This window comes from Paenibacillus sp. J5C2022 (assembly GCF_025567625.1).
Taxonomy (GTDB): Bacteria; Bacillota; Bacilli; order Paenibacillales; family Paenibacillaceae; genus Pristimantibacillus.
On sequence record NZ_JAOQJC010000029.1, the window covers coordinates 1 to 57,671 of the forward strand.

General features: G+C 54.3%; 44 protein-coding genes, 1 pseudogene and 1 riboswitch (1 of these 46 running past the window's edge). Of the genes and pseudogenes, 39 read left to right on the forward strand and 6 right to left on the reverse strand.

From position 1 onward, the window contains the following. Positions 1 to 313: 313 nt before the first annotated feature. The 13 genes and pseudogenes from M6D81_RS21095 (at position 314) to M6D81_RS21155 (ending at position 15,820) form a co-directional block, all read left to right on the forward strand. Complete coding sequence (locus tag M6D81_RS21095) at positions 314 to 1,324, forward strand: LacI family DNA-binding transcriptional regulator (RefSeq protein WP_262679009.1); 1,011 nt, start codon at positions 314 to 316, stop codon at positions 1,322 to 1,324. Positions 1,325 to 1,705: 381 nt separating this feature from the next. After that, positions 1,706 to 3,382, forward strand: coding sequence for a type 2 periplasmic-binding domain-containing protein (locus tag M6D81_RS21100; protein WP_262679010.1), 1,677 nt, complete (start codon positions 1,706 to 1,708; stop codon positions 3,380 to 3,382). A gap of 64 nt (positions 3,383 to 3,446) precedes the next feature. Continuing rightward, the gene (locus M6D81_RS21105) at positions 3,447 to 4,403 is read left to right on the forward strand and encodes an ABC transporter permease (RefSeq protein WP_262679011.1); all 957 of its coding nucleotides are present in this window, start codon (positions 3,447 to 3,449) and stop codon (positions 4,401 to 4,403) included. A gap of 12 nt (positions 4,404 to 4,415) precedes the next feature. Beyond that, positions 4,416 to 5,312, forward strand: a complete 897-nt coding sequence (locus tag M6D81_RS21110; protein ID WP_262679012.1) for a carbohydrate ABC transporter permease — start codon at positions 4,416 to 4,418, stop codon at positions 5,310 to 5,312. 52 nt (positions 5,313 to 5,364) lie between these two features. Further along, complete coding sequence (locus tag M6D81_RS21115) at positions 5,365 to 7,140, forward strand: glycoside hydrolase family 36 protein (RefSeq protein ID WP_262679013.1); 1,776 nt, start codon at positions 5,365 to 5,367, stop codon at positions 7,138 to 7,140. A gap of 14 nt (positions 7,141 to 7,154) precedes the next feature. Further along, positions 7,155 to 8,540 carry an MGH1-like glycoside hydrolase domain-containing protein gene (locus M6D81_RS21120; protein WP_262679014.1) on the forward strand — a complete coding sequence of 462 codons (1,386 nt, stop codon included), beginning with the start codon at positions 7,155 to 7,157 and terminating at the stop codon, positions 8,538 to 8,540. Further along, complete coding sequence (locus tag M6D81_RS21125) at positions 8,537 to 9,493, forward strand: DMT family transporter (protein WP_262679016.1); 957 nt, start codon at positions 8,537 to 8,539, stop codon at positions 9,491 to 9,493. The genes M6D81_RS21120 and M6D81_RS21125 overlap by 4 nt, the downstream gene beginning before the upstream one ends. Continuing rightward, complete coding sequence (locus M6D81_RS21130; protein WP_262679017.1) at positions 9,432 to 10,514, forward strand: M24 family metallopeptidase; 1,083 nt, start codon at positions 9,432 to 9,434, stop codon at positions 10,512 to 10,514. The genes M6D81_RS21125 and M6D81_RS21130 overlap by 62 nt, the downstream gene beginning before the upstream one ends. Positions 10,515 to 10,613: 99 nt before the next feature. After that, positions 10,614 to 11,711 (forward strand): annotated as a pseudogene (locus tag M6D81_RS21135) (RNA-guided endonuclease InsQ/TnpB family protein); the annotation flags it as partial. A gap of 129 nt (positions 11,712 to 11,840) precedes the next feature. Continuing rightward, positions 11,841 to 12,620, forward strand: a complete 780-nt coding sequence (locus M6D81_RS21140) for a LamB/YcsF family protein (protein WP_262679018.1) — start codon at positions 11,841 to 11,843, stop codon at positions 12,618 to 12,620. Positions 12,621 to 12,765: 145 nt separating this feature from the next. Beyond that, complete coding sequence (locus M6D81_RS21145; protein ID WP_262679019.1) at positions 12,766 to 12,969, forward strand: YwbE family protein; 204 nt, start codon at positions 12,766 to 12,768, stop codon at positions 12,967 to 12,969. A gap of 311 nt (positions 12,970 to 13,280) precedes the next feature. Beyond that, entirely contained in the window at positions 13,281 to 14,066 is a 786-nt protein-coding gene (pxpB, locus tag M6D81_RS21150; RefSeq protein WP_262679020.1) for a 5-oxoprolinase subunit PxpB, read from the forward strand. 734 nt (positions 14,067 to 14,800) lie between these two features. Then, positions 14,801 to 15,820 carry a 5-oxoprolinase subunit C family protein gene (locus tag M6D81_RS21155; RefSeq protein WP_262679021.1) on the forward strand — a complete coding sequence of 340 codons (1,020 nt, stop codon included), beginning with the start codon at positions 14,801 to 14,803 and terminating at the stop codon, positions 15,818 to 15,820. Here M6D81_RS21155 and M6D81_RS21160 read toward each other — a convergent pair. Both M6D81_RS21160 and M6D81_RS21165 read right to left on the reverse strand, forming a co-directional pair. Next, positions 15,813 to 16,883: a phosphodiester glycosidase family protein gene (locus M6D81_RS21160; RefSeq protein ID WP_262679023.1), complete on the reverse strand. Its 1,071-nt coding sequence runs from the start codon at positions 16,881 to 16,883 to the stop codon at positions 15,813 to 15,815. The two genes, M6D81_RS21155 and M6D81_RS21160, sit on opposite strands and share 8 nt — an antisense overlap. Continuing rightward, entirely contained in the window at positions 16,880 to 17,311 is a 432-nt protein-coding gene (locus M6D81_RS21165) for a hypothetical protein (protein WP_262679024.1), read from the reverse strand. Before M6D81_RS21165 ends, M6D81_RS21160 begins: the two co-directional genes overlap by 4 nt. Positions 17,312 to 17,538: 227 nt before the next feature. Here M6D81_RS21165 and msrB point away from each other — a divergent pair, with 227 nt between their 5' ends. Together msrB and M6D81_RS21175 are read left to right on the forward strand one after the other, a co-directional pair. Further along, the gene (gene msrB / locus M6D81_RS21170; protein WP_262679025.1) at positions 17,539 to 18,510 is read left to right on the forward strand and encodes a peptide-methionine (R)-S-oxide reductase MsrB; all 972 of its coding nucleotides are present in this window, start codon (positions 17,539 to 17,541) and stop codon (positions 18,508 to 18,510) included. 234 nt (positions 18,511 to 18,744) lie between these two features. Further along, positions 18,745 to 19,356: a nitroreductase family protein gene (locus tag M6D81_RS21175; protein WP_262679026.1), complete on the forward strand. Its 612-nt coding sequence runs from the start codon at positions 18,745 to 18,747 to the stop codon at positions 19,354 to 19,356. Between the two features lie 912 nt (positions 19,357 to 20,268). Here the strand turns inward: M6D81_RS21175 and M6D81_RS21180 are convergent. Then, positions 20,269 to 21,552 carry a glycoside hydrolase family 18 protein gene (locus tag M6D81_RS21180; protein ID WP_262679027.1) on the reverse strand — a complete coding sequence of 428 codons (1,284 nt, stop codon included), beginning with the start codon at positions 21,550 to 21,552 and terminating at the stop codon, positions 20,269 to 20,271. Positions 21,553 to 21,863: 311 nt separating this feature from the next. Next, positions 21,864 to 21,962: riboswitch (purine riboswitch) on the forward strand. A 242-nt stretch (positions 21,963 to 22,204) separates the two neighbouring features. On the opposite strand from M6D81_RS21180, the gene purE reads away from it, so the two are divergent. The 19 genes from purE to M6D81_RS21275 all read left to right on the forward strand — a co-directional run bounded on the left by purE (position 22,205) and on the right by M6D81_RS21275 (position 49,934). Continuing rightward, positions 22,205 to 22,690 (forward strand): 5-(carboxyamino)imidazole ribonucleotide mutase, encoded by a 486-nt coding sequence (gene purE / locus M6D81_RS21185; protein WP_262679028.1) that lies wholly within the window; start codon positions 22,205 to 22,207, stop codon positions 22,688 to 22,690. Positions 22,691 to 22,761: 71 nt separating this feature from the next. Beyond that, positions 22,762 to 23,946 (forward strand): 5-(carboxyamino)imidazole ribonucleotide synthase, encoded by a 1,185-nt coding sequence (gene purK, locus M6D81_RS21190; RefSeq protein WP_262679081.1) that lies wholly within the window; start codon positions 22,762 to 22,764, stop codon positions 23,944 to 23,946. Positions 23,947 to 23,952: 6 nt separating this feature from the next. Beyond that, entirely contained in the window at positions 23,953 to 25,248 is a 1,296-nt protein-coding gene (gene purB / locus M6D81_RS21195) for an adenylosuccinate lyase (protein ID WP_262679029.1), read from the forward strand. 19 nt (positions 25,249 to 25,267) lie between these two features. Further along, positions 25,268 to 26,167 carry a phosphoribosylaminoimidazolesuccinocarboxamide synthase gene (locus tag M6D81_RS21200; protein WP_262679030.1) on the forward strand — a complete coding sequence of 300 codons (900 nt, stop codon included), beginning with the start codon at positions 25,268 to 25,270 and terminating at the stop codon, positions 26,165 to 26,167. A 587-nt stretch (positions 26,168 to 26,754) separates the two neighbouring features. Continuing rightward, positions 26,755 to 27,000 carry a phosphoribosylformylglycinamidine synthase subunit PurS gene (gene purS / locus M6D81_RS21205; RefSeq protein ID WP_262679082.1) on the forward strand — a complete coding sequence of 82 codons (246 nt, stop codon included), beginning with the start codon at positions 26,755 to 26,757 and terminating at the stop codon, positions 26,998 to 27,000. Between the two features lie 4 nt (positions 27,001 to 27,004). Further along, the gene (gene purQ, locus M6D81_RS21210; RefSeq protein ID WP_262679032.1) at positions 27,005 to 27,700 is read left to right on the forward strand and encodes a phosphoribosylformylglycinamidine synthase subunit PurQ; all 696 of its coding nucleotides are present in this window, start codon (positions 27,005 to 27,007) and stop codon (positions 27,698 to 27,700) included. Further along, the gene (gene purL / locus M6D81_RS21215; protein WP_262679033.1) at positions 27,678 to 29,921 is read left to right on the forward strand and encodes a phosphoribosylformylglycinamidine synthase subunit PurL; all 2,244 of its coding nucleotides are present in this window, start codon (positions 27,678 to 27,680) and stop codon (positions 29,919 to 29,921) included. Before purQ ends, purL begins: the two co-directional genes overlap by 23 nt. Further along, positions 29,906 to 31,384, forward strand: coding sequence for an amidophosphoribosyltransferase (gene purF / locus M6D81_RS21220; protein WP_262679034.1), 1,479 nt, complete (start codon positions 29,906 to 29,908; stop codon positions 31,382 to 31,384). Before purL ends, purF begins: the two co-directional genes overlap by 16 nt. A 48-nt stretch (positions 31,385 to 31,432) precedes the next feature. Then, positions 31,433 to 32,476, forward strand: coding sequence for a phosphoribosylformylglycinamidine cyclo-ligase (gene purM / locus M6D81_RS21225; protein ID WP_262679036.1), 1,044 nt, complete (start codon positions 31,433 to 31,435; stop codon positions 32,474 to 32,476). Further along, positions 32,476 to 33,087, forward strand: coding sequence for a phosphoribosylglycinamide formyltransferase (purN, locus tag M6D81_RS21230; protein WP_262679037.1), 612 nt, complete (start codon positions 32,476 to 32,478; stop codon positions 33,085 to 33,087). The genes purM and purN overlap by 1 nt, the downstream gene beginning before the upstream one ends. Positions 33,088 to 33,974: 887 nt before the next feature. Then, positions 33,975 to 35,522 (forward strand): bifunctional phosphoribosylaminoimidazolecarboxamide formyltransferase/IMP cyclohydrolase, encoded by a 1,548-nt coding sequence (purH, locus tag M6D81_RS21235; protein ID WP_262679038.1) that lies wholly within the window; start codon positions 33,975 to 33,977, stop codon positions 35,520 to 35,522. Between the two features lie 86 nt (positions 35,523 to 35,608). Then, positions 35,609 to 36,874, forward strand: a complete 1,266-nt coding sequence (gene purD / locus M6D81_RS21240) for a phosphoribosylamine--glycine ligase (RefSeq protein ID WP_262679039.1) — start codon at positions 35,609 to 35,611, stop codon at positions 36,872 to 36,874. A gap of 422 nt (positions 36,875 to 37,296) precedes the next feature. Next, positions 37,297 to 37,890 (forward strand): hypothetical protein, encoded by a 594-nt coding sequence (locus tag M6D81_RS21245; protein WP_262679040.1) that lies wholly within the window; start codon positions 37,297 to 37,299, stop codon positions 37,888 to 37,890. 537 nt (positions 37,891 to 38,427) lie between these two features. Further along, complete coding sequence (locus M6D81_RS21250; protein ID WP_262679041.1) at positions 38,428 to 40,110, forward strand: sensor histidine kinase; 1,683 nt, start codon at positions 38,428 to 38,430, stop codon at positions 40,108 to 40,110. Further along, positions 40,110 to 41,198, forward strand: a complete 1,089-nt coding sequence (locus M6D81_RS21255) for a response regulator transcription factor (protein WP_262679042.1) — start codon at positions 40,110 to 40,112, stop codon at positions 41,196 to 41,198. The genes M6D81_RS21250 and M6D81_RS21255 overlap by 1 nt, the downstream gene beginning before the upstream one ends. A 155-nt stretch (positions 41,199 to 41,353) precedes the next feature. Beyond that, complete coding sequence (locus M6D81_RS21260) at positions 41,354 to 42,304, forward strand: ABC transporter permease (protein WP_262679043.1); 951 nt, start codon at positions 41,354 to 41,356, stop codon at positions 42,302 to 42,304. Between the two features lie 20 nt (positions 42,305 to 42,324). Continuing rightward, on the forward strand, positions 42,325 to 43,203 hold the full coding sequence (locus M6D81_RS21265; RefSeq protein ID WP_262679044.1) for a carbohydrate ABC transporter permease: 879 nt from the start codon (positions 42,325 to 42,327) through the stop codon (positions 43,201 to 43,203). A 94-nt stretch (positions 43,204 to 43,297) separates the two neighbouring features. After that, the gene (locus M6D81_RS21270; RefSeq protein WP_262679045.1) at positions 43,298 to 44,863 is read left to right on the forward strand and encodes an extracellular solute-binding protein; all 1,566 of its coding nucleotides are present in this window, start codon (positions 43,298 to 43,300) and stop codon (positions 44,861 to 44,863) included. 121 nt (positions 44,864 to 44,984) lie between these two features. After that, positions 44,985 to 49,934, forward strand: a complete 4,950-nt coding sequence (locus tag M6D81_RS21275) for a CBM96 family carbohydrate-binding protein (RefSeq protein ID WP_262679046.1) — start codon at positions 44,985 to 44,987, stop codon at positions 49,932 to 49,934. A gap of 112 nt (positions 49,935 to 50,046) precedes the next feature. On the opposite strand, the gene M6D81_RS21280 is transcribed toward M6D81_RS21275, so the two are convergent. Both M6D81_RS21280 and M6D81_RS21285 read right to left on the reverse strand, forming a co-directional pair. Next, the gene (locus M6D81_RS21280; protein WP_262679047.1) at positions 50,047 to 50,697 is read right to left on the reverse strand and encodes an ABC transporter substrate-binding protein; all 651 of its coding nucleotides are present in this window, start codon (positions 50,695 to 50,697) and stop codon (positions 50,047 to 50,049) included. Then, the gene (locus M6D81_RS21285) at positions 50,666 to 50,917 is read right to left on the reverse strand and encodes a hypothetical protein (RefSeq protein WP_262679048.1); all 252 of its coding nucleotides are present in this window, start codon (positions 50,915 to 50,917) and stop codon (positions 50,666 to 50,668) included. The genes M6D81_RS21280 and M6D81_RS21285 overlap by 32 nt, the downstream gene beginning before the upstream one ends. Before the next feature lie 201 nt (positions 50,918 to 51,118). Between M6D81_RS21285 and M6D81_RS21290 the strand changes: the two genes are divergently transcribed. From M6D81_RS21290 to M6D81_RS21310, 5 genes are all read left to right on the forward strand, one after another. Then, entirely contained in the window at positions 51,119 to 52,357 is a 1,239-nt protein-coding gene (locus tag M6D81_RS21290) for a polysaccharide deacetylase family protein (RefSeq protein WP_262679049.1), read from the forward strand. A gap of 54 nt (positions 52,358 to 52,411) precedes the next feature. Continuing rightward, on the forward strand, positions 52,412 to 53,875 hold the full coding sequence (locus M6D81_RS21295; RefSeq protein WP_262679050.1) for an FG-GAP repeat domain-containing protein: 1,464 nt from the start codon (positions 52,412 to 52,414) through the stop codon (positions 53,873 to 53,875). 23 nt (positions 53,876 to 53,898) lie between these two features. Further along, positions 53,899 to 54,729 carry a response regulator transcription factor gene (locus M6D81_RS21300; RefSeq protein WP_262679083.1) on the forward strand — a complete coding sequence of 277 codons (831 nt, stop codon included), beginning with the start codon at positions 53,899 to 53,901 and terminating at the stop codon, positions 54,727 to 54,729. Further along, positions 54,705 to 56,123, forward strand: coding sequence for a sensor histidine kinase (locus tag M6D81_RS21305; RefSeq protein WP_262679052.1), 1,419 nt, complete (start codon positions 54,705 to 54,707; stop codon positions 56,121 to 56,123). Before M6D81_RS21300 ends, M6D81_RS21305 begins: the two co-directional genes overlap by 25 nt. Before the next feature lie 357 nt (positions 56,124 to 56,480). Then, the gene (locus tag M6D81_RS21310) at positions 56,481 to 57,320 is read left to right on the forward strand and encodes an alpha/beta hydrolase (protein ID WP_262679053.1); all 840 of its coding nucleotides are present in this window, start codon (positions 56,481 to 56,483) and stop codon (positions 57,318 to 57,320) included. On the opposite strand, the gene M6D81_RS21315 is transcribed toward M6D81_RS21310, so the two are convergent. After that, positions 57,317 to 57,671 carry the 3' portion of a Ger(x)C family spore germination protein gene (locus M6D81_RS21315; RefSeq protein WP_262679054.1) on the reverse strand. It continues 824 nt past the right edge of the window, so 355 of the gene's 1,179 nt are visible here — the last part of the coding sequence; the start codon falls outside the window, past its right edge — the gene reads right to left on this strand; it ends in the stop codon at positions 57,317 to 57,319. The genes M6D81_RS21310 and M6D81_RS21315 overlap by 4 nt on opposite strands.

Here is a 57,671-nt window from a genome sequence, read left to right on the forward strand (position 1 = left end):
AACCTACACTGGAGAGCCGAAAAGGTGCGTACGAGTCGGAGTAGTGTATGAATCCTGCACTGGAGAGCTGAAAAGGTGCGTACGAGTCGGAGTAGTGTATGAATCCTGCACTGGAGAGCTGAAAAGGTGCGTGCGATCCGGACTAGTGTATGAAACCTACACTGGAGAGCTGAAAAGGTGCGTGCGAGCCAGAGTAGTGTATGAATCCTGCACTGGAGAGCTGAAAAGGTGCGGCAGAGGTTTTTTCGTTGCATAAAACGAAAATTGTTGCTAAAATATTTAGTAAAAGTTTATTAATGAGAGTGGTGACAGCATGGCAACGATAAAAGATATAGCCAAGATGACGGAATTATCCAGCGCCACCGTCTCGCGCGTTCTGAATAACGATTACAGTATCAGCGTAACGGACGAGACGAGGAAGAAAATTTTCGATGCCGCCCATAAACTGAATTACAAGAAAATAAAGACTCCGAGCGGCAATGGTAAAAAAAGCTTGCAGTTGGGCCTCATCGTCTGGTGCTCGGAAGAACGAGAGGATTCCGATCCTTACTTCCTGTCCATCCGGCAAGCGGTGGAGAAGGAGTGCAGCGAGCAGGGCATCGCTATTAGCAGCACCTTCCGGCGATACGAGAATCAGGAATTGCATATCGATGCCAGCCATCTGAACGCATTGATCGTAATCGGGAAAGTACACCCTGACTATTTGGACAGGTATCCGCATATTCGGAACGTCGTATCCGTTGACTATATATTCGACGAGCAGCGCGACGCGGTCATTACGGACTTCGAAGAAGCCACTGCGAAAGCCTTGGAGCATCTGTTCCAACTAGGCCATGAGCGGATCGGCTATATAGGCGGAACGACGGTTGAGTACACAAGCAAAGGGAACAAGCCGATATTGGATACGAGACAGATGAGTCATGAGAGAATAATGCAGGAGAAGGGGCTGTTCAGGCGGGATGATGTCTACGTTGGCGCCTGGACGATGGAAGGCGGCTATCAATTGATGAAGCAAGCGCTCGGCAAGCCGGACAGGCCGACGGCATTCCTGATCGGCAGCGATCCCATGGCGGTCGGTGCGGTAAGGGCGATAGACGAGTGCGGTCTGAAGGCGCCGGACGATGTGTCGATCGTCAGCTTCGATGACATACCGATTGCGGAATTTCTTAATCCGCCGTTAACAACCGTCAAGGTCCACACGGAAGAGATGGGCAAAATGGCGGTTAAGCTGCTGCTCGACCAAGTGGAAGGGCGCGAGGTTCCTCTTCATGTGCATGTACCGACCAAGCTGATGATTCGGCAAAGCTGCGGCGCGAAAAAATAGGTTATTAAAATTATGCTGAGTTGTTCTCCAGAGCAATTAAGCATTTTTTTATTCTATGGACTCTTGCGGACGGAAAATAAAGATGTTATGATTGCGTTGTGAAATATTTAGTTAATGTTTACTAAAACAAATATGGGTCAACTTTCAAGGGGTGAAAGGGGGAAGGCAAGAAGGCAGGAAGGCAAGAGGGCAAAAGGGCAATAGGTCAAGAGGGCAGGAGGGCAAAAGGGCAAAGGGCGAAAGGGCGAAAGGGCGAAAGGGCAAGAAGGCAAGAGGAATAAGACGTCGGCAAGCACCTCGTCGAGACAAGATCGGCAATGCAAGCAGATATGTAAGCGCTCTTAAGTGAATGGACCGACTCAAAAGAAAGAAGGGGTAGATATGAAAAGAACGGTTTCGTTAGTAGTGATTATGAGCTTGGCCATCCTGTTAGTCTCCGCTTGTTCCAGCAGCAACAACAATAATCAGGCGAACGACGTTCAGCCTCCCGCATCCGAGAAGGATTCAGGCAAAGAGGCGGTCGTGAACGAATTCGGCTGGACCGTCCCCGAGAAGACGATTGAGATCAACTTCTATGCCGGTCAAGACAACCCGGATAAGGTCGAAGAGAATCAGCAGTTGCTTCAGGCGTACATTCTGGAGCAATTCAACGTGAAGCTGAACAAAATCGTGTATGACGTGGATAAAAAAGAGAAGCTGAACCTGATGCTTGCTTCAGGCGATTACCCCGAGGTCATTACCGGCTTAAGCGCCGAAGACGTCGCTAAATGGGCGGCGCAGGGGAAAGCGATTGAGCTGAGTGAATACATCGAGAAGCAGGCGCCGAACATCAAATCGCAGCTGGGCGACTGGTACAGCTCGTACTTCGATAAAGACGGGAAGCTGTACGGACTGCCGCGCTATTGGGGGATTCTCCCGATTCCAGATTACTCCGCCCATATCCGGTACGACTGGTGGACGGCAATGGGATCGCCGGCATTCGAGACGCCGGAGCAGTATTTCGACCTCTTGAAGCAAATGCAGCAGCAGCATGCGACGAACAGCAACGGCGAGACTACCTATGCGCTGTCCAGCTACGCCCCGGTCACCAAAAACATGGTGCCTACGCTTGCCGGCATGTACGGTCTGAAGGACAGCTTCAAAGTGACGGACGAAGGAGAATTCACGCACTGGGTCAATACGGACGAAGGGCTGGAGCTGACGAAATATATCAATCGGTTCTATCGCGAAGGGTTGCTCGATCCCGATATGTTCGTGAACAAGTTCGAGAATTGGAAAGCCAAGTTCTCTACAGAAAGAGTGATGGGTCATATCGGAGCCTGGTGGCAATCCTGGAACGGCGGTCATGAAGTGTGGCAGAAGACGAACCCGGATTGGAAGGAAGAGCAGCGTTATATACAAGTCGCTTTGAAAGCGGATTCAGCAGATATGGCTTACCTGTCCGCCAAAAATGCGCGCAGCGGCAGCTTCACGATTATCACGGACAAAGCAAAGTCTCCGGAAAGTATTATCAAGTGGCTGAACTTCTCTGTTACCGACCTCGGCACGCGTCTGATCGGCTGGGGAGCGCCGAATCAGGCGGATTCCGTCTGGACCTTCAAGGACGGCAAGGCTGAATGGGTGGACGCCGCCCGCCGGCAAATTGTCGATGCGACCTGGAACTACGATCTCGGCGAGAAGATCGGTCAGGATATGTTCAACCTGGTGGAAGGGCAAGGCCTTATGAAGGACGACGGCAAGAGTACGTATTGGTTCGATCAGAACTTCAACGAAGAAGCCAAGTGGAAGAAGTTGATGAACGACAATCTGAAGGACACCATCTACGATTTCACGAGGGGCATTATCCCGATCGATCCCAGCACGCCGCTGGCGATTACAATGCAGCAGGTCGACGATCAACTGGAGACGTTATGGGCGAAAGCAGTCATGAGCGATACGGAGGAGGCTGCCGTCAGCAACTTCATGGCGCTGCGCGACAAGCTGAACAAAGCCGGGCTGAAAGATATCGAACAGTTCAAATCCGACGTATACAAGCAAAGAATGCAGGATTGGAAGTAGCAGTTGAGAGGAGGGCGCGAGAAGGCGCCTTCCTCCCGCAATTTTTTTCACGATGGAGGATCGTATGATGAGACGGAACCGGCAGGACACAGGACAGCATGCTTCTTCAACGGTCAGAAGGTTATGGCGGACGGCGGTGCGGGAAAGGCAATTTTGGTACATTTGCATTCCGATGATCGTATGGATCGCGGTTTTCCAGTATGCGCCGATGTACGGCATTATCATTTCTTTTATGAACTACATCCCCGGCAAGCCGATATTAAGCAGCGAATGGGTAGGGCTTGCGCATATTAACAGCTTTATTCAGTCCCCGGACTTCTGGCCAGTCATCCGCAATACGCTTGCGATCAGCGGATTGAATATTCTATTCGGCTTCCCGGCACCGATTATATTGGCGATATTGCTGAACGAGATACGCAAGCAGGCGTTCAAGAAGATCGTTCAGACGATATCGTATTTGCCGCATTTCATCTCCTGGGTAGTCGTGGCGAGCCTGCTGTTCACGCTCCTGGGCAATGAGGGTATTCTGAATCAGCTGTTGCTGGGATTGGGGCTGATTGACAAGCCGATCTCTTATCTGGGAGAAGGCAAGTACTTCTGGGGCATTATTACTTCGTCTAACATATGGAAGGATGTCGGCTGGTCGACCATCATCTACTTGTCTGCGATTGCAGGCGTCGATTCGGAGCTGTACGATGCAGGCAAGGTGGACGGACTCGGACGGTTCGGGATGAACTGGCATATCGTGCTTCCCAGCATCCGGTCCACGATTGTCGTCCTCTGGATACTGGGCATCGGCGGCATACTGAACGCGGGCTTCGAGCAGCAACTGCTCATCGGCAACGCGCAGACGAGAGAGTTCCATGAGGTCATCGATACGTACGCATACAAATACGGCATCCAGCTCGGCAATTATTCCTACGGAGCCGCGATCAGCTTGATGAAAGCGTTAATTGGCGTAACGCTTGTATTCGGAGCCAACCGTTTCAGCAAGAAAGTACTGGACACATCGATTATATAGGAGGGAGACGGGATGAATACAGGGTTTTACAAGCCAACGCTGGGAAGTCGGCTGTTCGATGGTTTCAACATCCTTTTTATGATCGTATTTTCGTTTCTGATGCTGTATCCGTTCATTAACCTGTTTGCGCTGTCGCTCAACGAAGGGACGGATGCGGCGCGGGGAGGCATTTATTTTTGGCCCCGCGTATTTACGCTGGAGAACTACTCCTTTATTTTGCAAAATGAGAAGATTTACGAAGGGCTTCTCATGTCCGTCCTGCGGGTGACCGTGGGGACGATCATTACGGTATTGGCGACCGGATTGCTGTCCTATGTCGTCACCGTCAAGCATTTCTCCGGCAGGAAGTTCATGCGGATCATCTTCCTGATTACGATTTACTTCGGCGGCGGCCTGATTCCGACTTATCTGTTAATGGTGAAGCTCGGACTGACCAACTCCTTCCAGGTGTACTGGATGCCGAGTATGCTGAGCGCTTATTTCATGCTGCTGATGGCTTCGTATATGCAGAACTTGCCCGATTCGCTGTTCGAGTCGGCCAGAATAGACGGCGCCAGCGAGCTTAGAATCTACGCCCAGATCGTCATCCCCACTTCGCTGCCCGTATTCGCTTCCATTGCCATATTCAGCTCGGTAGGCCACTGGAACTCCTGGTTCGACGTCATCTTGTACAATTCCAGCGGCGATTACGATACGCTGCAGGTGTATCTGAGGAAGATGCTGCTCGAAGTGGAAGCGCTGAATCAAGTGACCAATCAGCAGCAGGCGTATACGAAGTTCCGCAACATCTCTGCGGAGACGCTGCGCGCGTCGGTTACGATGATCGTGACGCTGCCGATCCTGTTCGTCTATCCGTTCTTTCAGCGCTATTTCGTAGGGGGCATCACGCTTGGCGCCGTCAAGGGCTAGTCACTCATACAGGGATAATCATGTTCAGCCACATAGAAGGAGAGAGAAGACGATGGTACAGGCAACTAGTGAAAAATTCCGATTACACGTTAAGGACGAGACGCAGTCGTTCCAAGCATCAATAGAAGCAACTGAAGTGGCGGAGGGGCTGGAGCGCGTCCGGATTGTGCTGGAGGCGCAACAGCCGGGACAGCCGCCGGAAGTGGAGATAGAGTGGTATCATCCCATCGTGGACATATTCGCATTCTGGCATCCCGCCTTGTATCGGAACAAGAGGTTCTATGTCGATTGGGAGAAGGGCTTCTCCTCCAAGTCATCCTCCTTCGCGCCGGTATGCAGTCTGTTCAGCCGAAGCGGACGCAACCGGCTCACATTCGCCTTCTCGGATGCGATGAATACGGTGGAGCTGAAGGCGGGCGTCAATGAGGAATCGGCCTCTTTTATTTGCAGCGTCAAATTATTCTCCGAGCCCTGCTCCCCGATCAATCGTTATGAAGGCACGCTCTACATCGACATGCGGGATATGCCGTACTACGATTCGTTGAATGAGGTCGGCCAGTGGTGGGCGGAGCTGCCCGATTACACGCCCGCACCTGTGCCGGATGCGGCCAGACTGCCGATGTACTCTACCTGGTACAGCTTCCACCAGCAGCTGTCTCCCGCAGAGATCGAGGAGCAATGCCGTCTGTCCAAGCCGCTCGGCTGCGACAGCGTCATCGTCGACGACGGCTGGCAGACGGAGGATAATGCGCGAGGGTACGCTTACTGTGGAGATTGGGAAGTATGCGTGGACAAGATGGGAGACATGCGGGCGCATGTCGAACGGGTTCAGCAGATGGGCGTGAAATATATGCTGTGGTATTCCGTTCCGTATGTGGGTATACACAGCAAGGCATGGAGCCGCTTCGAGCACAAGCTGCTGAAGTTCCTGCCGCAAGCCGGGGCGGGCGTACTGGACCCCAGATACCCCGAAGTGCGCAGCTATGTGATCGATACGTATATGAACGCGGTAAGAGACTGGAATCTGGACGGCTTCAAGCTCGACTTCATCGACCGCTTCCAAGCGGATGAGCATACCCTTCACAAGGATGATCCGGAGATGGATTACCGCTCCGTTCCCGAAGCGGTAGATCGGCTGATGAGCGATGTCATTCAGCGTCTCCGCGAGGTGAAGCCCGATATTATGATTGAATTCCGCCAGGCGTATATCGGTCCGCTCATGCGCAAGTACGGCAATATGTTCCGTGCATACGACTGTCCGAACGATCCGCTCGAGAACCGTGTCCGCGTCGTGGACATTCGCCTGATTGCGGGTGATACGGCCGTTCATTCGGATATGATCATGTGGCATACGGATGAGTCTGTTGAATCGGCCGCTATTCATATTATTAATATTCTGTTCTCCGTACCGCAGCTCTCCATGCGGGTCGAACGGCTTCCCGAGGCGCATCGCGAGATGGTGCAATACTGGCTCGGCTTCTGGCGGGAGCATCGGGATGTGCTGCTGGACGGGAAATTGATGCCGCAATCGCCGGAATCCAATTATCCGATCGTGACGGCATGCAATGGAAGCGAGCGAATCGTATGCGCCTATGAGGATATGGTCGTTAATCCGGGTACGGAGCTGCCGCCAGTCGTCATCATCGTGAACGGCACGGCCAAGAAGCGCGTCGTCGTGGAATGGCAAGCGGATTGGAGCGAGGCGGATATCGCCATTCGGAACTGTCAGGGCAAGACGGTCGTGCTGCGCAGCGGCGTTCGCCTGGAGCAAGGCTTGCACAGGTTCGACGTTCCGGTATCCGGAACGCTGGAAGTCGTGAGACGTTAGGGGAGGGATGCAGCATGAAGAGTCAGCCGCAGGAACGGACGAAGAGCATAGGGAGAGTTGCCGTCCGGACGTCGGATGAGCGATTGAACAAGGGGATCGCCTGGGCCAAGGAGCAAGCTTTGTCTTATGTCAATGACGGCGATCCCGTAGGCAAGTGGTATGAAGCCGCTTTGCCCGCAAGGGAAAGCTTCTGCGTAAGGGATGTGTCTCATCAAAGCGCGGGCGCCTATATGCTGGGTCTGAAGGATTATACGAAAAATATGCTTCATAAGTTCGCGCAGCATATTGCCGGAGAGCGGGACTGGTGCACGTATTGGGAAATGAACAAGGAAGATCGGCCGACGCCCGTCGATTATACGGACGACTCCGATTTCTGGTATAACCTGCCGGCCAACTTTGATTTTCTGCACTGCTGCTATCGGGAATATATGCGCACGGGAGACGAGGATTATCTTCATCATGCAGTCTTCACTCGCTTCTATGACAAATCGCTAACCGACTACATTGAGGTGTGGGACAAGGACGGCGACGGTACGCCGGAGCATTATGCCTATTATGGGAGACGAGGGATCGCTTCCTACGTAGAGGATGGGCTCCACCCGCTTGTGGCCGGAGACTTGCTGGCTGCGCAATATGCCGCCTTCCGCGCGTATGCGGAGATGAAGCGATGGTGCGGGCAGCAGGAAGAAGCGGAGAAGTGGCTGCGCAAAGCGGACGATCTTCAGGGGCAATATGAGACGGAATGGTGGGACGAGAAGGCCGGTCGCTTCAGCGGCTGCAAGCTGCAGGATCGATCGTTCCATAACGATTATTATAAATCCGCCAACTACTTGCCGCTGTACTTCGGCTTCATCGGAGATTCCCTCAAGCTGAAGCTGGCGCTGGAAGACGCGATCCGTTATGATGGATACAATGTGGAGGAGCAATCGCATCTGCCGGACATCTGCTGCAAGTACGGGTATCGCAATCAGGCGATGGAACAGCTCTTGGAGCTGACCGACGAGCGCTTGCACAGGAGAGAATATCCCGAGGTGTCATTCGCCGTGATGGGAGCGGTATACGCCGGACTGCTGGGCATCGAGCCTGACGCGCGCGAGCGGACGGTCGCGACGCTTCCGGGATTGCCGGATGAGCTTGGCTTCATTCAGGCAGATGCCGTTCCACTGTTCGACGGGGAGATCGATGTGCGGCATGAAGGCTGCGAAGCGAGCGCCATGACGAACCGCTGCAAGCATCCGATCCAGTGGACGGCGAAGTTCCCGGGCGAATACGAACGGTTATATGTGAACGGCAATCCGATGCCGCCGGCCTATGAGCGGGATTGGAACGGCGATGTCCACAGCAAGATTACGGTAGTATTAAAAGAGGGAGATACGGTACAGGTGAAATGTCATCTATGAGCAACACCCGGGCATATATCGCCATGATTCTTGGCGCGGCGGCTTTATCGACGTCGGCCATATTTGTGAAACTGACGGAGGCTCCGGCATCCGTCATTGCCTTTTATCGCATGTTGTTCTCCGCACTGCTTATTATGCCCTTGCTGATGGCGGACGCGAGAACCGGCTTAAGGCACATAAGGAGTTTTACTCGCCGCCAGTGGATGATGTGTCTGCTGGCCGGCTTTTTTCTTGCTGTTCACTTTGTGCTCTGGTTCGAATCGTTGAACTATACGTCCGTCACCAGCTCGACCGTGCTTGTGACGCTGCAGCCCTTGTTCGCAATAGCGGGAGGCGCCTGGTTGTTCCGGGAGCGACTGAGAATGGCTGCGATTGGGGGCGGTCTGCTGGCGATAGCGGGCAGCTTTATTATCGGTTGGGGCGATATGCAGATCAGCGGACTTGCGCTATTCGGCGATCTGCTGGCTCTAATGGGAGCGGCTGTCGTAACGGTCTACTTCATGATCGGTCAGAGCGTCCGCAAGGAGCTGGAGCTGTTCCCGTATACGTTCATCGTGTACGCTGCCAGCGCACTATATCTGTTCGTCTATTGCCTGGCCACAGGTGAAGCGCTGACGGGCTACGAGAGCAGCGATTGGCTATGGATGTTCTTGCTGGCGCTCATCCCTACTGTATTCGGGCAGACCGTCTTTAACTGGCTGGTGAAATGGCTCAGCGCGACGACGATCTCGATGAGCATCCTGTTGGAGCCTGTCGGCACCGCCATTTTGGCTTATTTTATTTTGGGAGAGATGGTGACGTTGCGCCAATTTATCGGCGGAAGCGTCATTTTGTGCGGAGTGGGCATTTTTCTCTACTATAATGGAAGAACGCGGGCAAAGGAGAATTGCAATGGAAGCATTAAACAGTCGGCTGACGAACGCCGTTCAGCGGATGCGTCAGCAGGGCGTTGACGCGCTTGTTGTCGGGAGTGTCGCGAATTTTTATTATTTTACGGGCAAGTGGATCGAGCCGCATGAACGGCTGCTTGCGCTAGTTATTAGAGGCGAGGGCGAGCCGCTCGTCGTAAGTCCGGAGATGCACCGGCAGGACTTCGAGCATAGTACGTGGGAATGCCTCTTCTGGTGGGATGGAGAGGATGCGATGGGAGTGCTGTCCCGCCATCTGCAAGAGACGGGGACGGTCGCGATCGATTCGCTGTGGTCAAGCGGCCACTTGCTGTCCCTTATGAAGTGCCGTCCGCGAGTAGCGTTCGTTGATGGAGAGCCGCTGCTGTCGGGCATGCGGCAAGTGAAGGACGAGACGGAATTGGCGATTATTCGCGAGGCGGGCGGGATCGCGGACAGGGTCATGGGGGCTCTTATGAAGAGCATTGCGCCCGGCATGCGCGAGCGGGAGCTTGTGGAGCTGTTGGGCAGTCTCTGGAAGAAGGAGGGGGTGTATGAGCAATCCTTCGCCCCGATTGTCGCAGCGGGAGCCAACGGCGCAAGACCGCATCATGTGCCGGATGATACAGTGGTCAAGGATGGGGATATGATTATTCTGGACATCGGCGGGCGCTTGAAGCATTATTGCTCCGACATGACCAGAACGGTATGCGTCGGCAGTGCGAGTGATGAGATGCGAACGGTGTACGAGCTGGTCAGAGCCGCGCAGCAGGCGGGACTGGATGCCGTCAAGCCCGGCGTTCCCTTCTCGGAAGTGGATCGGGCCGTCCGCGACGTCATTACGGCGGGCGGGTACGGCGACTACTTCACCCACCGGACCGGACACGGACTGGGCATCGACGTGCATGAGCTCCCTTCCGTGCATGGAGCGAGCGAGGCGATTGTCGAGCAACGCATGGTGTTCAGCGTGGAACCCGGCATCTATCTGCCCGGCCGATTCGGCGTGAGAATTGAGGATATCGTCATCGTCACGGAGAGTGGCTGCGAGCCGGTCAACAAGGTGGCGAAGGACTTGCTGATTGTATGAGGACCGCTTCCACTTTCATAGGTGGAAGTGCTGTTGGTGCAATCGCTGCGAATCGTCGCTTGAGGAAGTGGGAGTTCTGTCGGTTAGGTAGGGTAGAGAAGAGTGATGGAGCAGACGGATTATCGTTCGCTCCCGGCGCAGAGCAGTCAAGGGGTGATGAAGGCGGTGTTTCAGAATTGGCATTCCTTCTTCGCGAGCATCCGGGATTACCGCCAGCATCCGGAGAAGTATCGGGGAAGACCGCCCATTCCCGGCTATGCGCGAGGCAAGGTGAAAGAAGTGGTGTTCTCCAATCAGGATTGCGTCGTGAAGAATCGGAAATTTCTCAAGCTGCCAAAGACGAAGCTGCAACTGAATATCGGCAAGCTGGGCAGCAGCGGTGGAAAGCTGATGCAGGTGCGTGTGGTGCCGAGCCACGGACAATATGTGGTGGAGTTAATCTTCGCCTACCGGGTGGAACAGCAGGCCGCATCCCAAAGAAATAGACTTGCGATTGATCTTGGCGTCGACAATCTGGCAACCATCGTCACGACAACAGGTATGAAACCGTTGCTCGTGAAGGGCAAGATTGCGAAGGCGATCAATCAGTATTACAACAAGATGAAAGCGGATTATACAGGCATCCTTCGTCAAGGCAAGAAGCCGAATGAAGGGGCGTTTACGTCCAAGCGATTGGTACGTCTGCACCTGAAGCGTTACCGCCGGATCAAAGACATCTTCCACAAGGCGAGCCGTCAAATCGTCAAGCTGGCTGTGGAGCAAGGGATCGGCGTGATCGTCATTGGCCATAACGATGGCTGGAAGCAAGCGTCAGCGATCGGACGGCGCAACAATCAGGTGTTTTGCCACATGCCGCATCGGATGCTGATTGCGATGATCCAGTACAAAGCGGCTGAACAAGGAATCACGGTCACGCTGACGGAAGAAGCGTATACATCGAAAGCGAGTTTCCTGGACCAGGACCCGTTGCCGCGATATGGCGAAGAAGGAGAATGGAACTTCTCCGGCAAGCGAATCAGTCGCGGGATGTATAGGAGCATGAAGGGTTTGATTCACGCCGATGTGAATGGAGCAGCCAATATTATGCGAAAAGTATTCCCAAACGTATCTCTAAAAGATACAGATGGGATAGAGGGGTTGGATGGTAGCCAGTCCGTCAACGTGTCAACTCCGCTGGTGTTAAGCATCCTGAGATAAGGAAGATACATCAGAAACCCCCACTTCAACGTAAGCGATAGCTATCGTAAGTGGCGGGAGTATTCATTCACCACCTGTTCAAATGTATATAATATAGGTTGAAAGCAGTGGGCGGAGAGGGGATTGCATATGCTAAGTATTGATATCAACTGCGATATTGGAGAAGGGTATGGCGCGTACCGGATCGGGGCGGATGAGGAGCTGATGGGGCTGATTACGTCCGCCAACATCGCATGCGGCTTCCATGCGGGTGATCCCGGTATTATGCGCGCTTCCGTTCGTTCTGCCATGAAGCGCAATGTCGCCATCGGGGCGCATCCCGGTCTGCCTGACCGGGAAGGGTTCGGGAGACGAGAGATGGCGATAACGCCTAAGGAAGCCTATGATATGATCGTGTACCAGATCGGTGCGCTGCGGGCGTTCGCGGAATCGGAAGGCGGCTTCTTGTCGCATGTAAAGCCTCACGGGGCATTGTACAATATGGCGGCGAAGGAGAATGCGCTTGCGGAAGCCATTGCGGAAGCGGTATATAAGGTGGACGGAAGCTTGCTGCTCTTCGGACTGTCGGGCAGCGCACTTATTCGAGCGGGGGAGAGACTGGGGCTTCGCACGGCGAACGAAGTGTTCGCGGATCGCTCCTATGAGAGCGACGGTTCTCTGACGCCGCGAAGCATCGAAGGGGCGGTGCTGGCAAGCGAGGAGGCTGTGGCCCGACAAGCCGTCATGATGGTGAAGGAAGGCAAGGTTGCTACGCGGCAAGGCAGCGTGATCACATTGAAGGCAGACACCATATGCGTCCATGGCGATACGCCGGGAGCGGCGGATCATGTGCTGGCATTGCGAGAGTCGCTGGAGCGGGAAGGTATCTCCTTCAGGGCTATTGCCGCTGGTGACAACTCCCACGAATAAAGCCATGGGGTTCTAAGGGAAGGTGTAATGGATGTTGGGCTAGTGGTTGTGAGGAACAAAGTTTCACGGGATTATTTTTGGTCGATGGTTCCGAAAATGGTACGATTAGAACAACTAGAGATTAGAGCAGGAGTTGAAGTGCGGAATGGCATGGAATGGAAAATTGCGCAGCGACGTTAAGCCGGGGCTGGAAGTAGACATTGTGCTAAAAAGAGATCAACGGACGGGCGCGACTACGCGTGGTGTCGTTAAAGATATTTTGACCAATTCTCCTCAGCATCCCCACGGAATCAAGGTGCGGCTGCAAGACGGTCAAGTCGGCCGCGTTCAGAATATTGTAAGCCGGTGAGAACGGGATGCAGATCTAAGTGATAACAATCAGTAAGCTCAAGAAGGAATATTGGAACGACGCCATCGCTGAAGTTAACGGTTTACGTTGGACAGACTTTCATGCGAATCTCCATGTCCAACACGATATCCCGAACTTTGCCTAAGGAACAGGTTGAAGTGGAATGGGGGTGTGATGCGCGCAATGACGATCGTTATCCTGTTGCTGTACTGTGCACATTTCGGAGTTGCTCAGCATAAGAGCTCTACCCAATGACCATGAATACTTTGTCGAATGATTAGCTTTACTAGGAGTGCGAGAGGAGATACGGTATGCAGGAAAGGCAGGGGAAAGGGGGGGCTGGAGGACAAGCTCCGCCTCATGAGCTGCTCCCTCTGGGAGAATGCGGTGTTATTATACGGCTGGGGAACGAGCTGAATGAAGCGACTCATCGGAAAGTGATGGCTGTGCTCCATATATTGGAGGAGGGCGGGTTGCCGGGGGTGAAGGGAGTCGTGCCCGCATTCGCATCGGTCACGATCCATTATGATCCTGTGATGGTGTGGCGTAGCAGAAGCGCCAGTGAGGGCTGGCATGCTTCCATCTATGAGACGGTATGCGAAAGGCTGGATAGCTTGTTGGCGGGAACAAGGGACGGACATATGGCGTTCTGCGAGAAAGAGGATGAGCCGACAGTCGTCACGATTCCCGTATGCTATGGTGGAGAGTATGGACCCGATCTGGACGAAGTCGCGAGGTTTAACGGATTGACGCCGGAAGAGGTAATCGCCATTCACAGCGAGCCCGATTATCTCGTGTATATGATCGGCTTCGCTCCAGGCTTTCCTTACTTGGGCGGCATGTCGGAACGGATCGCGTCTCCGCGGCGACAGACACCGCGCACCTCTATCCCGGCAGGCAGCGTAGGGATCGCCGGCAAGCAGACGGGCGTCTACCCGCTCGCCACACCGGGCGGGTGGCAGCTGATTGGACGGACGCCGCTCTCCCTGTTCCGACCGGAAGGGGATATACCGACTCTGCTGAAGGCCGGCGATCTCGTTCGCTTCCTGCCGATTGAGGCGGAGGAGTACGGAAGCTTGCTTGGGCAAGAAGGGTGATCGTTCCGTTCCCGGCAGTAGCTATGAGTGTTGCGTGAAGAAGTAAGTAGCCGGAAAGTATGCTGGATCGAGCGTCTGTGGTGGGCGGTTTATGTGAAAAAACGTACAAAAGTGTAGGGTCGAGCGTCTGGAGCGGGCGGTTTGTATGAAAAAACGTACAAAAGTGTAGGGTCGAGCGTCTGGAGCGGGCGGTTTGTATGAAAAAACGTACAAAAGTGTAGGGTCGAGCGTCTGGAGCGGGCGGTTTGTATGAAAAAACGTATAAAAGTGTTGGATCGAGCGTCTGGAGCGGGCGGTTTGAGTGAAAAATCGTACAAAAGTGTAGGGTCGAGCGTCTGGAGCGGGCGGTTTGTATGAAAAAACGTACAAAAGTGTAGGGTCGAGCGTCTGGAGCGGGTGGTTTGTATTAAAAAACGTACAAAAGTGTAGGGTTGAGCGTCTGTGGTGGGCGGTTTGTATGAAAAAACGTACAAAAGTGTAGGGTCGAGCGTCTGGAGCGGGCGGTTTGTATGAAAAAACGTACAAAAGTGTAGGGTCGAGCGTCTGTGGTGGGCGGTTTATGTGAAAAAACGTACAAAAGAGTAGGGGCGAGCGTCTGGAGCAGGCGGTTTGTATGAAAAAACGTACAAAAGTGTAGGGTCGAGCGTCTGGAGCAGGCGGTTTGAGTGAAAAATCGTACAAAGTAGCTGTAATGTGCAGATGACGATATCTTAAGCATGATTGGGGGAGGGAATATGGCGTTAACCGTCATGCGGCCGGGTCTTTTGACCACGGTACAGGACCTGGGAAGGCCAGCGTATCAGCAGCACGGCGTGGTGTCCGGCGGCGTTATGGACGAAGGAGCCGCCCGGGTGGCGAATCTGCTGGTCGGCAACGATGAAGAGATGGCGGTGCTGGAGTTGACCATGGCCGGGGCGGAGCTGCGGACCGACGAAGATATCGTCATCGCGATCTGCGGCGGTGATATGGTAGTGGTGGCGGATGGGGAGTCGGTTCCATTATGGCGACCGGTGCTGTGGCGTGAAGGCAGCGTACTAAGCTTCCTCACCCGCCGATCCGGATGCAGAGCATATCTGGCTGTGTCCGGCGGAATCGACGTTCCGCTAGTAATGGGAAGCCGCAGCACTTACTTGCGAGCGGGCATTGGCGGACTGGACGGACGTGCGCTGCGCAAGGGGGACAAGTTGTCCATGTTGCTGTCAGCGCCAGGGTCCAAGCAAGCGCAAGTCATGCACATGCTTCGCGGGCAAGGAGGGACGTCGCCGTGGCATGCGGGGCATTTTGCTACTATGCATACCCCCATGCATGTCATCCGGATTATGCCGGGAACGCATCTGGATAGATTATCGGAAGAGGGCAAGCGTGCGCTGCTGCAGATGGCATTCCAGGTAGGTGTACGGTCGGACCGAATGGGCTATCGGTTGGAAGGGGCTGCACTTCGGCTAAACACGAAGGATGAGCTCCTGTCGGAAGCGGTGGCGGCAGGCACGATTCAAGTGCCTGGAGACGAACAACCTATTGTGCTGCTGGCGGACCGCCAGACGACGGGCGGCTATCCGCGAGTGGCTCAGGTTGCCGCCGTCGATCTGCCGATATTTGCCGGATTAAAGCCGGGAGACGAAGTGCGGTTCCAGCTCATCACGCATCAGGAAGCGGAGCGGCTGCTGCTACAGCGGGAGCGGGATATCGATGTTTTGAAGGCGGGCATTGCCTTGAAAATGAAAAAAGCAAGGGCAGTGAGCGCCCCTACTTGAAAAACAGAAAATGCGTCGGCAGCTTGCGAAGCTTGCCGTCAGACGGCTTGTTCACCAGCTTGCCGTTGAAAACGAGCGAGGAGGAGCCGCCCCCATCGAGGTTGTAGGCGTCGACAACGCCGTACCGCTTTAGCATCGTCTGCAACTCGGACAGCGTCGCTCCGGAGCTTCCTCCTTCATTGTAGCCGTCCGCTACGAGGATGAGCAGTTGATCATCCTTGTAATTGGCGATGACGGTGCGGGGAGCGCGCTTCGGGCTCGTCTGCCATTTGGCGGGTATGTCCTGCGCCGCTCCGTTCTTAATGAGAATCGGCACGAAGGAAGCGCCGAACTTCGGATTTTTCGCATCCAACTGCTCCTTCTTCGCGAATTTTCCTCCAATAAGCTTGTTCTTATCATTCATCCCTACAAAAAACAAATCCGCATACGAGGCTTCAAAGCCCGTTATGTACTTGCCATCCGCAATCGTAGTGCTGAGCGGATACCGCTTCCCCTTGGCATCGGCATAACCGCCGGCATTCACGCCGACAGCAGCTCCGTAATGCTTGACAGCTTGCAGCGTCGTCATCGCTTCGCCGGGCTTGTCCCCGCCCATTACCATGTTCATCGCATCGGGAGACTTCAGTTGCAGCTTGACCGCATAGCCGCGGAAATGCTCATGATTCACATAAAATAATTGCGCGCGAAGCTTGTCCGAGCTAATCGTCGAAGACGGCTTGCCGAGTCTGCTTGTAATCTGCCGATCGTAGATGGCGAGCGGCCGGCCCGCTTGGGAAGAGGCGACCTTTGCGATCTCCTCCATCTCCGCATTTGTTTTTTTGTACAGGTCAATCTGCTTCGTCAGCGACTTGCTCGTCTCTCCCGCCGTCTGACGGGCTTGCTCCAATCCCGTGAGAGCCTCGTCCGTTGCCGCAAGCTGCTGTGGTTGAACGGCGACTTCACGCTTCGTCTCTACGTCCAGTTGAATAGCGAAATCACTGATGAGGAGCCACAGCATCAGTCCGATGAAAGGGGCGATTACGAGCAAGGCCATTCTGTGCAAGTTCTGTGTCGTTATCGTCATTTCAGCACATCCAGATTTTTCTTCAGCTCATTCAGCTGCTTCTTCACTTCATTCAATTGGGTGTACAGCTTGTTGCTGTTATCCGTCTTCGTGTCGGCATTATCCTTGGCGAAGGTGAGCAGTTCGTTCAGTGCGTCGACTTTGCCCTTCAGTGCGTTCATTTCCTCCGTATGCTGCTGCTCCAGCTCCTTGAGCGCTGCATCATAGGAGGACTGCAGCTGCTGGATTTGCGCGGTCGTCTGCCGCTCTATATCGGCGGTTATGTTCGTCTGCATCCGATCGATGTACCACTTCGCTCCGAATGCGCCGCCCCCGATCAGAATCATCCATACGCCGAGAAAAACCGCGACAGCCAGCTTGCCCTTCCGCTTCTGCGCCGTGGTTGCCTGACGGCTTCCGGCATGGATTTCCAAGTTGGATTGTTGCATCTTTCTTTCACCTCATTTGTGTCCAATTGCGCTTGTGCCCTTACTTAACGGTTAGGGAGTGTCAAAAGGTTGCGAATTTCATCTAATTGTAACAAAGGTGCGGGAAGCTGTCGTCATTCAGGACGAAGCCAAATGCTGGATCATTTTGAGCTGGGCGGGGGCATCCTGTATAATGATAATCAGTTGAGATTGGCAATCAGGTAAGCGATCGAAGGAGGACAATGGAGATGGAACAATTGGAGAAAGACGGCCGTCGGGCCGAGGCGATATTCGCTGGGGGTTGCTTCTGGTGCATGGTGACGCCGTTCCAGGAGCTGCCGGGCATTATATCTGTCGTATCGGGGTATACGGGCGGGCATACGGAGAACCCGACTTACGAGGAAGTGTGCTCAGACGCGACCGGGCATACAGAAGCTGTACATATTACTTATGATCCGGATGTGTTCCCATACAAGAAGCTGCTGAGCACATTCTGGCAGCAGATCGATCCTACTGATGCAGGAGGACAGTTCCATGATCGCGGAAGTTCCTACCGGTCGGGAATCTACTACTATACGGAGGAGCAGCGGGAGGAAGCGGAAGCCTCCAAGCGCGAGTTGGAGCAGAGCGGCCGCTTCTCGGGACCGATGGTGACGGAGATCGAGCCGGCAGGACCGTTCTACGCCGCAGAGGACTACCATCAGGATTACCATAAGAAGAACCCATTCCGCTATAAAATGTATCGCAAAGGATCGGGACGAGATGCGTTCATCAGCAAGCATTGGAAAACGAAGATCGACCGCGACGAGTTGAAGCGCCGGCTTACGCCCATTCAATATGAGGTGACGCAAAACAGCGGTACGGAGCGGCCGTTCACGGGTGAGTTCTGGGATCATACGGAAGAAGGCATCTATGTGGACATCGTCTCGGGCGAGCCGTTGTTCAGCTCGAAGGACAAGTTCGATGCGGGCTGCGGCTGGCCCAGCTTCACGAAGCCGCTGCAGCAGAGTACGGTGACGGAGCATACGGATACGAGCCACATGATGGTGAGGGTCGAGGTGCGGAGCAAGGAAGGTGATTCTCACCTGGGCCATGTGTTTGATGACGGACCGCAGCCGACGGGACTGCGTTATTGCATCAACTCCGCCGCCCTCCGCTTCATTCCGAAGGAGAAGCTGGAGGAGGAAGGGTACGGAGAATACAAGGGACTGTTCGATTAGACGCTTCGGTTAAATATTGATTGCGTTTTACGTCTGATACACTTCGAATTGTTCGTTGTGGCGGTTAGGTGAGCGGAGGGGAAGCCGGCTGCACATCGTTATCTGCTAAGTGGATGATTGACGACGAATGGATCGATGTGTCGGCTCTGTTGAATTAGCGGATGTTGGATGGATATTGGACAAATACAACTTATGACGGGGTAGTCACTGACTAGCTTTAGACGGGAGAGGGGAATGGACTTGATGCAGAAGGAAGAGACAACTGGAGAAGGAATGAATGTGCTGGAGGCCATCCGGACGAGGAGAACGATCGGCAGGGTGAAGCAGGACCCGGTAGATCGCGGTGTGATCGAATCGCTGCTGGAGGCGGCGAACTGGGCTCCGAGTCACTTCAATACGCAGCCATGGCGATTCATCGTAATGACGGGCAAGGGCAGGGAACGGCTTGGCGAAGCATACGCGCAGGTCTCGCCTGCCGATCGCGAGGGAATCAGCGAGCCGGACATGCAAGAGTTGCGGGAGAAGGAGATGGTTAAGGCGATGCGTGCACCTGTCGTCATCGCGGCCGTCTGCTCTCCGTCCGACGATCCGCGTGCGCTCATGGCGGAAGAACTGGCGGCAGCCCAAGCCGCTGTGCAAAATATGCTTCTCGCCGCACATGCTCACGGGCTGGGAGCGATATGGCGCTCCGGCGCCCCGATGTACCATCCGCGAATGCACGAGGCGCTAGCGCTTCGGGAGCGCGAAGAACTGGTCGGGCTGGTCTATATCGGCTATCCCGACATGACACCGCCGGAGCCGAAGCGCGGTCCGGTCGCAGAGAAGACCGAATGGCTGGAAGGCTGACGGCAGTAAGAATATATATGTAGAGGAACGAGCGCATGCTTATCAATCCTGTTGATGCATGCGCTCGTTCCTTGTTCAATTGGAGCCTAAAGCAGCCTTCTATCGCTCAAAATGCTCACATAGCCCGGCCAGCAGTGCCTCATCCCGCCAAAAGTAGAGGTCTATCGCTCAAAATGCTCACATAGGAGGCGGAAATGAGCTGAAAAGTTGCGCTATCGCTCAAAATGCTCACGTAGCCCCGCCAGTTGCGCCTCATCCCGCCAAAAGTAGAGGTCTATCGCTCAAAATGCTCACATAGGAGGCGGAAAAGAGCTGAAAAGTTGCGCTATCGCTCAAAATGCTCACATAGGAGGCGGAAAAGAGCTGAAAAGTTGCGCTATCGCTCAAAATGCTCACGTAGCCCCGCCAGCAGTGCCTCATCCCGCCAAAAGTAGCCTTAAAGTAATCTTCTATCGCTCAAAATGCTCACATAGGAGGCGGAAAAGAGCTGAAAAGTTGCGCTATCGCTCAAAATGCTCACATAGCCCCGCCAGCAGTGCCTCATCCCGCCAAAAGTAGAGGTCTATCGCTCAAAATGCTCACATAGGAGGCGGAAAAGAGCTGAAAAGTTGCGCTATCGCTCAAAATGCTCACGTAGCCCCGCCAGCAGTGCCTCATCCCGCCAAAAGTAGAGGTCTATCGCTCAAAATGCTCACATAGGAGGCGGAAAAGATCTGAAAAGTTGCGCTATCGCTCAAAATGCTCACGTAGACCCGCCAGCAGTGCCTCATCCCGCCAAAAGTAGCTTTAAAGTAATCTTCTATCGCTCAAAATGCTCACATAGGAGGCGGAAAAGATCTGAAAAGTTGCGCTATCGCTCAAAATGCTCACATAGCCCTGCCAGTTGCGCCTCATCCCGCTCTAAGCAGCCCCCTACACCAGCTTCTTGATCGTAAAGTTCTCGCCAAGCACGAACCAGTTCTGCGGGAAAGACACGCCCAGCACCCAGTAGCTGACGCCGCGCAGCTTGTAGCTTTTTACGATGTCGAACTTCGCCTGCACGCTTCTGGCGTCCTCGAACCAGACGACATGCTCCTTGCCTTCCTCGTCGTAATAGTTGTAGTAAGGGGACTGGGCTGGCTCGTCGTAGCGGATGTCCGCCCCATACTTGGCTGCCCTTGCGACCGCCTCATGCGGACTGACGGTCGGCGCCCAGCGGCCCCCCTGCACATAAGGAAGCGTCCAGTCGTAGCCGTACAGCGGCATCCCCATCAGAATTTTCTCCGGCGGGATGACGGTTACTGCGTAGTTCAGCACCTTCACGACCTCATTCAGCGGAGCCACTGCGCGCGGCGGGCCGCCCGACCAGCCCCACTCGTAAGTCATCAGCACGACGAAATCCGCTATGCGCCCATGCGCCTCGTAATCTTTCCCCTGATATAACGTACCTGGCTGATCGGCGGATACCTTCGGCGCGAGTGCGGTGGAGACGAGATAACCGCTGGGATGAAGAGCGTCCACCAGTCTTTGCAGGAAGTCGTTATAGTTCTGTTTGTCTCCGGGAAGCACGTATTCGAAGTCGACATTCAACGCCTTGTATCCTCTCGTGTTCATAACCTGCAGGATATTCCCGATCAGATTGGTCTGTACAGCCGGATTGGAAAGCACGGCATGCGCGATGTCGGAGTTAAAGGTGCCGCCTTCATAGTTGGTGATGACCATCATCGGTGCAACCCGCTTATCATAAGCTTCGGCAATAACGGCGGCATCGTTCAACGGCGTCATGGAGCCGTCGATCCGGACGCGGTAGCTGAACAAGCTGATGTAGGTCAGGTAGTCGCCGACCTCATCGACCAGCTTCACGCCCGCCTCATCCATCTTCTCCGTGTAGGCATTGACCTCGATGATTGGCTTCTCCGCCCGAGGTATGGTCAGCACTTGGCCCGTTGAGATTTGAGCGGGATTGCGAATGCCATTGGCCTTCGCCAGCTCCTGCATGGATACGCCGTAGCGCTGGCTGATTATCCAGAGCGATTCTCCCACGAGCACCTTGTGCGTCACCGTGTCGGAATCGGTAGGAATGATGATGGCCTGACCGATTACAATCGGGCTTTGATCAGTCAATCCGTTCGCGTCGAAGATGTGCTCGAGAGGCACGCCGTAGCGTTGCGACAGCGCCCAGAGCGAATCTCCCTTCTTCACTGTATGTATCTGCACGTGTAACCCTCCTTATCGATTGGACGGCCTGAGGACAGGCTGTCTCCTCTCGCCGGCTGCAAGCTCCTTATAATCCAATGTATTCAGCGCGGTCTGTCCATAGTCTAATAATTGCAGGCGCAACCAGGGTATCCTAAAGGAAGATGATGGAGGATAATGATGGAACTGGGAGTCGATGCGGCCAAGAAGAGGGGGTTTCAAGGAAGAATCCGCTAAAAACGAACTTTAACAATTGAAAGCTTGTAAATGTTCGTATTTTGTTGACAGCCCATGTCAGATTCGATAAACTAAAGGAGGTTGAAGCGGACGTTTCCGCTTGTCCATAGCAGTCTCGTATATGTTCGGGATAGGCCCGAATGTTTCTACCCGGAAACCGCATTTTCTGGACTACGAGCTTGATGAATGAGCAATGGCTTAAGCCGCCGTGATCGGCGTCTATGGCGCACTCGGCTGCATCGCTTCCTTTCCATTTCTATGGCGGGGTGCGAGCTTCTTGCTGTTGTTTGCATTCATGAGTTGTGATCATCCGGTTGTAGTTGTTGTGCCGGGTGTTTCGCGTTGGAGTCCTGCGGCATATTCGGATGAGGATTGCTGAAGGGCTCTTTTTATTCGTTAATGATCACATACTAATAGAGAAAGTGGGTTTGAGGCAATGTCTGCGATGGTGGGCGTCATTATGGGCAGCAAGTCGGATTGGGACACTATGAAGTTAGCCTGCGACGTTCTGGAGGAACTGGATATTCCCTATGAGAAGAAGGTTGTTTCCGCGCATCGGACACCGGACTTGATGTTCGAATATGCGGAGACGGCGGCGGAGCGCGGCTTGAAGGTGATTATTGCCGGAGCCGGCGGCGCTGCACATCTGCCCGGCATGGTCGCTGCGAAGACGGCACTGCCGGTCATTGGCGTGCCCGTCAAGTCCTCGAATCTGAACGGGCTGGACTCGCTGCTGTCGATTGTGCAGATGCCGGGCGGAATCCCCGTGGCGACGGTTGCGATCGGCAATGCCGGAGGCACGAATGCGGGCTTGCTGGCGGCACAGATGATCGGCGCTTTCGATCCCGAGGTGAGGGATCGTGTGGAAGCGCGTCGGGAACGCGTGAAGCAGCAAGTGCTGGAAAGCAGTGAGACATTATGATGAAGGAAACGATGTGGAGCGGTAATGCGGGACAAGTGCCTGCAGCCGACGGCATTGCCGCAGGTGTAAAGATGTCGCAAGAAGCTGCGCCGGTGCTTCTTCCTGGCAGCACGATCGGGCTGCTGGGCGGCGGTCAACTGGGGCGCATGCTGGCGCAAGCGGGAAGCGCGATGGGCTATCGCTTCATCGCGCTGGACCCGACGCCGGATGCCCCGGCGGGCCAAGTGGCGCGGCAGATCGAAGCCGCATACGACGATCGCGATGCTGCAAGGCAATTGGCAGAGCGTGCCGACGTCATCACGTACGAATTCGAGAACGTGGATGCCGAAGTCGCTGCCATGCTAATGGCGGAATCGTATGTGCCGCAAGGCAGCGAGCTGCTGTATACGACGCAGCATCGGCTTCGCGAGAAGCGCGCAATTGAAGCGACGGGCGTGCAGGTGGCGCCGTACCGCGAGATTGGCAGTGCGGACGAGCTGCGTGAGGCGGTGGCGGTATTCGGTACGCCTTGTGTGCTGAAGACGGCGACGGGCGGCTATGACGGCAAGGGCCAATGGGTCATTCGCTCGGAGTCGGAGATCAATGAGGCGTATGAGACGCTCTCCCGGGCGGGCACTGAGCTTGTCCTGGAGCAGTTCATTGCCTTCCGGCAGGAAATATCGGTTATTGCGGCGAGAAGCTCGCAGGGGGAAATAAAAGCATTCCCCCCTGCGGAAAATATTCACGTCGATAATATATTGCATCTGTCCGTCGTGCCTGCTCGCATCGAAGATGAGCTGCAGCGCAAGGCGGAGGGGCTGGCGATACGGATCGCGGAGGGGCTGGGAGTCGTCGGCCTCATTGCAGTAGAGCTGTTCGTGACGGAGAGCGGTGAGCTGTACGTCAACGAATTGGCGCCGCGTCCGCACAACAGCGGTCATTATACGATGGAAGCGTGCCGCACATCGCAGTTCGAGCAGCATGTCCGCGCGATATGTGGACTGCCGCTGGGAGATACGTCGCTCATGACGCCGGTGGTGATGGTCAATGTGCTGGGCCAGCATGTGGAGCCGCTGCTGAAGCGGATCGCTTGCAAGGATACCGGAGCGGAGGCGCTTGGCGTCGAGCCGAAGCTGCATTTGTACGGGAAGAAGGATGCCGTCGTGAAGCGGAAGATGGGCCACGTGAACGTGCTGGCTGCTTCTGTTGATCATGCGATGAAGTGGATTGAGGATACGGGGATTTGGGAACAAGAAATTCAAGCTTGGAAGGTGTGAAGGGATATGTTGGATCGTTACAGCAGACCGGAAATGAGAGCGATTTGGACGGAGGAAAACAAATTTAAAGCTTGGCTGGAAGTGGAACTGTGCGCGTGCGAGGCGTGGGCCGAGCTGGGGGTTATTCCGAAGGAGGACACAGTCGCTCTGCGCAAGTCTGCCAGCTTCGATATTGAGCGCATCTACGAGATCGAGCAGGAGACGCGCCATGATGTCATTGCGTTCACGCGCGCCGTATCGGAGACGCTTGGACCGGAGCGAAAATGGGTGCACTACGGCCTTACTTCGACCGATGTGGTCGATACGGCGATGGGATATCTGCTTCGCCAGGCGAACGAGATCCTGCTGAAGGACATCGAACGGTTCATCGGTATTCTGCGCGAGAAGGCGATTGCGTATAAGGATACGCCGATGATGGGACGGACGCATGGCGTGCATGCCGAGCCGACGACGTTCGGCTTGAAGATGGCGCTCTGGTACGAAGAGATGAAGCGCAATCTGGAACGGTTCCAGCATGCATCGAAGGGCGTAGAGTTCGGCAAAATGTCCGGAGCCGTCGGCACCTATGCGAATATCGACCCATTCGTGGAAGAATTCGTCTGCAACAAGCTGGGCATTACGGCTGCACCGATCTCGACGCAGACGCTGCAACGCGACCGTCATGCAGAATATATGGCGACACTGGCATTGATCGCGACGTCGATGGACAAGTTCGCAACGGAGATTCGCGCTCTGCAGAAGAGCGAGTTCCGCGAGGTGGAGGAGCCGTTCGCGAAGGGCCAGAAGGGCTCGTCGGCGATGCCGCACAAGCGCAATCCGATCGGCTGCGAGAATATGTCCGGTCTGTCCCGCGTCATCCGCGGCCACATGCTGACGGCTTACGAGAATGTACCGCTGTGGCATGAGCGCGACATTAGCCATTCGTCGGCGGAACGCGTCATCCTGCCGGATTCGACAATGCTGCTTAACTATATGTTGAACCGTCTGGGCAACATTATTCAGAATTTGACCGTATTCCCTGACAATATGAAGCGCAACATGAGCGCCACTTACGGCGTACCGTTCTCTGGACGCGTTATGACGAAGCTGATCGACAAGGGCTTCAGCCGCGAGCAGGCGTACGACACGGTACAGCCGCGCGCGATGCAAGCGTGGGAGGAGCAGCGCCAGTTCCGCTCTATTATAGAAGAAACAACGGCAATTACAGAGGTGCTCTCTGTGGAAGAGATTGAGGATTGCTTCAATCCGGCTTGGCATCTGAAGAATGTGGATACGATTTTCAAACGTTTGGGCTTGAATTGATTAAGGGGGAAGAGTGCTCATGACAGTGCAACCGCAGGCGATATCCACTGCTGTTGATTATGTGAAGGCGCCGCTGGTGTATAAGGGAAAGGTTCGCGAGCTGTACGATCTTGGTGAGCATTACCTGATTGTTGTCACGGACCGCATCTCGGCGTTCGATTATGTATTGGAGCCTGCCGTGCCGGACAAGGGCAATGTGCTGAATTCCTTGTCGGCATTCTGGTTCAGTCAGACGGAGGAGATGCTCCCCAATCATGTCGTGCATACCGACGTGGAGAAGCTGGGCGATCTGGTGACGGAGCCGGAGCTGCTGAAAAATCGAGTGATGGTGACGCGCAAGGCGGAGCGCATCGACATCGAGTGCGTCGTGCGCGGCTACATTACCGGCGGCGGCTGGCGGCAATATGTGCAGTCGAGCGCCATCAACGGCATTGCGCTGCCAGAGGGAATGCGCAAGAACGAACAGTTCCCGGAACCGATCTTCACTCCGGCCGCGAAGAACGATATCGGCCACGACGAGGACATCCCGTACGAGCGGATGGAAGAGCTGGTCGGCGCGGAGCTGGCGGCGGAGCTGCGTGACCGCAGCCTGGAGCTGTACCGATACGCGCACGGCTACTGCAAGGAGCGCGGCATCATTCTTGCGGATTGCAAGTTCGAGTTCGGGCTGATCGATGGCAAGGTGATTCTGATCGACGAGATCTTCACACCGGATTCCTCGCGATTCTGGTCGGAAGGCAATTATGAGCTGGATGTGGAGATCGACAGCATGGACAAGGAGCCTGTGCGCACTTACTTGCTGGGCACCGACTGGGACCGCAACAGCATGCCGGACCCGCTGCCGGAGGCGGTCGTCACAGCGACATCTGCGCGCTACCGCGAGATTTATCGCCGCTTGAGCGGTTCCGAGCTGAAGTAGCGATAGTGTGCTCAATCTGCTAGGCTGCTCGCTGGCGGCAAGCGGCTGGGCAGAGTTGGCTGGTTGCTGCAGGAGCAGGCATGAAACCTAGTCTAGATCTTGGAAAGTGGCTACACTGGAGCGCCGAAAAGGTGCGGACGAGCCAGCTTAGTGTATGCCGCATACACTGGAGCGCCGAAAAGGTGCGGACGAGCCAGCTTAGTGTATGCCGCATACACTGAAGCGCCAAAAAGGTGCGGACGAGCCAGCTTAGTGTATGCCGCATACACTGGAGCGCCCAAAAGGTTCGAACGAGCCAGCTTAGTGTATGCCGCATACACTGGAGCGCCGAAAAGGTGCGGACGAGCGAACTTAGTGTATGCCGCATACACTGGATCGCCGAAAAGGTGCGGACGAGCCAGCTTAGTGTATGCCGCATACACTGAAGCGCCAAAAAGGTGCGGACGAGCGAACTTAATGTATGCCGCATACACTGGAGCGCCCAAAAGGTTCGAACGAGCCAGCTTAGTGTATGCCGCATACACTGGAGAGCAAGTCGTTCAAAGTAACTCAATACTTTCAAATAATACAACCATATTCAGGAGGCTATTATGAAGGCAACCGTCTACGTCACGATTAAGGAAAACGTATTGGACCCGCAAGGAACTGCAGTGCAAGGCGCGCTTCACTCGATGGGCTTCAACGAAGTATCCAAGGTGCGCATCGGCAAATACCTGGAGGTTGAGCTGGATACGAACGACCGCGCGGAAGCGGAAGCGAAGCTGAAGGAAATGTGCGAGAAGCTGCTGGCGAACACCGTCGTAGAAGACTATCGATTCGAACTGGAGGGTTAAGGCGATGAAGTTTGCGGTACTTGTATTTCCAGGCTCCAACTGCGACATCGACTGCTACAAGGCGGTAGAGTCCACAGTCGGGCAACAAGTCGATTACGTATGGCACACCGCGACGGACTTGTCCGCTTACGACGCCATCCTGGTGCCGGGCGGCTTCTCTTACGGCGACTACTTGCGCTGCGGCGCCATCGCTCGATTCACGGATGTAATGAACGAAGTGAAGAAGGCTGCAGAGCAAGGCAAATATATTCTCGGCATCTGCAACGGGTTCCAAATTCTGACGGAGGCGGGATTGCTGCCGGGCGCGCTGATTCGAAATACGGGACTGAAGTTCCGCTGCCACGGTACGCCGCTTGAAGTGGTGAACAACAATACCCCGTTCACGAACCAATACTCGCAAGGCGAGATTATCGATATACCAATCGCCCACGGCGAAGGCAACTACTATTGCGATGAGGCGACTCTCGCGGATTTGAAAGAAAATAACCAGATCGTATTCCGCTACGCGGGTGACACGAATCCGAACGGTTCCGTGGACAACATTGCGGGCATCTCCAACAAGGCCGGCAACGTCGTCGGCATGATGCCGCATCCGGAGCGCGCAGTAAGCCAATTGCTCGGCTCGGAAGACGGCAAGCGGATGTTCACATCGATTCTGAATGCATGGAGGGAACAACATGGCGCAGCAATTAACAGCTAAGGAACCGACGGCAGAGCAGATTGCCGACCAGAAGATCTATACGCAATTCGGCGTGTCCGATAGTGAATATGATTTGATCTGCGGCTTTCTGGGCCGCAAGCCCAACTATACGGAGATCGGCGTATTCAGCGTTATGTGGTCCGAGCACTGCGCGTACAAGAACTCCAAGCCTATTCTGAAGAAGTTCCCGATTAGCGGACCGCGTGTATTGATGGGGCCTGGCGAAGGCGCAGGCATCGTGGATATCGGCGACAATCAAGCGGTTGTATTCAAGATCGAGTCGCATAACCACCCTTCTGCGGTTGAGCCTTACCAAGGCGCAGCGACTGGCGTTGGCGGCATCATTCGCGACATTTTCTCCATGGGCGCACGTCCGGTTGCCCTGCTGAACAGCTTGCGCTTCGGCAATCTGAACAATGAGCGCGTCAAGTATCTGTTCGAAAATGTCGTCAGCGGCATCGCCGGCTACGGCAACTGCATCGGCATTCCGACAGTAGCGGGCGAGGTCATGTTCGATGAGAGCTACGAGGGCAATCCACTCGTCAACGCAATGTGCGTCGGCCTAATCGATCATGATAAAATTCAGCGCGGCGTAGCCAAAGGCGTCGGCAACCCGGTATTCTATGTCGGCCCGGCCACTGGCCGCGACGGCATTCACGGCGCGACGTTCGCATCGGTAGAGCTGTCCGAGGAATCCGAAGAGAAGCGTACCGCGGTGCAAGTCGGCGATCCGTTCATGGAGAAGCTGGTTATGGAAGCGACGCTGGAGCTAATCAATTCCGGCATCGTGCTCGGCATTCAGGATATGGGCGCAGCGGGTCTGACTTGCTCCAGTGCGGAGATGGCGTCCAAGGCGGGCAACGGTCTGGAACTGTATCTGGACGAGGTGCCGCAGCGCGAGACGGGCATGACGCCGTACGAAATGATGCTGTCGGAGTCGCAGGAGCGGATGCTGTTCGTCATCGAGCCGCAGCATGAAGAGCAGGCTATGGAGATTTTTGATCGGTGGGGCATCATCTGTGCGAAAGTGGGCAAGGTGACGGACGACGGCCGTCTTCGCTTGTTCCATCAAGGCGAGCAGGTGGCGGATATGCCGGTGAGAGCGCTCGTCGACGAGTGCCCGGTGTACAATCAGCCGTCCGCGGAGCCGCAATATTATCGGGACAACGCCGCTGTAGACACAGCTGGCTTCGCCGAGATCACTGATCTGAACGGCACGTTGGAGAAAGTGCTTGCTTCGCCGACTGTGGCGAGCAAAGAGTGGGTATACAATCAGTACGATTACATGGTTCGCACCAATACAGCTGTTCGTCCGGGCTCCGATGCCGCAGTCGTCACGATCGACGGTACGCGCAAAGGGCTGGCAATGACGACGGACTGCAACGGGCGCTACGTGTACCTGGACCCAGAGATGGGCGGCCGCATTGCGGTGGCGGAAGCGGCGCGCAACATCGTCTGCTCCGGCGCAGAGCCGCTGGCGATTACGGACAACCTGAACTTCGGCAGCCCGGAGAAGCCGGATGTATTCTGGCAGCTGGAGAAGTCTGCTGAAGGCATGTCCGAGGCATGCGTGAAGCTGGATACGCCGGTTATCGGCGGCAACGTCAGTCTGTACAACGAGAATGCGAAGGGCGCGATCTACCCGACGCCGGTTATCGGCATGGTGGGACTCGTGCACGACACGGACCATATTATGACGCAAGGCTTCAAGTCCGAAGGCGACGTCATCATCCTGATCGGGGAGACGAAGGCGGAATTCGGCGGAAGCGAGCTGCAGTATGTGATGAACGGAGCGGCATCCGGCCGTCCTCCCGTTATCGATCTCGAAGTGGAGAAGCGGGTACAAGGAGCGGTGCTTGGCGCGATTCAGAAGGGGCTGGTCGCATCCGCGCACGATCTGTCGGAAGGCGGCATCGCCGTCGCACTGGCGGAGTCTTGCATTAGCGGCGGCAAGGGCGCTGACGTATCCCTGACTTCGGACCTGCGTCCTGACCATCTGCTGTTCAGCGAATCGCAGTCGCGCATTCTGCTGTCTGCGAAGCCGGAGCAAGTGGATGCGCTGGCGGCTTGGCTGACGGAGCAAGGCATCGCTCACGCGAAGGTCGGAACGGTAACGGGAAGCAGCCTGACCATTAACGTCAACGGCAAAGCCGGCATCCATGCGCCGGTCCAACATCTGGAGAAGGTCTGGAAGGATGCGATTCCATGTCTGATGAAGTAAAGCAGCCCTTGCTGTGGACAGGCTCTCATTACAATGAGGGCATAGGGCGCGACGATATTTTCGATAAATTGCGGGAGGAATGCGGCGTGTTCGGGGTGTTCGGACACCCTGACGCCGCCGGTCTCTCTTATTACGGCCTTCATGCACTGCAGCACCGCGGGGAGGAGAGCGCGGGCATCTGCACGGTGGATTCCGCGAACGGCAACAAGTTCAGCTACCATCGCGGCATGGGGCTCGTGAAGGAAGTGTTCGACAAGGACAGCCTGGATAGCCTGCAGGGGGACCGAGCGATCGGACATGTGCGTTATTCCACATCCGGCGAGAGCCATCTGGGCAACGCCCAGCCGCTGATCTTCCGCTATCGCGACGGTGATCTGGGCGTAGCGACGAACGGCAATATCGTCAATGCGCCGGCGATTCGCCGCGAGTTGGAGCTGAGCGGCTCCATCTTCCAGACGTCCAGCGATACCGAGGTTATCGCGCATCTGATCGCGCGTTCGCCGAAGGACTTCGAGACGGCGGCGAAGGAAGCGCTGCAGCGGCTCGTCGGCGGCTTCGCCTTCCTGATCATGACGAACGACAAGCTGCTGGTCGCTTCCGATCCGCACGGCTTGCGTCCGCTTGTCATGGGACGGTTGGGCAAGGGTTATGTATTCTCGTCCGAGTCCTGCGCCTTCGAATCCATCGGCGCGGAATATGTGCGCGACGTGCAGCCGGGCGAGCTGCTTATTCTGGACGAGAACGGCCTTCGCGAGGAGCGTTATTCGGAAGTGCAGCGCAGAGCGACTTGCGCGATGGAATATATCTATTTTGCAAGGCCTGACAGCGACATTAACGGCATCAATATTCACTCCGCGCGCAAGCGGATGGGCCGGCAGCTCGCAGGCGAAGGGTTCGTGGACGCGGATGTCGTAACGGGCGTGCCGGACTCCAGCATCTCCGCGGCAATCGGCTATGCCGAGCAGACGGGCATTCCTTATGAGCTTGGCCTGATCAAGAATAAGTACACCGGACGGACGTTCATCCAGCCTTCCCAGGAACTGCGGGAGAAGGGCGTGAAGATGAAGCTGTCGGCGGTCCGCAAGGTTGTGGAGGGCAAGCGCGTCGTCATGATCGACGATTCCATCGTCAGGGGCACGACATCGCGTCGGATCGTCAATCTGCTGCGTGAAGCGGGTGCGACGGAGGTGCATGTGCGGATTACTTCGCCGCCTTTCAAAAACCCTTGCTTCTACGGCATCGATACGCCGGACCGCAAGGAGCTGATCGCTTCATACCGCACGGTGGAAGAGATTCGGCTGGAGATCAATGCGGATTCCTTGTCTTTTCTAAGCGATGAAGGGTTCGTGGATTCCGTAGGGGGCAACGATGGCGCGTATAATCGCGGCATGTGCCTCGCCTGCTTCGACAACGATTATCCGACGCCTGTGAACGAGGAATCGGATAAGAGCTGCAGCTGTTAAGTGGATCGTGGTTCCAAGTAACCAGAAGATATAAAGGAGTTGACCAAATTGTCAGAAGCGTACAAAAAAGCGGGCGTCGACATTGCCGCAGGCAATGAAGCGGTCGAACGGATGAAGAAGCATGTGAAGCGGACGTTCCGTCCCGAGGTGCTGACTGAGCTTGGCGGCTTCGGCGGCTTGTTCGGCCTGGACAAGGATAAATATGAGGAGCCTGTGCTCGTATCCGGCACGGACGGCGTCGGCACGAAGCTGAAGCTTGCTTTCGCCATGGATAAGCATGACACGATCGGGATCGATGCAGTGGCAATGTGCGTGAATGACATTATCGTGCAGGGAGCGGAGCCGCTCTTCTTCCTTGACTATCTGGCATGCGGCAAGGTGGTGCCGGAGAAGATCGAGGCGATTGTGAAGGGAATCTCCGAAGGCTGCGTGCAGTCCGGCTGCGCCCTGATCGGCGGAGAGACGGCAGAGATGCCGGGCATGTATTCGGAGGAGGAGTACGATATTGCGGGCTTCACCGTAGGTATTGTCGACAAGAAGAAAATGATCGACGGCTCCACGATTGCGCCTGGAGACGCCGTCATCGGTCTTGCCTCCAGCGGCATTCACAGCAACGGCTTCTCGCTCGTACGTCGACTTCTGCTGGAAGAAGCCGGCTACTCGCTGGATCAGGAGATGGAGGAGCTCGGCGGAGCGAAGCTTGGCGACGTCTTGCTGGAGCCAACCCGTCTCTATGTGAAGCAAGCGCTGAAGCTGATCGAATCCGTTCAGGTGAAGGGCATGGCGCATATTACGGGCGGCGGCTTCATCGAGAATATTCCGCGCGTGCTGCCGGATGGCGTTAATGTGGACATCCAGTACGGCGCATGGCCGATTCTTCCGATCTTCGAGCTGATGCAGCGCAAGGGCGAGATCACGAATCGCGATATGTTCACAACATTCAATATGGGCATCGGCCTCGTCGTCGTCGTGCCTGCCGATCAAGCGGAAGATGCTCTGCAGGTGCTGAGCGGTCTCGGCGAGCAGGCGTACCGCATCGGCACGGTGACAGAGGGAAGCCGGGCCGTGACGTTCACGGGAGCGGAAGTCTAATGTCTCAGCTTCGAATCGCGGTATTCGCATCGGGTCAGGGGACGAACTTCCAGGCGATTGCCGATGCCGTGCGGGAGGGGAAGCTCGATGTGTCCATCGAGCTTCTTGTTTGTGACCGGCCGTCGGCGCCGGTGGTCGAGCGGGCGAAGCGGGCCGGAGTGGAGGCCTTCGTCTTCAAGCCGAAGGATTATCCTTCCCGCGAAGCCTACGAGGGAGAGATTATCGCCGAGCTGGAGCGCCGCGGCGTAGAGCTGATCGTGCTGGCGGGCTATATGCGCATCATCACCTCGGTGCTGGTGGAGCCATACTACGGTCGGATGATCAACATCCATCCGTCGCTGCTGCCGGCCTTCCCCGGCGTGGACGGGATCGGGCAGGCGCTGCAGTATGGCGTGAAGGTGACGGGAGCGACGGTTCACTTCGTCGATGGCGGACTGGACAGCGGTCCCATCATTGCGCAGCAGGTTGTCGAGGTGCTGGAGGGCGATTCGCCGGAGTCGCTGGCGGAGCGCATTCATGCGGTTGAGCAGCGGCTGCTGCCCGGCGTCATCCAGCATATCGCGCACGGACGAGTGAAGTTGGACGGTCGTCATGTGCGGATTGGGGAATGATGCTGAGACGGGCCGAGGCACGCTTGACGGTTCTATGTGACCATAATGAGCGATAGCGCCCACAAATCGACTCGTTTCTGGTGCTATGTGAGCAAAATGAGCGATAGGCGGCTGCTTGAGCGGGACGAGGCAGGCTTGGTGGTTCTATGTGACCATAATGAGCGATAGCGCCCGCAAATCGACTCGTTTCTGGTGCTATGTGAGCAAAATGAGCGATAGTCGGCTGCTTGAGGCGGGACGAGGCACGCTTGGCGGTTCTATGTGACCATATTGAGCGATAGCGCCCGCAAATCGACTCGTTTCTGGTGCTATGTGAGCAAAATGAGCGATAGTCGGCTGCTTGAGGCGGGACGAGGCAGGTTTGGTGGTTCTATGTGACCATAATGAGCGATAGCGCCCACAAATCGACTCGTTTCTGGTGCTATGTGAGCAAAATGAGCGATAGTCGGCTGCTTGAGCGGGACGAGGCAGGCTTGGCGGTTCTATGTGACCATAATGAGCGATAGCGCCCACAAATCGACTCGTTTCTGGTGCTATGTGAGCAAAATGAGCGATAGTCGGCTGCTTGAGGCGGGACGAGGCACGCTTGACGGTTCTATGTGACCATATTGAGCGATAGCGCGCACAAATCGACTCGTTTCCGGTGTCTATGTGAGCAAAATGAGCGATAGTCGGCTGCTTGAGGCGGGTCGAGGCACGCTTGGTGGTTCTATGTGACCATAATGAGCGATAGCGCGCACAAATCAGCGTGTTTCTGGTGCTATGTGAGCAAAATGAGCGATAGTCGGCTGCTTGAGGCGGGACGAGGCACGCTTGGCGGTTCTATGTGACTTTCTATGTGACTTTTAGAATAAATATAGGTTCAGTTAATAAAGGAGGACGAAGGTATGGCTATTCGCAGAGCGTTAATTAGCGTATCGGACAAGACGGGCATTGTGGAATTTGCGAAAGAGTTGGCGAATCAGGGCGTGCAAATCATTTCAACGGGAGGTACCTTCAATCTGCTGCAGAAGGAAGGCGTGCCGGTTACCGGCATCTCCGATGTGACGGGCTTCCCCGAGATTATGGACGGACGCGTGAAGACGCTGCATCCCGCTGTGCATAGCGGCCTGCTGGCGGTACGTGACAATGAAGAGCATCAGAAGGCGATGCAGGAGCTGGGGCTGGATTACATCGATCTGGTCGTCGTCAACCTGTATCCGTTCAAAGAGACGATTGCGAAGCCGGATGTGACGTATGAGGACGCGATCGAAAATATCGATATCGGCGGACCAACGATGCTTCGCTCCGCGGCGAAGAACCATGCTTTCGTTACGGTTGTCGTAGACGCCGGAGATTACGGCGCAGTTGTCGAGGAGATGAAGGTCGGAGGAGACACGACGTTAGAGACGCGCAAGCGCCTTGCGGCGAAAGTGTTCCGTCATACCGGCGCATACGATGCGCTGATCTCCGACTATCTGTCCAAGCTGAACGGCGAGCCTCTGCCGGAATCCTACACTGTCACTTACGAGAAGGTGCAAGATCTTCGCTACGGAGAGAACCCGCATCAGCAGGCGGCGTTCTACAAGAAGCCGCTGGCCGCTACCGGCAATGTGACGACGGCGGAGCAGTTGCACGGCAAGGAGCTGTCCTATAACAACATCAACGACGCCAATGCGGCGCTGGCGATTGTGAAGGAATTCGACGAGCCGGCTGTCGTCGCAGTGAAGCATATGAACCCTTGCGGCGTAGGCATCGGAGCGACAATCCATGAGGCGTATCAGAAAGCATACGAAGCGGACCCTACGTCCATCTTCGGCGGCATTATCGCGGCTAATCGTACGATTGGCGCGGATACAGCCGAGCTGCTGGGCAGCATTTTCCTGGAGATCGTCATTGCTCCTGACTTCACGCCGGAGGCGCTGGACATTCTGATGAAGAAGAAAAACATCCGTCTCATGAAGCTGGGCGAGCTGTCAGCAGCAGCCGAGCGCAAGCCGGAATGGCTGGTTACTTCTGTAGACGGCGGCATGCTGGTGCAGCAGAGCGATGTGCACAGCTTGAACGAGACTGATCTGCAGGTCGTTACAGATCGCAAGCCGACGGAAGAAGAGGTGAAGCAGTTGCTGTTCGGCTGGAAGGTCGTGAAGCATGTGAAGTCCAATGCGATCCTGCTGGCGAAGGACGACATGACGGTAGGCGTAGGCGCTGGCCAGATGAACCGCGTCGGCGCAGCGCGCATTGCGATCGAGCAAGCGGGCGAGAAGGCGGCGGGAGCAGCGCTGGCATCCGATGCGTTCTTCCCGATGGGCGATACGGTAGAACTGGCGGCGAAGGCGGGCATTACCGCGATCATTCAGCCGGGCGGCTCCATCAAGGATGAGGAATCCATTGCGGCGGCGAATGCGCATAATATCGCGATGGTGTTCACAGGCGTACGTCATTTTAAACATTAAAATGTCTGAGGGCTCGCCTCTTGCCATTGGCTGCATCCGGCCGACGGTAAGGGGCGGGGTCATATTATATTAAGGGGGCTTGCAACATGCGTATATTGGTTATCGGAAGCGGCGGGCGCGAGCATGCGATCGTATGGGCGCTGAAGAAGAGCGAGAAGGTGAAGGAGCTGTTCTGCGCGCCGGGCAACGCAGGGATTGCCAGTATTGCGGAGTGCGTGCCGATTGCGGTGAACCAGTTCGACGAGCTGACGAGCTTCGCGAAGGATTCTTCCATCGATCTCGTATTCGTAGGACCGGACGATCCGTTGGCCGACGGCATCGTGGATGCATTCGAAGCGGCGGGCATACCGGCATTCGGGCCGAACAAGCTTGCAGCGGAGATTGAGGGAAGCAAGATCTTCATGAAGGACTTGCTGAAGAAGTACAATATCCCGACGGCAAAATACGAAACGTTCACGGGCTACGAGGAAGCATCTGCATATCTGCGCGAGCAATCCGCACCGATCGTTATCAAAGCCGACGGTCTTGCAGCAGGCAAGGGCGTAACGGTTGCGGCAACGATAGAGGAAGCGGAGGCGGCTCTTCGTTCCATCATGGTGGACAAGGTGTTCGGCGAAGCGGGTAATCAAGTCGTTATCGAAGAATTCCTGGAAGGACAGGAGATGTCCATTCTGGCGTTCGTCGACGGCGAGACTGTGAAGCCGATGGTTCCGGCACAGGATCATAAGCCAGTATTCGATGGCGACAAGGGACCGAATACAGGCGGCATGGGTACATACACGCCGCTGCCGCATATTGAGCAGTCGATTATCGATGATGCGATTCAGAATATCATCATTCCGACGGCGAAGGCAATGGTCAGCGAAGGCCGTCCATTCCGCGGCGTGCTGTTCGCGGGACTGATGATTACGAAGGACGGGCCGAAGACGATTGAATTCAACGCCCGTATGGGCGATCCGGAGACGCAGGTCGTCTTGCCGCGCTTGAAGACAGATCTCGTCGATATCGTGCTGGCGGCCATGAACGGCAGACTGGCCGACCTGGACATCCAGTGGAGCGACGAGGCTGCTGTGTGCGTAGTAGCGGCGTCCGAGGGCTACCCTGGCTCATATCCGAAGGGCCGCGTCATTACCGGCCTTGCAGAGGCGGAAGCGCAGGGCGCGCTCGTCTTTCACGCCGGTACGGCGGAGAAGGACGGCGACATCGTCACGAACGGCGGCCGCGTCCTTGGCATCGTCGGCCTCGGCCGCGATATCGCGGAAGCGCGCGCCCGCGCTTACGAAGCGGTCAGCGTCATTCAGTTCGAGGGCAAGCAGAACCGCACGGATATCGCGGCGAAGGCGCTTGTATAAGTAGCACTGGTGGCATTGTCGCCAGTTTAGCTCGTTTTTATTTTGGAACACCCCCTCTCACTAAGCAGTAGGTTTCACATAGTGAGAGGGGGTGTTTTTTTATAAAAATAGAATTAATATAATTCGAAATGAATCCCCTAAGATAATGGATAGACATGTGCGAGCGCGTCTGCAGTGTATGCAGCCAACACTAAAGTGTGGAAATCCCGTGCGACCGCACCCCAGCATCTCCTACAACGGAGCGTCGTAAAGGAGCATGCGAGCCGGAAGTGAGCAGTCATGGACGCCGCTAGGAGTTTTTCTCAGTGGAAGAAAAGGGAAGGAATACTATCTAATTGGACGAATAATAGAGATACTAATGGAATGATGACTGATTCGATTCAAGATGAAATACATCTTACAGATGAAAGCAAGGAGGGACAATGCACATACTTTTAAGAATAGTATGGATGATTGTAATTTTATTGAGTTCAGCGGCTGTTGCATGGTTTATTCTAGGATCTACAGCAAACTTTCAACTAGGAATGGATTTAGTATCAACCGTCATTTTTGTCTATTTTGGAATACCATCGATATTGTTAATTACTTTATCAATAGTTTTACTTTTCAAAGGATGGATTCCTCCATCTCCATGGTATATTATTGCTGTTTCTATAGTAATTTTATGTATGCTGTCCTTAAGTCCAACATTGTTTAAGTACGTAGACACTAGTGGATGGTTAGATGAGAATGTTACAACTGATTCATTACAAATTACAACGGATAATATGTATGAATATCAAATCGAGCTAATTAATTTATTTCAAAAGAATAGTTATGCTCGTCTATATCTTAGAAGTACTTCAACGGATGAAGAAATACGTATTCCATTAGACTTGCCTGTGAAAGATATTGTTGTACTGTTCGTAGAGAAGAATAATAATTGGATTAAATTAGAAAAGACATCAGAGGAAGATATTTATATAGTACTCACGACCTCCCAATTTTCCTTTCCTGACGAAAAAAATAAAAATTGATGTGAAGAAAAGAGAAGCGGTGAAGGTGCCATGAAGTTTACTGGCTCTTTACCACCAGCGAATAATCAAATTGGATACGCAGATAAAGCGATTGAATAGTATATATCACGAGGTTCCATATCAGCTACATAATCACTTTTAATTTTTCAAATGGGAGCAAAGGTTTTTCACAAAGCCAGGTTTCTCGGGAAGCATGTGTTTTTTTAAAATTACGACAAAATAGAGCGGACATGAAGAAGAACGCTGCTGAAGAAATCTGAAGCAATGTCTGCATTTCCGACTTTCTTCATAATCGCATAGAATATCCGCACAAACCAAATATTAACCTGCAATCACCCAAACAATCTCCTGTAAGAACGGATTTGTGAAGTGATATAATAGATAAATCTACCTATATTGCCTGACGAAGCTGGTGATTTTTTGTTGAAAATCATTGCAAGTTCGCTAAAGTGGAAGCTTATTTTGCTGCTTTCCTTAATTGTAATCGTTGTCATTGCCTCCATTGGCAGCTTTAACTACGTAGGGAGCTCCCGTGCCATGAAGAGGGATTTGGAAAACTTCAGCGTCCAGATTATGAAGCAAGCCAATCTCCATATCTCCCGCTATTTTCAAGATAGCGAGCATTTTTTTGAAACGTTGCTGGTTAGCGATGATCTGAAGTACTGGGCGCAAGCGAATTCGTATTACCGCAAGATGGATCAATTTGTAAACATGCAGGAGAGCTATATTATCCCTTATGTGACCTACCACCATGAAGCGTTGACTGTTATGCTCTACTCTGAGCATGGCGAACAATTCGTCTATCGAAGCGATGCTGTACGCCATCTGCATCTGCAAACCCGGTATCAGCTGTCGGAACAGCTCGAGAAGTGGGACAATGGACGTACGGGTATTCAAAGGATGGTGTTCTTAAGCGAGGATTACCGGGATGAACGCTCTCATCCCATTACGACACCAATCTTACGTTATGTCACCGTTCAGCACATTGGTCAGGAACGAATCGTTGCGGCCATGGACTTATCTCTCCAGTACATACAGGATTTGCTCAATGAAATCCAATTAAGTCCCGGGAGCTATGCGATGATTGTCAATGATTCGCATATTGTGACCGCTCCGGATATGGGGCTGATGCATACCGAGATCAAGAAATCCTGGCATCCGATACGCGAGCAGGATGACGGATATTTCTACGATCAGTCAGGGGACGAATGGGTGATCTTTCTCCCGATTCCGTCGTTGGATTGGAAGGTGGTGGTCACCGTTCCGAACAATGAGCTGACTCGGAGCATTGCCAAGGTGAGGAATTGGACGATCCTGATGACGACTTGCGGATTGCTTGTCGCCGTTATACTGATAGGGATTGCCGCAAGCTCCATTACCAAGCGATTAAAGCAGCTCCGCCATACGATTAAACGGACGATAACGGGCAATCTCAATAGTCCCGTCGATATTCATGGAACAGATGAGGTTGCGGAGATCGCTGCGGCGTATAATCACCTGCTATCACGAATGGATGAGGTCGTATCGGAATTAACCGATACGAGAGTCGTTCAGCAGCGCGCCGTCATGTCGGCCATGCAGGTGCAGATTCATTCGCATTTCTATTACAATGCGCTGGAAGCGATCAATTCCATGGCTCACTTGGCCGGGCATCAGGAAATTCGGCAGACGGCAGTTTCCCTGTCCAATCTGCTGCGCTATACCTCCAACTTCCAGGATACCGTCGTCACGATACGGGAAGAGATGCGGTATCTGCAGCACTATCTCGCCATTATGAAGCGGGTATATCAGGATGCAATGTCATACTGCATTGCGATCGATCCCGCTATTGAACAAGCGCAATGCATGAAGGTGTTGCTGCAGCCGCTGGCTGAGAACAGCTTCAAGCACGGCTATACATGCAGCGAGGAAGGCATTCATATCGAGATTCGCGGCTGGATGAAGGAGAGCGAATACGGCAAGCAGGTGTATATCCGCATCTCCGATAACGGTCTGGGGTTCTCGGACGTTTCGCTGGAGAAAATTCGAGAGCAGTTATCTGCTCCTGTCCGCGGTGAGGATTTTACGAAGTTAAATAAAAATGTAGGACTTCTTAATGTCCTATTCCGCTTAAAAAGCTTCTATGGATCAGATCAGACCAGACTGGAAGCGGGACGATCGGAACAAGGCGGCGCACAATTTACGATTTCATTCCCGTTTATTCCACAAGGAGGAAGTTAATGTATCGCGTACTTATCGTAGATGATGCGCCGATTATCCGGCAAAGCGTCTCGCTTGCCGTCGAGCAAGCCGATGCGCCGGTTGTGGCTGCAGCCGCCGTCCCGAATGGAGCTCGCGCGTTAAAGTGGCTGGAGGAGCATGTTGCGGATCTGTGCATTACCGATATTAATATGCCGCTGATGGATGGCTTAGAGCTTATCGGCAACATCAATCAATCTCATCCCTCTATGAAATCCTTGATCATTTCCAGTTACGACGATTTTCTTTATGCCAAGAAGAGCATTCAGCTCCATGCATTGGATTATATTCTAAAGCCCATCGACGAGCAGATATTTCATGACAGTATCTCGAACGCTGTAGAAGCGCTTGCGGCTCATCGCGTACATCAAGCCTCCGCGATGCTTGTACAGCATCTGCCCAAACATCGCGCGTTAGTGGAGCAATGGAGTCATGCGTTGAAAACGCTGAACGGACTGGCGTTGCCGCTATTGCTCATGGACACACTGGACTCCATCGAGCAGTGCGCGGCTAATCAGCTTGAGCTGATGCCCTTCCTGTCTATGCTGTGGATGCGAAATCTGCAGGATGAGCTGGAGCTCTCTCCGGATATGCAGCCCCCCGCCGCCCCCCTGTTCGACGGCTGGAATCGGCCGATTCTGAGACGATCGGAAGCGCGTTCTTACTATCGTCTGCTTGCCATCCATCAGTTGGAACAATGCGGGTATGAGCTGCTGCGCCAGCTCAAGTCGGAGCATGTGCCGCCTCAAGAGCCGGTTATCGACTGCATACGTCTGTACATCGCAGATCGCTTATGCGATCAACTGCAGCTGCAGGAGCTGGCCGATCAAGTCTCGCTTAATAAAACATATATGTGCACGATGTTCAAGCAAGAGACCGGCATGACCATCTGGACCTACATTGTGAAGGAGCGTATGAAACATGCCTGCTCCCTGCTGCTGGAATCCTCTCAGAAGGTGTACGAGATTGCCCATGCCGTCGGGTATGAGGATGTAAATCACTTCAATAAGCTCTTCAAAAAGCACTACGGGCTGTCGCCGCTTGAATATAAACGCCGCATAGTCGGTTAATCGAGTTTGTTGCAAGAAGTCTCTGGCCCATCGGTCAGAGGCTTCTTCTGCGTTAATCGGAAGATTGCCCCGATAAGCGCTGAATTTCACCTATAAGTGTTGCTGCCGACAATCTCTATAATGTGAAGTAAGAGAAAGGAGAGGGTATTCACCAAATGGAATTTGCGAAGAAAGGGCCTCTGCGGCAGCGAACAATCCATCAAGAATCGTTCTGGAAATTCGTTCGTAAAAATCATGCTTTATACATCATGCTGATCCCTGTAGTTATGTACTTCCTGATCTTTAAATACTTGCCCTTGCTCGGCAGTGTCATAGCGTTTCAGGAATACAACATTTTTAATGGACTTTTGAAAAGCAAGTGGGTGGGCTTGTACTGGTTCGAGCTGATGTTCTCCAATCCGTATTACGGGAAGATCATCTGGAATACGCTCATTATCAGCCTCTATCAGATCGTCTTTGCTTTTCCGGCCCCGATTATTCTCGCGTGCTTGCTTAATGAAATACGGATGATGACGTATAAACGAACGATTCAAACGGTACTCTATTTGCCGCATTTTCTGTCATGGACGCTCGTGTACGGACTCGCCTTCATGCTGTTCTCCACGGAATCGGGATTGGCAACCGCCATGCTGAAGCTCTTGGAGCAGGACGCTGTCTCCATACTGGGAGTCGCTGATTATTTCCGGACGGTCGTGGTCAGTGCAGGGATCTGGAAGGAGATGGGCTGGAGCGCGATCATCTTCCTGGCGGCGCTGTCAGGCATTAATCCAAGCCTGTACGAGGCGGCTACAATAGACGGCGCCAACCGTTGGAAGCAGTTCTTACATGTCACGCTTCCGGGACTGCTGCCGGCCATTATGATCTTGCTGTTATTGAAAATTGGCAACATTATGGACGTCGGCTTCGAGCAAATCTTTATATTCCTGACGCCCACAACGACTGAGGTAGGAGAGGTATTGGACACCTACGCCTACAAATCAGGTATTATCGGAGGACAGTACAGCTTCACAACCGCAATCGGCTTGTTCAAATCCGTCATCGGCTTTATTCTGCTGCTGGGGGCCAATGCAGCCAGTAAGGCTGCTACAGGCGAGTCCTTATACTAGCGCAATAATGGAGGTCTACAATGGTTATTCGCAAATCAATAGGAGAGCGTATATTCGATGCTTCCAACTATACTTTGCTGGCCTTGCTGGGGCTGCTGTCCTTGCTCCCTATTCTTCATGTCGTCGCGGGTTCCTTCAGTTCTCCTAATGCGATCATCCATAACCACGTGTTTTTGTGGCCGGTTGAACCTACGATGGAACATGTGAATACGGTCGCTGCCAATGCGGACTTCTGGCGGGCAGTATGGATGACGGTCAAGGTGACGGCGATCGGCACTTTGCTCAACATATTATTGACGGTCATGGGCTCTTATCCGTTATCCAAGGCGAATCTGCGCGGCAGAAAAGGGATAATGCTCTTTATTCTGGTGACGATGATCTTCCAAGCGCCGATCATTCCCGTATTTATGCTGATCAAAGAGCTGCACCTGCTTAATACGATGTGGGCGCTGATCATTCCGAGCGCCATTAGTGCCTTTAATATGATATTGTGCACAACCTTTTTCCGGGGCTTGCCGGAGGAGTTGTTCGAAGCGGCCAAGATAGACGGCATGAATGATTACCGCATCGTCTTCCAGATCGCGTTGCCGCTGTCCAAGCCGATTATGATGACGCTTATCTTATTCTATGCCGTCGGCCACTGGAACAGCTATATGGGACCGCTCATGTATATTACCGATCGTTCCCTTCAGACCTTGCAGCTGTACATCTATTATATGATGGCAGGCTCTATGAGCGATATCGGGATGTCGCCCATCTCGGACGTATCGCTCTCTCTCGTACCGAAAGCGCTGGAGATGGCGACGATCGTCCTTGCCACTGCTCCGATCGTCGTACTCTATCCTTTCTTCCAGAAGCACTTCGTGAAAGGAGCCATGATCGGTTCCCTGAAGGGCTAGCGATCCCTTCCACGTACAGATATGACGCCGTATGGCTTCATATAGAAGTAAGCATGTCAAGCAACTTACAGACCTACTAAGGAGGGTATTATCAATGAAAGCACCGTTGAAACAGAGCGCAATGTTGTTGCTGCTGCTGGCTATGGTCATGGCAGGCTGCAGCAACAATAACGGCAGCAGTGTCAAACAAGAACCGACAGCTGCTGCAACCGCTGCCGCTACCGCCATTCCGGGGGACGAACAGAAAACAGAAGAGCCGGCGCACATCGAGATTTACTTGTCGGACAATAACGCCCAAATACCAAGCGGAGCATCCATGGACGTTCCAACTATCCGTTATCTGGCGGAGCAGACCAATACCGATCTGGATCTGGTATTCTTCCCGCATACGGCGATGACCGATCAGGTGAAGCTGCGGATTGCCTCCGGACAAATTCCCGATGTCATCCTGGATGGCGGACTCCATCGCGAGCTGTATTATAATGATCAGCTGCTGCCGCTTAACGATTTGCTTCAGGAGCATGGTCAAGACCTGCTGAAAGTGATTCCTCAGGCGGCATGGGATTCTGTCACGCGCAATGGCCGAATATTGGGCATTCCCCGCTTGCTGGAAGGCAATACGCTGACTCAGCGCGTGCTGTTCGTCCGTCAGGATCTACTGGATAAAGGGGGCTACACGAAGACTCCCGCCACGCCGGACGATCTGCTGGACATGTTCCGCGCCATCAAGCAAGGCTCACCGGATGTCTATCCGTACAGCGCGCGCGAGAACTTCGCCTGGTTCGATAATATTATCGGCATGTGGGGGGTATCCGTCTGGGGCGGGGAGTGGATGGAAGCATCCCAAGAAGTGATTCCGTATACGATTCATCCGCGCATGAAGGAAGCGCTGGCCTATCTTCGTCAGATGAACGAGGAGAAGCTTCTTGATCCGGAGTTCATGATCAACAACCGCAATACGTGGGAGCAAAAAATTCAAAGCGGTCAGACGGCCGTCTGGACTCATGCCGCCAACTTGGCCTGGGATTGGCAAAATCGCTTAAATCAATCGATCCCGGATCAAACGCCAAAGGTGACAACTTTCAATACGCCAAAAGCCGCAGGTGTCGAACAAGCCGGCTTCCAGCGCACACCATTTAACGGTGTGGTGAATATTAGCAAACAAGCCGAAAATCCGGAAGCCATTATTCGGTTGTTCAACTTCCTGGTGACAGAAGCAGGGAATAAATTCATCTATTTCGGTGTGCCCGGGGTGACTCATACCGAACAGGACGGCAATATTTTCTACAACAAGCAGCAGGATACGGACGACAAGACATTGGGCTGGCGCAACCTCTCGTTCAATGTAGCTAGCTGGAACAAAGACTACGCGGCGTTATCTCTGGGGCAGGAAGCCGTTGAAGTGCTCGACCGCTTCTATAGCGTGGCGGCAACCGATGGATTCGATCCCCAGTTGATGAACATGACGACACCGCGCTCTCCATTGCCGGAAGTAGGCGACTTCGGCGCTCCGAATTCGCTGTTCATTCAAGCGGCAACAAAAATAATTATGGGCGAAGAGCCTGTCGATTACTTCGATCAATACGTAACTGAGTGGCGCAAAATGGGAGGAGAGGCGCTCATTAAGGAAGCGACTCATAATTTTAAAGAAGGCATCTAGCTTCTAGCGAAACAGCCAGACTCACAGATTGATGGCAAGCAGCAAGAAGGAGAGGATCCACCGCAATGGGTGACTCCTCTTCCTTCTTGCTTGTCTTATAAAACCAAGGGAGTGATGTCATGTGAAGGATGCAAGGAGAAGGATGGTTAACGGAGGAGTGATGGGTCTCGTAATGGCCGCTGTTGTGTCGAGTCTGCTGCTGTTGTATGGTGTACCGTTTTCCGGATTTGTGAAAGCGGTTGCAGACAATTCCGGCGCATCAGAGCCGCTGCCGCTGCTGAACAATGGAAGCTTCGAAGCGGTTGACGGCAGCTTGCCTCAGGGTTGGAATATATCCACCTATACCGGGACGCCCACTGTTGCGGCGGACAGCCAGCAAGCCTATGACAGCCAATATTCAGTTAAGCTGAGCGCTTCTTCAAAGGGCAGAGCCAGCGTCCATCAGATCGCATCGGTGAAAGGCGACACCACCTATGAGCTTACGGCGTGGGTCAAGCTCGATCAATTGGCTTCGAGCGATCGGGGGGCGACGATCCGGCTTCAATTCTACGACCAGGCGTACAATTCCGTCGGTTCTTCTTTATTCGCCGGCAATTGGACAGGCACTCAGGATTGGCGGAAAATCACCTACAGCTTCCGCACGCCTGCCGATACTACACGGCTGCATGTCGAAAATTTTTTATGGAATGCGGTTGGAACTGTGTGGTTCGACAATATGACGCTGACCGAGCTAAAGCCTTGGGAATCTGCCAATATGCTGCTTAATCCAAGTCTGGATTCCGTCGTGAATGGCTTTCCGGAAGCCTGGTCAAAGCAAACGAATAGCGGCGCACCTGTATTTGAAGCGGAGCTTCTGCAGCCTTACGCTGGTGAGGCCGCATTGCGAATCAGCGCCGAAGCGCCCACGCGAGCCAAAATATCGCAGACAGTCTCCATCCAAGCCAACAAGGATTATTATTTGTCCTTCTGGGTCAAAACGGAGCAGCTTGTATCCCCTGATCTCGGCTCCACTGTAAGGCTGCAGATGTTCAATAGCAATTGGGGAAAGCTCGGAGACAATATCATGATCGGGAGCTGGAAAGGCGACAAGGAGTGGACGAAGGTAAGCTTCAGCTTCCGTTCACCGGATACAGCGGCTCTGCTTATGATAGAACCTTATCTCTGGCATGCTACCGGCTCTGTGTCGTTCGATCACTTCCATCTGGAGGAGAGCGGATGGTTAGTCTCCATGTTCAAGAATGGACATCCCAGACTGCTTGCAGACGATGCCAGATTCGCAGAGATTGCTTCCCATATCGCAACTGACCCGGTTGCCGCCAGATGGTATCAGGATGTGAAGGCGCAGGCGGATGCGATGCTGAGCGAGCCGGTCGCAACTTATTCCATTCCGGACGGCTTGCGCCTGCTGGATACAAGCCGTCTGGTGCTTAAGCGAATCTACACGCTGGCCATGATGTATCATCTGGATCAGAATCCCGCCTATGCGGAACGTGCATGGATGGAGCTGAATGCCGCAGCCTCCTTCCCGGATTGGAATCCCAGGCACTTCCTGGATACGGCTGAGATGACGCACGCATTTGCCATCGGATACGATTGGCTCTATGACTACTGGACGACGGATCGAAAAGATACGATACGGGATGCCATCGCCACGAAAGGACTAATGCCCGGCTTGAGCCAATACGAGACGGCGACTTGGCCTTCGAAGCTGCATAATTGGAATATCGTATGCAACGGCGGTCTGCTTGCCGGAGCGCTGGCGATTGGCGATGAGCCGGCATACGGACATCTCGCAGACAACATTATTCGTCAATCATTGGAGTCCATTCCGAAAGCGATCTCCCAATTCGCTCCGAACGGCGGCTGGTTCGAAGGTTACGGTTACTGGGAATATGCCGCACATTACTTGGCTCTCTACTTGGGCGGATTGGAAGCTGTCATCGGCACGAGCTTCGGCCTGTCCGATTCGCCAGGCGTCTCGGAGACCGCCAGCTTCCCCATCTATATGGAAGGACCGACTGGGAGGGCCTTTAATTTCTCCGACAGCGGTTCAGGGACGCTCGCGGCTCCCCAGATGCTCTGGTTCGCACAAAAATTTGACAATCCCCTGTATCAATGGGCCAGAGAAGGCTCTATTGGCACTCCGCAAGCCTTGCTATGGTACACGCCTAACAGCTACACAGGTCCGGCGGCTAATGGATTGGAGAAGGATCGACTGTATTCCCATGCGCAAGTCGGATTGATGAGAAGTGCATGGGAATCTCCACATGCCGTATTTGCAGGGTTCAAGGGGGCTGTTGCGGATTCGAGTCACAAGCACTTGGATGCCGGAGAATTCATTGTTGATGCGCTTGGCGTCCGCTGGGCAAGCGCGTTAGGGCCGGATAATTATAATTTGCCCGGCTATTTCGATCGCAGCAACCAACGATGGAGCTATTACCGGCTTCGCTCGGAAGGCACGAATACGCTTGTCATCGGCCCTGACGGAGGAAGGGAGCAGAATTACGAGGTCGCGGCCCCTATTACCGATTTCCAGTCATCGCCGTCCGAGGTCTATGCGATTGCCGATTTGACTCCTGTATATGCCGATAAGGCGGTTAGCACAAAGCGCGGTCTCAAGCTATTTCATGATCGCCGATATATTTTGCTTCAGGACGAAGTGGTCACTTCTCAAGCAGAGGATATCTGGTGGTTCATGCATACCGTTACTGGAATCGAGAGCATTAGCGGGGATGGCAAGGAAGCGACATTGGAGCAGGATGGCAAACGTCTCTGGCTGCGTATTCTGTCAAGCCAGGGCGAATTCCAGTACATGGACGCCGAGCCGCTTCCTCAGACAGCAGATCCGGCTGGTCAAAATACCAATGCGGGTGTGAAAAAGCTTGTCATTCATGAGCCCAATACGCAGCAGCTGCAGCTGTCTGTTCTCATGGTGCCGCTTCAGCCTTGGGAGTCGCCGCCATCTTCTCAACAACTGCCTGCGGTAACCAGCTTATCGAGCTGGTCGTTGCCTGGCGGGGCTTCCTCCTTATTGTCGTCTATTGCGATGGATGGTCAGGGGCTGCCCGACTTCGTCAGCGATACATTTACCTATGATGTGAAATTGCCTGCGTCTCAAGCAGAGATACCGCTGATTACAGCTGCGTCTGTCGATGCGCAAGCCAATGTAATCGTGACGCCGCCGGCGTCCTTGCCGGGAACGGCATGGATTGAGGTGAGCGATCACGCTTCAGCGTTGACGACCAGGTATGCCATTCATATGGATCTCGAAGAGGAACCGCCGCTTCCCTCTCTGCCTGTAGCCGCTGTCAGCGCAAGCTCGCATGACGGGAATGTTCCGGCGAATACGATCGATGGCGATCTCAGTACTCGCTGGTCGTCTCTCGGCTCCGGCGAATGGATACAATACGACCTCGGTTCGCTTCAGACGATTGAGACGATATCGATTGCATGGTTCCGCGGCACAGAGCGCAGGGGATACTTCGATGCAGCCGTCTCTCAAGACGGTGTGGAATGGACGACCGTCATTGCGAACGGTGTCTCGAGCGGCAAGAGTCTTAAGCCGGAGCATTACGCAACAGCAACGAGAACGGCGCGCTATGTGAAGATTATTGGGAAGGGCAACTCTGTTAACGCCTATAACAGCCTGACAGAGGTGCAGTTCTATTCGCAGCCATTGCCGCCGACAGTGATCGACAATGTGTTCGACTCGGCCGTATTCGCGAATGCGCCTTCGAATCTGATCGTAGGCGAGGCTTTGGCGCTGGAGCTTGCCGGAAGCATGACCGACGGCACAGCTGCCGATCTGTCTCAAGCACAGGTTCACTACTATTCCAGCAATCCCGCTATAGCAAGCATATCGGAGCAAGGTGTCGTGTATCCGCATGCGCAAGGGGATGTGCGCATTACTGCCCTGATCATTCATAACCGCAAAATGGAGGTTGCCCGGCTGGAAGTGACGGCAATGATGAGGGGGACAATATTCGCTGCCTCTGACACCTACGTCCGTGGCGGCGATCATGCACATAAAAATTATGGCCAGCAGAGCGAGCTAAATGTCAAGTTGGCGAACGGGGATAACACTAAACGGATTAGTTATATGAAATTCGATGTTAGCGAGATCGCGAGCCCTTCAGTGACGGAGTCGGTATACCTTAATTTGTATGGGTTTATACGCGACGGCGACGGATCGGAGTCCGATATCTATATCTACCCTGTGACGGACGATAATTGGGATGAACATGCCATGACTTGGCATTCGCAGCTGAATTATGGAGCGGCGCTCGGCTCATCTCATTTTACGAGCGTTGCCGACTGGCATCGCATTGACGTTACGGACTTTGTACTGGCCGAGGCTGCGGGGGACGGCGTCGCAACATTCGCCATCGCACAGGCGGGAGTGGGGTATGCTACTGTTATTCACAGCAAGGAGCACGCCGAGAGCCGCCCATTCCTGTTATACACCCCGCTCCCGCAGGGAAGCAGCACGGCTCCTCCTGCAGCGGGCGTTCTATCGGACGATAACGGTCATGATACGGGACTGATGGACGGCGATTATACGATTTCGATGAATATATGGCATGGCAATCAAGCACAGCGGTACAAATTGTATGAGAATGGTCAGTTGATTGACACACAGACGCTAGAGGATCGTGCTCCCAATGCCCAGCGAGCCGTCACCGCAATTGCGGGCAGGAACAATGGAACCTATACCTATAGGGCTGAACTCGTCAATATTCATGGCGTGACTTACACGGAAACGCACACAGTAATAGTGACAGATGCAAACCCCGCCCATGCCGTTCTCTCCCATAATAACTGGCAGCAAGGTGACGAGTATGAGATAACGATGAATCTCTGGTGGGGAACGAATGCGCATACGTATCGTTTGTACGAGAACGGCATGTTAATTGACGAGCAGAGGCTAAGTGCCCACTCCCCTTCTGCTCAGTCGACTCTAACGAACATTGCCGGCCGATTGCCAGGGGGCTACACTTATTATGCGGAGTTGATCAACGATACCGGATTGACGGCGACAGATGAGATTACGGTCAAAGTAATCGAATCGTGATAGGTGAATGTTCGGAGAAAGGGCGAACAGAATAGCTGCAAGTCGCATTGACGCGAGAGGGGGAGCCATATGAGTGGCTCCCTTTTAGGTGAATGATCATCGACAACCTATTTTATTTTCCGCTAATGTTCACAGCCAGCTCCTCGATCAGTTTCTTCTTGCCCAGCGCGTAGAAGGCTTCGTTGTAGTTCTGCCTGTTGGTCATGCGATACACGTTGCCTTCCTTCACTGCCTTCATGCTGCTCCAAATTGCGCTCTGCTCCAACATATTGTTCTCATTGTCTGCAATGAGAACAATGTGGTCAGGCTCGAACGTAGACAGTATTTCCAGATCAGCGACAATCCCGCCCCAGTAATCCGCCTCCGGTGTGCCCGGCATCATAGGAAGCTTAAGATCGCCGAAGATCATATCCGCCACTCCCGTCGTTGAGTAAATATGAAGTTCTTTCGTAGTGGCGCCAATGACAGCGAAATGCTCCTCGCAGATCACGTTCTTGATCTCCTTGTGAAGCTGCTCGGCACGTTCTTCGTAAGCCTTCATCCACTCCTCCATCTCTGTCTGCTTATCCATCACTTCCGCGATGAAAGCGAAGCGCTCACGGAAAGCGTCGAAGCCATGCGGCACAAGAACAGTAGGCGCAATTTTCTCCAATTGCCCGATAATCTTCTCTTGGGTCGGTCCGGCAAATATGAGGTCGGGATTTGCAGCGACGATTGCCTCCAGATTGAGATCAGTCATGTAGCAAAAAGGTAAGCTCGACAAATGCGCTGTCGGCCTCCACACGGATCGTATGATTGTGATGCAACTGGTGACGGCACTGGACGATCTCAATTCCTGCAGCCGTAATGATGCGATCGATATGGCCGAGACCAACTGGCTGCCCCAGCTTCATAACCTTTGTAACGTTATCGCCGGTAGACGTCGGCAAGAGCGATAGCTCTTGAAAATAGGTGTTGTAAACCTCGTGAATAGAGTGAGACACTGGCTTAAGTCCCTCCCTTCCAATGAAAATAATTCTCATCTATATTAACTTTCATTATAACGGGAATATTCACAATCGGCAATTTGTGTGTTGCTTGTTGATCGTATGTCACACTCTCTCGAACGTCGTAACTAAATTGTAACTCTCTGAAGCCGCTATTCCGATAAGATAGATTTATCAGCGGGATAGAGGGTGAGCAAGATGAGAACATCAAGAGTAAGAAAAAGAAATTATCGCAAATCGGCGGTTGTGATCCTTTTTGCAGCCATTATTATATGGCTCGTCGGCTGTGCGGCAGGTCAGACAATCAGTATATCGGGACTAGTGTCGCCGGGTAACAAGGGAGCCATTCAGGATCAAGGCGATCTGACGGACGGTAACGGGGAGGAAGGTATATTGATTTCAGTTACCGAACCGGATAGCGTCAAGGGCCACCTGATTGGAGCGAACGGGAACGGGAATGGCATCTACATACCCGGCGGCAAGGACTCTTCTCATATAGATAGCAATGCCGGCGATGGCGGCGCAGACAAGGATGCCACTCAAGAGTCGGAGAACGCTGGAAGCGGAGCGGACGGGAAAGGGAAAGGCGAAGCCACCGGTAACGGAAACGGGAGTACGAACGACGGAAGTGGAGCGGACGGAAACGGGAGCGGCAAAGGCGACGGCAACGGGAGTACGAACGATGGAAAAGGCAACGGCAGCGGGAGCAGTGCTAGTGGCAACGGGAGCAATAACGGCAACGGAAGCAATGACGGCAATGGAAGCAATGACAAGGGCAACGCCGGTCAAGACAAAGGAAATGCCGGGGGAACCGCGCCGGACAAAGAAAAGCAAAAACCCGGCGAGAAGAAGAAGGTGGTGGCGCTCACGTTCGACGATGGGCCGGACACCCGTTATACGACGGCGATATTGGATATCCTGAAGGAAGAAGGGGTAAAGGCGACATTCTTCGTCGTGGGATCGCAGGTGAAGAAATATCCCGAGGTGCTGCAGCGTATGCATGACGAAGGCCATGGCATCGCCAATCACTCCACCGGGCATGAGAACTTCCGGAAGCTCAGCCGGCAGCAAATAATCGATAATATCGCCGAGACGGATAAGGCGATCGAAGAGGTGCTGGGTTACTGGCCCAAATGGTTCCGGGCTCCTTACGGAGCGCTCTCCCAGACGCTGTTGGACGTACTGGAGGAGCAAGAACGCGAGCATACAGGCTGGACTGTGGATACGCGGGACTGGGCAGGCACTTCTGTAGCAGATATGCGGAAGATGATTCGTAATGAGACGAAGCCGGGTGGTATAATATTAATGCATTCTTTCGGCGGCAAGCATATTAAGAATACAGTGGAGATGCTCCCTGGTGCAATCAAGGATCTCAGGGAGATGGGCTACGAATTCGTGACAATGGATGAGCTGGAGGAGCTGGATATGCTGGATTAGCATTCCGCCCGGAAGTTCAACGATACATTCATCTATGAGGAGGGGAATGCAACTTTGCCTGGCTTAACATTCAAGCAGCGCGGCAAGGGGAAGCGGCAGCTAAGGGCTGCGCCGCTTCTTGCTGCGCTGCTTCTCCTTCCTCTGGTCGTCAGCGGATGCAAGTATACGGCTGCGCCGGCGGATCTGCTGCAGAAGCCGACGATTGCCGAAGGCAAGCAGCAGCTGACAAGCGCGATTGCTCGTGCGCTGCCCAAGCATAGCTTGCTCACGCTTCCGCTTCGGGATGATGACTACAAGGAAGCGGTACGGCTCATCGATCTGGACGGTGACGGCGTGGATGAAGCGGTGGTCACGTATTACGGGGAATACAGTACACCGGAGATCATGCTGCTGCGCAATGAGAATAACAGCTGGCGCAAGTGGCTGACGATTCAACAGCCCCTCGCCAGAGGCATCGACTGGCTGAAGCTGACGGACTTCGACAATGACGGGCAGCAGGAGCTGCTCGTAGGCTGGATCGGATCGTATGACAGTCCCAATACGCTGGAGCTGTATTCGTTCCAGACGAAAGTGACGCGGAACGATACGGGAGAGAAGACGCTGGAGCCCTTGGAGAGCTTCTCGTATACGCTCGCGGAAGTTGGCGAGTTCGGGAATGACGGCATTACACAGCTGGCAATTCTGCTCTCTTACGACAGCAAAGGGGACGATATGCTATCTTCTCATGACCTTGATGTGTACGAATGGCGAGGGAACGGGATGAAGCGAATCACAAGCATGGAGCTGACTCCCTCGGTCAATTCCTATGACACAATGGTCATCGGCGAGATATCCCCAAGGCATAGAGGGATTATAATCGAAGGCAATACGGGAGCGCATAGCATGATGACATATATGTACGCCTGGGAGAACGGCAAGCTGAAGCCTATCTATCCGGATGGTCCCTTGTTCATGTCGGAGGAAGGCTTCAACGGCAGAGGGGTGTATAGCGAGGACGTGAACGGGGACGGCATTCTGGAGCTGCACAGGGCGCTGCAGGCTCCGGGATCGGAGCAAGCTTCCTACGTGGACACGGAATGGATCAATCAGTATGTGCAGTGGGACGGAAGAACGGGCTACGAGGTTGTCACGGAACAGTATCAAAATTACGCATACGGCATCCGATTGACGATTCCGAAGGAGTGGAGGGGGCGGTATACGTTCTCTCCGCTGGAGAATGAACCGTACGGCTTGGTCTCGTTCCAGTATTGGGATGAACGGGATAAGGCTTCGACAGAGCTTGCTGCATTGTATGCGATACGGCTCGAGAAGTGGAGCGAGCTGGAAGAGTCCTGGCAGAACAAAGCGAAGCAGAAGCCTTACTTCGAGCTGAGCCGAGATAGCGGCAATGTGTTCGTTGTCCAGTATGCGAAGGCGCCTCCCGTACAGTTGGCGGAAGCTGCGCAGGCGGATTTCATGGATATGGTGAAGGCTGTGGAACGATTTCCTTCGCTGCTCCAGTTCGAGCATAATCAATAGAGTCGGAAATGGCGGTGAGAATGGTGCGAATATTGTTGCTGGAGGATGAAGAGGCGATACGCGGCTTCGTTCGCATTAATCTGAAGCGGAATGAGATGGAAGTGACGGAAGCGGAGAACGGTGAGGATGCGCTGGCGTTCGCGGCCGAGCAGGGGCCGTTCGATATTGCGCTGCTGGATGTGATGCTCCCGACGATTAGCGGCTTCGAAGTGTGCGAGAGACTGCGTGAGCAATATCCGCGAATGGGGATTATTATGCTGACTGCGAAGAGCCAGGAGGAGGACAAGATCCACGGGCTGGAGCTGGGAGCGGACGATTATGTGCAGAAGCCGTTCAGTCCGGGTGAGCTTATCGCGCGAATCAAATCGCTCTACCGGCGCATGCATGCCGATGATGGAGTCCGCGATAAGGGCGAGCAGCCTGTAGCAGCGGCAAGGGAGCTCGCCGATACCATGCCGGTTGTCGAGGGATCGGCTGCCGAGGGGCATAGCTCCGGCATAGCGGACAGTACGACGGTCGGTTCGGAAGATGAGCGTCCCTCGGGCGTCAGGATCAGCGGACCGTTCAAGCTGTCCGTCATGGAGCGCAAGCTCTGGAAGGACGGGGAAGAGATTATATTGACGCCTACGGAATGGACGCTTGTCAGGCTGCTTATGGAGCGGGAGGGAGAGAGCGTCAGCCGCGACGATATCCTGACGGCGGTATGGGGACGTTATTATGTAGGCGATCTGAAGGTGGTCGACGTGAACATACGCCGCATACGACAGAAGATTGAGTGCAATCCTTCGGAGCCTTCTTTTATCGAGACGGTATGGGGCTTCGGATATAGATGGAGACGGAGCGAGCGGGCATGAAGAGCGTCAAGACCAAGATGGTGCTGAGCTATCTTCTGCTGATTGCGCTGGTGGTTACCGTGCTGGGAGCGTCATTCTCTCTGCTGATGTGGAAATATTATTACGGCAGCGCCAACAGCTCGGTCAAGCAGCGCGCGGAATCGGCCATGTCGCTCCACAGCCGTTCCTTGTCCTCGCTTACGCTGAACGATCAGGCGCACTACATGCTGCTGTACATGGTGGAGGGAGGCGGCTCCCGGCTCCAGCTGCTGAGCAGCAATGGCGAGGTGCGTATCGACTCGGAAGGCTTCGCGCCGGATATCCGTTATGCGACCAGCGATGTGAAGGCGGCGATGTCCGGTTCGGCAGGAAGCTGGACGGGCGTCGATCCCTATTACAAGGAGCGGGTAGTCTCCGTGACGATTCCGATATGGAACGACAATCGGGTCGTATCGCTGTTCCGGTATACATCATCGCTGGAGCAAGTGGACGATATGGTGTACCGTCTCATCCAGCTTGCGGCGATCGCGGGCTTGTTTGTCATTTTGCTGTTCCTCGGGCTCAGCCTCTTCCTGGCCCAGCGCATCGTGAAGCCGATCAGGGAGCTGACGAAGGCGGCGAGATATATGGCAGAGGGCGACTGGACGCGCAGGGCGACGAAGCGCAGCAACGACGAGATCGGCCAGCTGGCGGAGACGTTCAATACGATGGTTAGCGAGCTGAATACGCGGGAGACGCTGAAGAACGATTTTATCTCCTCCATCTCGCACGAACTCCGTACGCCGCTTACTTCCATCAAGGGGTGGAGCGAGACGCTCAAGGAGAGCGAGCCGACGGAAGACGACGAGGAGCTTAGAATGGGGCTGTCCATTATCAGCAAGGAGACGGAGCGGCTATCCGGCCTTGTCGAGGACTTGCTGGACTTCTCCAAGCTGTCCGCGAAGACGATGGAGCTGCATCCGGAGCCGTTGGACTTGAACAGCACGGTAAGGGAGACGGTACGCCAGCTTGCTGTACGGGAGGAGAAGACAGGCGTCAAGCTAGTGCCGACCTACGGAGCCAGCCCGATTCTCGTGGAAGGCGATGCGAACCGTTTGAAGCAGGTCATTATTAATTTGATTGACAATGCGTTCAAATTCACCGACAGCGGCGGGACGGTGCGCGTAGTTACTGCGGCGGAGAAGGAGCAGGCGATTCTGACAGTATCGGATACGGGCAAGGGAATCGATGCGGAAGAACTGCCGCATGTGATGGACAAGTTCTTCAAGGGAAGCAGCGGAGCGGGCGGCTCCGGACTGGGACTGGCGATATGCAAGGAGATCATTGAGCTCCACGGCGGCGAGATCGGAATCGACAGTGAACGTGGAGCCGGAACGATCGTGCGAATAGCAATGCCGCTATTCCTTGAAAAATAGCAGCTTGCGGCGGGCGATGACATAGATGACGGCAATGACGGCGCCGCCGGCGAGCATAACGGACATCCAATGATCCCGAAGCCATGCGATCCATAACGGCATGGGCGCACCTCCCAGCGATAAGTGTAATGGCGAAGACCTCCGTATGAGGTCTTTTTTTTACTATTGCCAGTTCGGAGCGTTGTATGCATCGGTTGTACCGTACAAGAATTTTTCATTACGCCTCTCAGCACCGCTTCTCAGTACCCAATTGACAGTCGGCGGGGAAGGTGATAGTATAGTTTTAATTAAATCATAGTATACAGGTAGGAATTATTATATATAGATGACGCACGCATGCATGAGGAGGAATTCGGGATGGAGAAGCAATTGGTGCTTCGGCACGACGAGCTTGAACTGGCAGCAACTTTACATTACCCTGCCGACAATGGAACGAATCATCAACAAGGGAAGGACTGCAACAGAAAGCATGGGGCGATTATCATCTGCCACGGGTTCATCGGCAATCGGATTGGCATCGATCGCTTGTTCGTGAAGACGGCGCGCGCGCTGGCGGCAAGCGGCAGCTTCGTGATGCGGTTCGACTATGGAGGCTGCGGCGAGAGCTCAGGCGAATACGGAGCGCTCGGCTTCGATGCGATGGTGGATCAGACGCGCACCGTTATCGATTATATCTCGGCGATGGATTGCGTCGATCCGCAGCGTATCATTCTGCTGGGCCACAGCTTGGGCGGGGCCGTCTCCATTATGACAGCGGTGAAGGACAAGCGGGTGAAGCGGCTCGTCCTGTGGTCACCTGTCGGCTACCCCTTCAGCGATATTGTCCGCATCGTAGGGAGAGAGAGTTACGACGAGGCGATCACGAAGGGGGGCGCCGATCATATGGGATACGTGCTGCAGCCCGCCTACTTCGATTCGCTCATGCAGCATCAGCCGTTCCAGTCGGCCCCGCGCTTCGGCGGAGATGTCCTGCTTGTCCACGGTACTAGCGATGAGCTCATCCCCGTCGACTACAGCTTCTTGTACCAGAAGGTATTCTGGACGAGAGCGGAAGGGGTGTGCGACAAGGAGATTCTGTTCCAGGCGAACCATACGTATTCCAGCAGGAAGCATCAGGAAGAGGCGATCACCGTTACGTCGCAATGGTTGGAGAAGCGCGACCGCCAGCAGCAGGAGTGGCATCACTGGTCGATCTAATCTGTCAATCGCTTGTACTTTCCGTTATACGGGATGTCGATGTGAACAGTCAGCTTCTCGATGGATTCCGGCGTGACGAGCAGGCGGTTCCCGTTATCCGTCAGCTGCTTCCACATCACGGGACTCTTCAGGCGAAGTGCCCGTCCCAATTGGAAGAGATCGACGCCATTGCGCACCCCCTCCAGATAGACCCTCTCAATCTGCTCGGCCACGGCCTTCTCGGCGATCGATATCATCTCCTCGTACGAGATCGGTTCATTGTATTCGTACATGGCGCCGATCAGCCCCACGGTTATATGGAAGCGGGCTTTGCCGTCCGTCAGTACGGGGCGAATGTCCACAGAGGGACGG

Excerpts from the sequence above, each read along its gene's own strand:
- M6D81_RS21100 (WP_262679010.1), top strand. The coding sequence starts at position 1,706 with ATGAAAAGAACGGTTTCGTTAGTAGTGATTATGAGCTTGGCCATCCTG.
- purK (WP_262679081.1), top strand. The coding sequence starts at position 22,762 with ATGTCGCAAGAAGCTGCGCCGGTGCTTCTTCCTGGCAGCACGATCGGG.
- purD (WP_262679039.1), top strand. The coding sequence starts at position 35,609 with ATGCGTATATTGGTTATCGGAAGCGGCGGGCGCGAGCATGCGATCGTA.
- M6D81_RS21255 (WP_262679042.1), top strand. The coding sequence starts at position 40,110 with ATGTATCGCGTACTTATCGTAGATGATGCGCCGATTATCCGGCAAAGC.
- purB (WP_262679029.1), top strand. The coding sequence starts at position 23,953 with ATGTTGGATCGTTACAGCAGACCGGAAATGAGAGCGATTTGGACGGAG.
- purL (WP_262679033.1), top strand. The coding sequence starts at position 27,678 with ATGGCGCAGCAATTAACAGCTAAGGAACCGACGGCAGAGCAGATTGCC.
- purN (WP_262679037.1), top strand. The coding sequence starts at position 32,476 with ATGTCTCAGCTTCGAATCGCGGTATTCGCATCGGGTCAGGGGACGAAC.
- purQ (WP_262679032.1), top strand. The coding sequence starts at position 27,005 with ATGAAGTTTGCGGTACTTGTATTTCCAGGCTCCAACTGCGACATCGAC.
- M6D81_RS21305 (WP_262679052.1), top strand. The coding sequence starts at position 54,705 with ATGGAGACGGAGCGAGCGGGCATGAAGAGCGTCAAGACCAAGATGGTG.
- pxpB (WP_262679020.1), top strand. The coding sequence starts at position 13,281 with ATGCAGGAAAGGCAGGGGAAAGGGGGGGCTGGAGGACAAGCTCCGCCT.
- purF (WP_262679034.1), top strand. The coding sequence starts at position 29,906 with ATGTCTGATGAAGTAAAGCAGCCCTTGCTGTGGACAGGCTCTCATTAC.
- M6D81_RS21160 (WP_262679023.1), bottom strand. The coding sequence starts at position 16,883 with ATGACGATAACGACACAGAACTTGCACAGAATGGCCTTGCTCGTAATC.
- M6D81_RS21125 (WP_262679016.1), top strand. The coding sequence starts at position 8,537 with ATGAGCAACACCCGGGCATATATCGCCATGATTCTTGGCGCGGCGGCT.
- M6D81_RS21175 (WP_262679026.1), top strand. The coding sequence starts at position 18,745 with ATGGACTTGATGCAGAAGGAAGAGACAACTGGAGAAGGAATGAATGTG.
- M6D81_RS21130 (WP_262679017.1), top strand. The coding sequence starts at position 9,432 with ATGGAAGCATTAAACAGTCGGCTGACGAACGCCGTTCAGCGGATGCGT.
- M6D81_RS21110 (WP_262679012.1), top strand. The coding sequence starts at position 4,416 with ATGAATACAGGGTTTTACAAGCCAACGCTGGGAAGTCGGCTGTTCGAT.
- M6D81_RS21265 (WP_262679044.1), top strand. The coding sequence starts at position 42,325 with ATGGTTATTCGCAAATCAATAGGAGAGCGTATATTCGATGCTTCCAAC.
- M6D81_RS21115 (WP_262679013.1), top strand. The coding sequence starts at position 5,365 with ATGGTACAGGCAACTAGTGAAAAATTCCGATTACACGTTAAGGACGAG.
- M6D81_RS21120 (WP_262679014.1), top strand. The coding sequence starts at position 7,155 with ATGAAGAGTCAGCCGCAGGAACGGACGAAGAGCATAGGGAGAGTTGCC.
- M6D81_RS21290 (WP_262679049.1), top strand. The coding sequence starts at position 51,119 with ATGAGAACATCAAGAGTAAGAAAAAGAAATTATCGCAAATCGGCGGTT.
- M6D81_RS21200 (WP_262679030.1), top strand. The coding sequence starts at position 25,268 with ATGACAGTGCAACCGCAGGCGATATCCACTGCTGTTGATTATGTGAAG.
- purE (WP_262679028.1), top strand. The coding sequence starts at position 22,205 with ATGTCTGCGATGGTGGGCGTCATTATGGGCAGCAAGTCGGATTGGGAC.
- M6D81_RS21145 (WP_262679019.1), top strand. The coding sequence starts at position 12,766 with ATGGCATGGAATGGAAAATTGCGCAGCGACGTTAAGCCGGGGCTGGAA.
- M6D81_RS21155 (WP_262679021.1), top strand. The coding sequence starts at position 14,801 with ATGGCGTTAACCGTCATGCGGCCGGGTCTTTTGACCACGGTACAGGAC.
- M6D81_RS21270 (WP_262679045.1), top strand. The coding sequence starts at position 43,298 with ATGAAAGCACCGTTGAAACAGAGCGCAATGTTGTTGCTGCTGCTGGCT.
- purH (WP_262679038.1), top strand. The coding sequence starts at position 33,975 with ATGGCTATTCGCAGAGCGTTAATTAGCGTATCGGACAAGACGGGCATT.
- msrB (WP_262679025.1), top strand. The coding sequence starts at position 17,539 with ATGGAACAATTGGAGAAAGACGGCCGTCGGGCCGAGGCGATATTCGCT.
- M6D81_RS21250 (WP_262679041.1), top strand. The coding sequence starts at position 38,428 with ATGAAGAGGGATTTGGAAAACTTCAGCGTCCAGATTATGAAGCAAGCC.
- M6D81_RS21095 (WP_262679009.1), top strand. The coding sequence starts at position 314 with ATGGCAACGATAAAAGATATAGCCAAGATGACGGAATTATCCAGCGCC.
- M6D81_RS21310 (WP_262679053.1), top strand. The coding sequence starts at position 56,481 with ATGGAGAAGCAATTGGTGCTTCGGCACGACGAGCTTGAACTGGCAGCA.
- M6D81_RS21260 (WP_262679043.1), top strand. The coding sequence starts at position 41,354 with ATGGAATTTGCGAAGAAAGGGCCTCTGCGGCAGCGAACAATCCATCAA.
- M6D81_RS21105 (WP_262679011.1), top strand. The coding sequence starts at position 3,447 with ATGATGAGACGGAACCGGCAGGACACAGGACAGCATGCTTCTTCAACG.
- M6D81_RS21165 (WP_262679024.1), bottom strand. The coding sequence starts at position 17,311 with ATGCAACAATCCAACTTGGAAATCCATGCCGGAAGCCGTCAGGCAACC.
- M6D81_RS21140 (WP_262679018.1), top strand. The coding sequence starts at position 11,841 with ATGCTAAGTATTGATATCAACTGCGATATTGGAGAAGGGTATGGCGCG.
- M6D81_RS21245 (WP_262679040.1), top strand. The coding sequence starts at position 37,297 with ATGCACATACTTTTAAGAATAGTATGGATGATTGTAATTTTATTGAGT.